This is a genomic window from Uliginosibacterium sediminicola, assembly GCF_039631295.1.
In the GTDB taxonomy this organism is placed as follows: domain Bacteria; phylum Pseudomonadota; class Gammaproteobacteria; order Burkholderiales; family Rhodocyclaceae; genus Viridibacterium; species Viridibacterium sediminicola.
In genome coordinates, this window is record NZ_JBDIVE010000001.1 from 1 (window position 1) to 53345 (window position 53345).

General features: G+C 65.7%; 63 protein-coding genes (1 of these 63 running past the window's edge). 37 read left to right on the forward strand and 26 right to left on the reverse strand.

The window, feature by feature from the left end; genetic code table 11:
* Positions 1-320 (reverse strand): hypothetical protein (locus ABDB84_RS00005; RefSeq protein WP_428715053.1); only part of this gene is annotated, 320 nt, incomplete at its 3' end.
* A 123-nt stretch (positions 321-443) separates the two neighbouring features.
* Complete coding sequence (locus tag ABDB84_RS00010) at positions 444-1397, reverse strand: LysR family transcriptional regulator (protein ID WP_345917607.1); 954 nt, start codon at positions 1395-1397, stop codon at positions 444-446.
* Between the two features lie 139 nt (positions 1398-1536).
* On the opposite strand from ABDB84_RS00010, the gene ABDB84_RS00015 reads away from it, so the two are divergent.
* The 7 genes from ABDB84_RS00015 to ABDB84_RS00045 all read left to right on the forward strand — a co-directional run bounded on the left by ABDB84_RS00015 (position 1537) and on the right by ABDB84_RS00045 (position 7146).
* On the forward strand, positions 1537-2694 hold the full coding sequence (locus ABDB84_RS00015; protein WP_345917608.1) for an iron-containing alcohol dehydrogenase: 1158 nt from the start codon (positions 1537-1539) through the stop codon (positions 2692-2694).
* Positions 2695-2723: 29 nt separating this feature from the next.
* Entirely contained in the window at positions 2724-3020 is a 297-nt protein-coding gene (locus ABDB84_RS00020) for a DUF1330 domain-containing protein (RefSeq protein WP_345917609.1), read from the forward strand.
* A gap of 41 nt (positions 3021-3061) precedes the next feature.
* Positions 3062-3598, forward strand: coding sequence for an NAD(P)H-dependent oxidoreductase (locus ABDB84_RS00025; protein WP_345917610.1), 537 nt, complete (start codon positions 3062-3064; stop codon positions 3596-3598).
* A gap of 286 nt (positions 3599-3884) precedes the next feature.
* On the forward strand, positions 3885-4847 hold the full coding sequence (locus ABDB84_RS00030; protein ID WP_345917611.1) for an alpha/beta hydrolase: 963 nt from the start codon (positions 3885-3887) through the stop codon (positions 4845-4847).
* Positions 4848-4954: 107 nt separating this feature from the next.
* Positions 4955-6145: an MFS transporter gene (locus tag ABDB84_RS00035; protein WP_345917612.1), complete on the forward strand. Its 1191-nt coding sequence runs from the start codon at positions 4955-4957 to the stop codon at positions 6143-6145.
* A gap of 171 nt (positions 6146-6316) precedes the next feature.
* On the forward strand, positions 6317-6583 hold the full coding sequence (locus tag ABDB84_RS00040; protein WP_345917613.1) for a YciI family protein: 267 nt from the start codon (positions 6317-6319) through the stop codon (positions 6581-6583).
* 167 nt (positions 6584-6750) lie between these two features.
* Positions 6751-7146 carry a cupin domain-containing protein gene (locus ABDB84_RS00045; RefSeq protein ID WP_345917614.1) on the forward strand — a complete coding sequence of 132 codons (396 nt, stop codon included), beginning with the start codon at positions 6751-6753 and terminating at the stop codon, positions 7144-7146.
* Between the two features lie 11 nt (positions 7147-7157).
* Here the strand turns inward: ABDB84_RS00045 and ABDB84_RS00050 are convergent, their stop codons facing one another.
* The 4 genes from ABDB84_RS00050 to ABDB84_RS00065 are packed head-to-tail and all read right to left on the reverse strand — an operon-like array spanning position 7158 to position 10857.
* Positions 7158-7967: an ABC transporter permease gene (locus ABDB84_RS00050; protein ID WP_345917615.1), complete on the reverse strand. Its 810-nt coding sequence runs from the start codon at positions 7965-7967 to the stop codon at positions 7158-7160.
* Complete coding sequence (locus tag ABDB84_RS00055) at positions 7964-8722, reverse strand: ABC transporter ATP-binding protein (RefSeq protein ID WP_345917616.1); 759 nt, start codon at positions 8720-8722, stop codon at positions 7964-7966. Before ABDB84_RS00055 ends, ABDB84_RS00050 begins: the two co-directional genes overlap by 4 nt.
* The gene (locus tag ABDB84_RS00060; protein ID WP_345917617.1) at positions 8719-9693 is read right to left on the reverse strand and encodes an ABC transporter substrate-binding protein; all 975 of its coding nucleotides are present in this window, start codon (positions 9691-9693) and stop codon (positions 8719-8721) included. The genes ABDB84_RS00055 and ABDB84_RS00060 overlap by 4 nt, the downstream gene beginning before the upstream one ends.
* A 48-nt stretch (positions 9694-9741) precedes the next feature.
* Entirely contained in the window at positions 9742-10857 is a 1116-nt protein-coding gene (locus ABDB84_RS00065) for an aryl-sulfate sulfotransferase (RefSeq protein ID WP_345917618.1), read from the reverse strand.
* A 141-nt stretch (positions 10858-10998) separates the two neighbouring features.
* On the opposite strand from ABDB84_RS00065, the gene ABDB84_RS00070 reads away from it, so the two are divergent.
* Positions 10999-11949, forward strand: a complete 951-nt coding sequence (locus ABDB84_RS00070; protein ID WP_345917619.1) for a LysR family transcriptional regulator — start codon at positions 10999-11001, stop codon at positions 11947-11949.
* Between the two features lie 10 nt (positions 11950-11959).
* Here ABDB84_RS00070 and purU read toward each other — a convergent pair whose 3' ends face one another.
* The 4 genes from purU to ABDB84_RS00090 all read right to left on the reverse strand — a co-directional run bounded on the left by purU (position 11960) and on the right by ABDB84_RS00090 (position 14407).
* Entirely contained in the window at positions 11960-12820 is an 861-nt protein-coding gene (gene purU, locus ABDB84_RS00075) for a formyltetrahydrofolate deformylase (RefSeq protein ID WP_345917620.1), read from the reverse strand.
* Between the two features lie 20 nt (positions 12821-12840).
* The gene (locus ABDB84_RS00080) at positions 12841-13209 is read right to left on the reverse strand and encodes a 5-carboxymethyl-2-hydroxymuconate Delta-isomerase (RefSeq protein ID WP_345917621.1); all 369 of its coding nucleotides are present in this window, start codon (positions 13207-13209) and stop codon (positions 12841-12843) included.
* Between the two features lie 30 nt (positions 13210-13239).
* The gene (gene thrH / locus ABDB84_RS00085; protein WP_345917622.1) at positions 13240-13848 is read right to left on the reverse strand and encodes a bifunctional phosphoserine phosphatase/homoserine phosphotransferase ThrH; all 609 of its coding nucleotides are present in this window, start codon (positions 13846-13848) and stop codon (positions 13240-13242) included.
* 115 nt (positions 13849-13963) lie between these two features.
* A complete protein-coding gene (locus tag ABDB84_RS00090) occupies positions 13964-14407 on the reverse strand; it encodes a hypothetical protein (RefSeq protein WP_345917623.1) in 444 nt (147 codons plus the stop codon).
* A 12-nt stretch (positions 14408-14419) separates the two neighbouring features.
* Between ABDB84_RS00090 and ABDB84_RS00095 the strand changes: the two genes are divergently transcribed.
* Complete coding sequence (locus ABDB84_RS00095) at positions 14420-14602, forward strand: oxidoreductase-like domain-containing protein (protein WP_345917624.1); 183 nt, start codon at positions 14420-14422, stop codon at positions 14600-14602.
* A 35-nt stretch (positions 14603-14637) separates the two neighbouring features.
* On the opposite strand, the gene ABDB84_RS00100 is transcribed toward ABDB84_RS00095, so the two are convergent.
* Entirely contained in the window at positions 14638-15210 is a 573-nt protein-coding gene (locus ABDB84_RS00100) for a hypoxanthine-guanine phosphoribosyltransferase (RefSeq protein WP_345917625.1), read from the reverse strand.
* A 112-nt stretch (positions 15211-15322) separates the two neighbouring features.
* Here ABDB84_RS00100 and ABDB84_RS00105 point away from each other — a divergent pair, with 112 nt between their 5' ends.
* The 12 genes from ABDB84_RS00105 to fabG all read left to right on the forward strand — a co-directional run bounded on the left by ABDB84_RS00105 (position 15323) and on the right by fabG (position 26615).
* Positions 15323-16060, forward strand: a complete 738-nt coding sequence (locus ABDB84_RS00105; protein ID WP_345917626.1) for a phosphatase PAP2 family protein — start codon at positions 15323-15325, stop codon at positions 16058-16060.
* 80 nt (positions 16061-16140) lie between these two features.
* A complete protein-coding gene (locus ABDB84_RS00110) occupies positions 16141-16407 on the forward strand; it encodes a phosphopantetheine-binding protein (RefSeq protein WP_345917627.1) in 267 nt (88 codons plus the stop codon).
* 11 nt (positions 16408-16418) lie between these two features.
* Complete coding sequence (locus ABDB84_RS00115) at positions 16419-17072, forward strand: COG4648 family protein (protein WP_345917628.1); 654 nt, start codon at positions 16419-16421, stop codon at positions 17070-17072.
* Positions 17069-18721 carry an AMP-binding protein gene (locus ABDB84_RS00120; RefSeq protein WP_345917629.1) on the forward strand — a complete coding sequence of 551 codons (1653 nt, stop codon included), beginning with the start codon at positions 17069-17071 and terminating at the stop codon, positions 18719-18721. Before ABDB84_RS00115 ends, ABDB84_RS00120 begins: the two co-directional genes overlap by 4 nt.
* Entirely contained in the window at positions 18718-19644 is a 927-nt protein-coding gene (locus ABDB84_RS00125; RefSeq protein ID WP_345917630.1) for a lysophospholipid acyltransferase family protein, read from the forward strand. Before ABDB84_RS00120 ends, ABDB84_RS00125 begins: the two co-directional genes overlap by 4 nt.
* The gene (locus ABDB84_RS00130; protein ID WP_345917631.1) at positions 19641-20225 is read left to right on the forward strand and encodes a LolA family protein; all 585 of its coding nucleotides are present in this window, start codon (positions 19641-19643) and stop codon (positions 20223-20225) included. The genes ABDB84_RS00125 and ABDB84_RS00130 overlap by 4 nt, the downstream gene beginning before the upstream one ends.
* Before the next feature lie 7 nt (positions 20226-20232).
* A complete protein-coding gene (locus ABDB84_RS00135) occupies positions 20233-22590 on the forward strand; it encodes an MMPL family transporter (RefSeq protein ID WP_345917632.1) in 2358 nt (785 codons plus the stop codon).
* Complete coding sequence (locus tag ABDB84_RS00140) at positions 22587-23363, forward strand: alpha/beta fold hydrolase (protein WP_345917633.1); 777 nt, start codon at positions 22587-22589, stop codon at positions 23361-23363. Before ABDB84_RS00135 ends, ABDB84_RS00140 begins: the two co-directional genes overlap by 4 nt.
* A gap of 42 nt (positions 23364-23405) precedes the next feature.
* Complete coding sequence (locus ABDB84_RS00145) at positions 23406-24623, forward strand: beta-ketoacyl-[acyl-carrier-protein] synthase family protein (RefSeq protein ID WP_345917634.1); 1218 nt, start codon at positions 23406-23408, stop codon at positions 24621-24623.
* Positions 24620-25432, forward strand: coding sequence for a beta-ketoacyl synthase chain length factor (locus ABDB84_RS00150; protein ID WP_345917635.1), 813 nt, complete (start codon positions 24620-24622; stop codon positions 25430-25432). The genes ABDB84_RS00145 and ABDB84_RS00150 overlap by 4 nt, the downstream gene beginning before the upstream one ends.
* Entirely contained in the window at positions 25429-25899 is a 471-nt protein-coding gene (locus ABDB84_RS00155) for a hotdog family protein (protein ID WP_345917636.1), read from the forward strand. Before ABDB84_RS00150 ends, ABDB84_RS00155 begins: the two co-directional genes overlap by 4 nt.
* Positions 25896-26615 (forward strand): 3-oxoacyl-ACP reductase FabG, encoded by a 720-nt coding sequence (gene fabG, locus ABDB84_RS00160; protein WP_345917637.1) that lies wholly within the window; start codon positions 25896-25898, stop codon positions 26613-26615. Before ABDB84_RS00155 ends, fabG begins: the two co-directional genes overlap by 4 nt.
* Here the strand turns inward: fabG and ABDB84_RS00165 are convergent.
* The 5 genes from ABDB84_RS00165 to ABDB84_RS00185 form a co-directional block, all read right to left on the reverse strand.
* Positions 26596-27348 (reverse strand): glycosyltransferase family 2 protein, encoded by a 753-nt coding sequence (locus ABDB84_RS00165; RefSeq protein ID WP_345917638.1) that lies wholly within the window; start codon positions 27346-27348, stop codon positions 26596-26598. The genes fabG and ABDB84_RS00165 overlap by 20 nt on opposite strands.
* On the reverse strand, positions 27345-28145 hold the full coding sequence (locus ABDB84_RS00170) for a lysophospholipid acyltransferase family protein (protein WP_345917639.1): 801 nt from the start codon (positions 28143-28145) through the stop codon (positions 27345-27347). The genes ABDB84_RS00165 and ABDB84_RS00170 overlap by 4 nt, the downstream gene beginning before the upstream one ends.
* Positions 28146-28198: 53 nt before the next feature.
* Positions 28199-29452 (reverse strand): beta-ketoacyl-[acyl-carrier-protein] synthase family protein, encoded by a 1254-nt coding sequence (locus ABDB84_RS00175; RefSeq protein WP_345917640.1) that lies wholly within the window; start codon positions 29450-29452, stop codon positions 28199-28201.
* On the reverse strand, positions 29445-29687 hold the full coding sequence (locus ABDB84_RS00180) for an acyl carrier protein (protein WP_345917641.1): 243 nt from the start codon (positions 29685-29687) through the stop codon (positions 29445-29447). The genes ABDB84_RS00175 and ABDB84_RS00180 overlap by 8 nt, the downstream gene beginning before the upstream one ends.
* A gap of 213 nt (positions 29688-29900) precedes the next feature.
* On the reverse strand, positions 29901-30800 hold the full coding sequence (locus ABDB84_RS00185) for a recombination-associated protein RdgC (RefSeq protein ID WP_345917642.1): 900 nt from the start codon (positions 30798-30800) through the stop codon (positions 29901-29903).
* 53 nt (positions 30801-30853) lie between these two features.
* On the opposite strand from ABDB84_RS00185, the gene ABDB84_RS00190 reads away from it, so the two are divergent.
* Genes ABDB84_RS00190 through ABDB84_RS00215 form a run of 6 tightly spaced genes read left to right on the forward strand, consistent with a single transcriptional unit; the run spans position 30854 to position 34443 of the window.
* Entirely contained in the window at positions 30854-31084 is a 231-nt protein-coding gene (locus ABDB84_RS00190) for a hypothetical protein (RefSeq protein ID WP_345917643.1), read from the forward strand.
* Between the two features lie 18 nt (positions 31085-31102).
* A complete protein-coding gene (locus ABDB84_RS00195) occupies positions 31103-31279 on the forward strand; it encodes a hypothetical protein (RefSeq protein WP_345917644.1) in 177 nt (58 codons plus the stop codon).
* A gap of 23 nt (positions 31280-31302) precedes the next feature.
* Positions 31303-32520: a radical SAM family heme chaperone HemW gene (gene hemW / locus ABDB84_RS00200; RefSeq protein ID WP_345917645.1), complete on the forward strand. Its 1218-nt coding sequence runs from the start codon at positions 31303-31305 to the stop codon at positions 32518-32520.
* The gene (locus ABDB84_RS00205) at positions 32507-33052 is read left to right on the forward strand and encodes a GNAT family N-acetyltransferase (protein WP_345917646.1); all 546 of its coding nucleotides are present in this window, start codon (positions 32507-32509) and stop codon (positions 33050-33052) included. The genes hemW and ABDB84_RS00205 overlap by 14 nt, the downstream gene beginning before the upstream one ends.
* 45 nt (positions 33053-33097) lie before the next feature.
* Positions 33098-33730: a YceH family protein gene (locus ABDB84_RS00210; protein WP_345917647.1), complete on the forward strand. Its 633-nt coding sequence runs from the start codon at positions 33098-33100 to the stop codon at positions 33728-33730.
* Positions 33727-34443, forward strand: coding sequence for a hypothetical protein (locus ABDB84_RS00215; RefSeq protein WP_345917648.1), 717 nt, complete (start codon positions 33727-33729; stop codon positions 34441-34443). The genes ABDB84_RS00210 and ABDB84_RS00215 overlap by 4 nt, the downstream gene beginning before the upstream one ends.
* Here the strand turns inward: ABDB84_RS00215 and ABDB84_RS00220 are convergent.
* Positions 34434-34703 carry a hypothetical protein gene (locus tag ABDB84_RS00220; protein WP_345917649.1) on the reverse strand — a complete coding sequence of 90 codons (270 nt, stop codon included), beginning with the start codon at positions 34701-34703 and terminating at the stop codon, positions 34434-34436. The genes ABDB84_RS00215 and ABDB84_RS00220 overlap by 10 nt on opposite strands.
* A 190-nt stretch (positions 34704-34893) precedes the next feature.
* Between ABDB84_RS00220 and ABDB84_RS00225 the strand changes: the two genes are divergently transcribed.
* The 3 genes from ABDB84_RS00225 to ABDB84_RS00235 are packed head-to-tail and all read left to right on the forward strand — an operon-like array spanning position 34894 to position 36604.
* Positions 34894-35166, forward strand: a complete 273-nt coding sequence (locus tag ABDB84_RS00225) for a YkgJ family cysteine cluster protein (RefSeq protein WP_345918350.1) — start codon at positions 34894-34896, stop codon at positions 35164-35166.
* A 28-nt stretch (positions 35167-35194) separates the two neighbouring features.
* Entirely contained in the window at positions 35195-36019 is an 825-nt protein-coding gene (locus ABDB84_RS00230) for an undecaprenyl-diphosphate phosphatase (RefSeq protein ID WP_345917650.1), read from the forward strand.
* Between the two features lie 6 nt (positions 36020-36025).
* A complete protein-coding gene (locus tag ABDB84_RS00235) occupies positions 36026-36604 on the forward strand; it encodes a YqiA/YcfP family alpha/beta fold hydrolase (protein ID WP_345917651.1) in 579 nt (192 codons plus the stop codon).
* Here ABDB84_RS00235 and ABDB84_RS00240 read toward each other — a convergent pair.
* The 6 genes from ABDB84_RS00240 to ABDB84_RS00265 all read right to left on the reverse strand — a co-directional run bounded on the left by ABDB84_RS00240 (position 36567) and on the right by ABDB84_RS00265 (position 41802).
* Positions 36567-37334 (reverse strand): metal ABC transporter permease, encoded by a 768-nt coding sequence (locus ABDB84_RS00240; protein WP_345917652.1) that lies wholly within the window; start codon positions 37332-37334, stop codon positions 36567-36569. The two genes, ABDB84_RS00235 and ABDB84_RS00240, sit on opposite strands and share 38 nt — an antisense overlap.
* Positions 37331-38236, reverse strand: a complete 906-nt coding sequence (locus ABDB84_RS00245) for a metal ABC transporter substrate-binding protein (protein ID WP_345917653.1) — start codon at positions 38234-38236, stop codon at positions 37331-37333. Before ABDB84_RS00245 ends, ABDB84_RS00240 begins: the two co-directional genes overlap by 4 nt.
* 26 nt (positions 38237-38262) lie before the next feature.
* Entirely contained in the window at positions 38263-39660 is a 1398-nt protein-coding gene (locus ABDB84_RS00250; RefSeq protein ID WP_345917654.1) for a TonB-dependent receptor, read from the reverse strand.
* A 69-nt stretch (positions 39661-39729) separates the two neighbouring features.
* On the reverse strand, positions 39730-40071 hold the full coding sequence (locus tag ABDB84_RS00255) for a hypothetical protein (RefSeq protein WP_345917655.1): 342 nt from the start codon (positions 40069-40071) through the stop codon (positions 39730-39732).
* 69 nt (positions 40072-40140) lie between these two features.
* Positions 40141-41271, reverse strand: a complete 1131-nt coding sequence (locus tag ABDB84_RS00260; RefSeq protein WP_345917656.1) for an ABC transporter substrate-binding protein — start codon at positions 41269-41271, stop codon at positions 40141-40143.
* Positions 41272-41367: 96 nt separating this feature from the next.
* Positions 41368-41802: an RrF2 family transcriptional regulator gene (locus ABDB84_RS00265; RefSeq protein WP_345917657.1), complete on the reverse strand. Its 435-nt coding sequence runs from the start codon at positions 41800-41802 to the stop codon at positions 41368-41370.
* A 108-nt stretch (positions 41803-41910) separates the two neighbouring features.
* On the opposite strand from ABDB84_RS00265, the gene ABDB84_RS00270 reads away from it, so the two are divergent.
* Genes ABDB84_RS00270 through ABDB84_RS00285 form a run of 4 tightly spaced genes read left to right on the forward strand, consistent with a single transcriptional unit; the run spans position 41911 to position 43987 of the window.
* On the forward strand, positions 41911-42231 hold the full coding sequence (locus ABDB84_RS00270) for a metal-sulfur cluster assembly factor (protein ID WP_345917658.1): 321 nt from the start codon (positions 41911-41913) through the stop codon (positions 42229-42231).
* A 55-nt stretch (positions 42232-42286) separates the two neighbouring features.
* Complete coding sequence (locus tag ABDB84_RS00275; protein WP_345917659.1) at positions 42287-42571, forward strand: DUF2249 domain-containing protein; 285 nt, start codon at positions 42287-42289, stop codon at positions 42569-42571.
* A gap of 7 nt (positions 42572-42578) precedes the next feature.
* Positions 42579-43664 carry a hypothetical protein gene (locus ABDB84_RS00280; protein ID WP_345917660.1) on the forward strand — a complete coding sequence of 362 codons (1086 nt, stop codon included), beginning with the start codon at positions 42579-42581 and terminating at the stop codon, positions 43662-43664.
* Between the two features lie 11 nt (positions 43665-43675).
* Positions 43676-43987, forward strand: coding sequence for a hypothetical protein (locus ABDB84_RS00285; RefSeq protein WP_345917661.1), 312 nt, complete (start codon positions 43676-43678; stop codon positions 43985-43987).
* Between the two features lie 57 nt (positions 43988-44044).
* Here ABDB84_RS00285 and ABDB84_RS00290 read toward each other — a convergent pair whose 3' ends face one another.
* Complete coding sequence (locus ABDB84_RS00290) at positions 44045-44443, reverse strand: SirB2 family protein (protein ID WP_345917662.1); 399 nt, start codon at positions 44441-44443, stop codon at positions 44045-44047.
* A 60-nt stretch (positions 44444-44503) separates the two neighbouring features.
* The gene (locus tag ABDB84_RS00295; RefSeq protein WP_345917664.1) at positions 44504-46789 is read right to left on the reverse strand and encodes a nitric-oxide reductase large subunit; all 2286 of its coding nucleotides are present in this window, start codon (positions 46787-46789) and stop codon (positions 44504-44506) included.
* 222 nt (positions 46790-47011) lie between these two features.
* On the opposite strand from ABDB84_RS00295, the gene ABDB84_RS00300 reads away from it, so the two are divergent.
* Together ABDB84_RS00300 and ABDB84_RS00305 are read left to right on the forward strand one after the other, a co-directional pair.
* Positions 47012-47761, forward strand: coding sequence for a sulfite exporter TauE/SafE family protein (locus ABDB84_RS00300; protein ID WP_345917665.1), 750 nt, complete (start codon positions 47012-47014; stop codon positions 47759-47761).
* A 319-nt stretch (positions 47762-48080) separates the two neighbouring features.
* Entirely contained in the window at positions 48081-50486 is a 2406-nt protein-coding gene (locus tag ABDB84_RS00305) for a heavy metal translocating P-type ATPase (RefSeq protein WP_345917666.1), read from the forward strand.
* Here ABDB84_RS00305 and ABDB84_RS00310 read toward each other — a convergent pair.
* Entirely contained in the window at positions 50469-51578 is a 1110-nt protein-coding gene (locus ABDB84_RS00310; RefSeq protein WP_345917667.1) for a hypothetical protein, read from the reverse strand. The genes ABDB84_RS00305 and ABDB84_RS00310 overlap by 18 nt on opposite strands.
* 274 nt (positions 51579-51852) lie before the next feature.
* Between ABDB84_RS00310 and ABDB84_RS00315 the strand changes: the two genes are divergently transcribed.
* Positions 51853-53345, forward strand: partial view of a tetratricopeptide repeat protein gene (locus ABDB84_RS00315; RefSeq protein ID WP_345917668.1) — the 5' portion only. 52 nt of this gene lie beyond the right edge of the window; the window shows 1493 of its 1545 coding nt (coding positions 1-1493); the start codon lies at positions 51853-51855; its stop codon lies beyond the right edge, outside the window.

Sequence of the window (53345 nt, forward strand, 5' to 3'; positions counted from 1 at the left end):
TTAGCCAGCGCGTCGCGTTCTTTCTCGATGGCGCCGAGCGCCTGGCTCACGGCGAGCTGGCGCTGCACTTCGCCGGCATCGAGCTGGGCCTTGAGGGTCTGGATCTCGCTGTCCTTGGCGGCTGCGGCTTTGTGCAGCTCGCCGGCCAGGCGGGCTTCGGCAAGTTCGACGGCGCGCAGCTTGTCCTGCTCGGCCAAGTGCAGGCGTTCGTGAATCTGTTTCTCGAAATCGGCATCGCGCACCTGCTTGAGGATGTCGGCGTAGCCGGCTTCGTCGATGGTGAAGGCGGTGTTGCAATGCGGGCAGATGATGTCGTGCATGTCTTGGCTCTCTTGCGGTCGCTTGCGTGAGCGGCCGCTGGAAAAATAATGTATCCGGCATGCTACTCCGGAGTGAGGAAATTTAGCGCGCTCGCTGAATTTTCTGGCGGTGATCGCCCTGCTCTAGGCCTCGAACTGCCGCAGCGCCGAAAACGGCACATGCAGTTCTTCGCGCTGGGCAAAGGCGTCGAGCAGGTATTCGACGGTGACGCGCACGCGTGGCGCGACCAGGGCGCGGTGCGGGTATTGCAGGGTCATCTCGAAATTGCCGGGGTGGTGCGCTTTGAGCAGCAGCAGCTTGAGCGCACCGCTCTGCAAGTGCGGCCAGGCGTGGTGCACGCCGACCTCGGCAATGCCCATGCCGGCGACGGCCAGCTCGGTGATCACCTCGGGTGAAGACAGGGTCAGCACGGCAGCGTCGGTATTGAGGGTGGTGATGCTGCCGTCGCCGGCGACGAAGTTCCACGGCGAGACGCGGCCACCGAGGAAGCGCCGGGTGATCAGGCAGTGGCGCGCCAGATCCTCGGGCTGGCGGGGCGTGCCGTGCGCATCGAGGTAGGCCGGCGCGGCGACGAGGATCATGGTGAACTGACAGATCGGGCGCGAGACCAGGGAGGAGTCGGCAATACGACCGCCGCGCAGAGCCATGTCGTAACCATCGCGCACGAGGTCGATGAGGTGGTCGTCAAAGTCCACCTCGACGGCAAGACCGGGATATTGCGCCAGCAGGCCAGGCAAGGCCGGCGCGAGCTGCTCGCGGCCAAAGCCCGCGCTGCTGGAGATGCGCACGCGGCCGGCGGGCGCGGCGCGGTGGGCGACGACGGCATCGGCCGCCTGGTCGAGCGCGTCGAGCGCGATGCGCGCCTGGCGCAGGAAGGCTTCGCCCTCCTCGGTGAGGCTCAGGGTGCGCGTGGTGCGGTTCATCAGGCGCACGCCGAGGGCTTTTTCGAGCCCGGCGATGTTCTTGCTCACGGCGGCGGACGAGATGCCCAGCGCACGGCCTGCGGCGGCAAAGCTGCCGGCATCGGCCGAATGCACGAAGGAGATGATGGCGCGAACGCGTTGCGAGGAATCCATGCGCAAAGCCTTCCGGTGATGAGGATACGAAGCCTCGATTATCAACCCGAGGTTACGTAATCATCAACCGCACACCCACTTATCTTCACGAATGATCGCGGCCAGAATGCCTCCATCGCAATCAGCCCTGGAGTGCAGCATGTTGAACTTTGAATTCCACAACCCCACCCGCATCGTCTTCGGCAAAGACACCGTCGCCGAGCTCGAAAAGCTCGTCCCGGCCACGGCCCGCGTGCTGATCCTGTTCGGTGGCCAGAGCGCCGAGCGCAATGGCACGCTGGCTGAAGTGCGCAGCGCGCTGGGGGGCCGTACCCGTTTCGAATTTGGCGGGATCGAAGCGAACCCGACTTTCGAGACGCTGATGAAGGCCGTCAATCTGGTGCGCGCCGAACGCATCGACTTCCTGCTCGCCGTGGGCGGCGGCTCGGTGATTGATGGCACCAAGTTTGTCGCGGCGGCGGCGAACTTCGCGGGCGACCCGTGGCAGATCCTCGCCAGCTTTGGCGGCGCAGTGCACAGCGCGCTGCCGCTGGGTGTGGTGCTGACGCTGTCGGCCACCGGCTCGGAGATGAACGCGGGCTCGGTGGTGACGCGCAAGTCGACCCACACCAAGGCCTTCTTCTCGAACCCGCTGGTGTTCCCGCAGTTCTCGATTCTCGACCCGACCAAGACCTACACCCTGCCGGCGCGCCAGCTGGCCAATGGCGTGGTGGATGCGTTCACGCATGTGATGGAGCAGTACCTGACTTATCCGGTCGATGCGCGCGTGCAGGACCGCTTTGCCGAAGGCCTGTTGCAGACCCTGATCGAGATCGGGCCGCAGGTGGTGCACGAGCCGGCCGATTACGATTCGCGCGCCAACCTGATGTGGGCCGCCGCGATGGCGCTCAATGGCCTGATCGCCGCCGGTGTGCCGCAGGACTGGGCGACCCACCTCGTCGGCCACGAGCTGACCGCACTGCACGGCATGGACCACGCGCAAACGCTGGCCGTGCTGCTGCCTTCGATGCTGGGCCTGCGCCGCGACGCCAAGCGCGCCAAGCTGCTGCAGTACGCTGAACGCGTATGGCATATCAGCGAAGGCAGCGAGGATGCGCGCATCGATCTGGCGATCCTGAAGACGCGCGAGTTCTTCGAAAGCCTGGGCGTCAGCACCCGCCTCGCCGGCTACGGCATCGGTGTGGAGGCCATCGACAAGCTGGTCGCCGCGCTGGAAACGCACGGCATGGTGCGCCTGGGCGAACACGGCGACGTCGATCTGGCGCTCGCCCGCAAGGTGTACGAAGAGAGTCTCTGATCAATCCTCATTCAAACGGAGCCCATCTCATGAGCACACCCGTCTACTTCGTGATCGACGTGAAGATCACCGACCCGGAAGGCATCAAGCCTTACCAGGCCAAGGTTGAAGAAACCTTCAAGGCCTTCGGCGGCGAGCGCCTCGTCGCCGGCGGCACCCTCGAAGCGCTGGAAGGCGATGCACCACGCGGCCGCATCGTCATCGTGCGCTTCCCCGACAGCACACAGGCCCACGCCTGGCATGACTCCGCCGCCTACCGGGCGATTGTCGGCCACCGTCTCGCCTCGGCCGAGAGCCACGCCTATTTCGTCGAAGGCGTGGCCTGAGCCACGCCTATTCAAGCCCACCCCATCGAAAGGACATTGCAATGAAAACCCTGGTCATCGTCTCCCACCCCTACCCCGAGCAATCGAAGGTCATCAAGGCGCTGGAGCAAGTCGCCGCCAATACGCCGGATGTCGTCGTCCGCAATCTGGAATCGCTGTATGGCAGCGATCTCAACGGCTTCGATGTCGCGGCGGAACAGCAGGCACACGAAGGCGTGGATCGCGTGGTCTATCTGTTCCCGATCCACTGGTTCAACCTGACGCCGATGCTCAAGGCCTACCTGAATCAGGTGTGGACCTACGGCTGGGCCTTCGGCCCGAATGGCACGGCACTCAAGGGCAAGGAAATGCTGCTCGTCGTCTCGGCCGGCGCCACGGCACACACCTACTCGGCCGAAGGCCTGATCCACAGCAGCATCGAAGAGGTGCTCACGCCGATGAAGGCCAGCGCCTTGTACGTCGGCATGTCTTACGCCAAACCCCTGGCTTTCTATCAGGCGATGGGCGTGAGTGCAGAAGCCCTGGCGGGCTTCGAGCAGGCCTTCGCAGCACGCCTGGCCGCACCGCAAGCTGACTGATCCCTGCGCTGAAACAGGCGGGCCGCCGGAGGATCAGGCAAGCAATCCGCTGGAGCTTGCTACCGGCAGCGCCCGCCCTCCTCCTAGACTTTGCTCATGCGCCGCGATGCCGCTTCATCACCGATGAAACGGCATCGCACGGCGAAATCCACGAGGTATCCAGATGACTGACTCAGCATCAAGACGCGCCATGCTCAGGACAACGCTGATTGCCAGCAGTGCCCTGCTCCCCGGCGCACACACAGTTTGGGCCCAGACAGCGCCCGCCACCGCCAAGGACAACACCATGCAACTGACCCAGGAATGGGACAAGGTTTTCCCGAAGAGCCCCAAGGTCGACCATCAAAAAGTGACTTTCAAGAACCGCTACGGCATCACGCTGGCGGGCGATCTTTATCTGCCGAAAAATCGCGGCGCCAAGCGCCTGCCCGCGCTGGCCGTGGGTGGCCCCTTCGGCGCAGTGAAAGAGCAATCGTCCGGCCTCTACGCGCAGATCATGGCCGAACGCGGCTTTGCGACCCTCGCCTTTGATGGCTCCTTCACCGGCGAGAGCGGTGGCGAGCCGCGCAATGTGGCCTCACCCGACATCAATACCGAAGACTTCAGCGCTGCCGTCGACTACCTCGGCCTGCACGCTGCGGTGGATCGCGAGCGCATCGGCATCATCGGCATCTGCGGCTGGGGCGGCATGGCGCTCAATGCCACGGCGGTGGACAAGCGCATCAAGGCTGTTGTGGCCAGCACCATGTACGACATGACCCGCGTGATGTCCAAGGGCTATTTCGACAGCGTGACGCTGGAACAGCGCACACAGTTGCTGGAGCAGTTGAGCCGCCAGCGCTGGGTCGATGCCGAAAAAGGCAGCCCCGCCTACCAGCCGGCCTATAACACCCAGCCGGCCGCCGACGCACCGCAGTTTGTGAAGGACTATTACGACTACTACGGAACAAAGCGTGGTTACCACAAGCGCGCGGTGAACTCGGGCAATGCCTGGACGCAGACCACGCCGCTGTCATTCATGAACATGCCTATCCTCAGCTACATCAAGGAGATTTCGCCACGCCCCTTGCTGCTGGTGCACGGCGAAAACGCGCATTCCCGCTACTTCAGCGAAACGGCTTACGCCGCCGCGGCCGAGCCGAAGCAATTGCTGATCGTGAAGGGCGCCAGTCACGTCGACCTGTATGACCGCGTCGACAAGATTCCCTTGGATGCGATCAGCAGCTTCTTCGACAAGCATCTGGCGTAAATCAGCGCAACGCACCACCACACGCCGGTTTGCCTTGAGTGCAAACCGGCGCCCCGAACAGACCGGCCAGCATTCGAGCCGGCAAGCTCGCCGAACAGAGAATCCCCATGTCCTCCCCCACAACGGATCACCCCACGCAGCACCGTGGCGCCGTGCTGTCCATGTCGCTCTGCGTGGCGATGCTGATCGCCGCCGAGTTCATGCCGGTGAGCCTGCTCACGCCGATCGCCCGCGATCTGCATGCCACCGATGGCCTGGCCGGCCAGGCCATCTCGATCTCCGGCTTCTTCGCCGTGATTGCCAGCCTGAGCATTGCCCGGCTGAGCGCAGGTCTGGATCGCAAGCACGTACTGATGGCGCTCACGGCGGCGATGCTGCTCTCTCTGGTGATGATCGCCATGGCGCCCAGCTTCGGCCTGCTGATGCTGGCGCGCGCGCTGCTGGGCATTGTCATCGGCGGCTTCTGGTCGCTGGCCACAGCCACCGTCACGCGCCTGGTGCCGCCGTCTGCGGTGGCCCGTTCGCTGGGCACGATGTACATGGGCAATGCCGTCGCCACCGCCTTCGCGGCGCCGATCGGCAGTTATCTGGGCGGCATCATCGGCTGGCGCGGCGTGTTCTGGGTCCTGGTGCCGATCGTCGCGCTCAATCTGTTGTGGCACTGGCGCAGCCTGCCGGCCATGCCGCCACAGCCGGGAGCCCAGCAGCTCGGCCCGCTGGCTTTGCTCGGCCGCCGCAATGTGCGCTTTGCGCTGCCGGCGGTGATGCTCACCTTCGCCGGCGCCTTCGCCGCCTTCACCTACTTCCGTCCTTTTCTTGAAGACGAAACGCATGTGAGCCTGCCGCAGCTCTCGATGCTGCTGTTCGCGCTGGGGCTGGCCGGCTTCGTTGGCACACGCGGCGCCAGCCGCTCGCTGGACCGCCATCTCTACCGCCTGCTCGGCAGCCTGCCCTTTGCGCTGGGCGTCATGACCCTCCTGCTGCTGCAGGTCGGCAGCATGCTGTGGCCGGTGGCCATCGCGCTGTTCATCTGGGGCATTGTCTACTCGGCCATTCCGGTCGGCTGGTCAGCCTGGATGGCGCATGGCGTCAGCGACCAGGCCGAGAGCGCGGGCGGCCTGATCGTCGCCGCGATCCAGCTGGCAATCCTGCTCGGCGGCGCGCTCGGCGGCCTGCTGCTCGATCATCTGTCGATCCATGCGACATTTGCCGCCGGCGCCATTCTGCTGGTGCTCGCCTCCATCATCGTCGGTGATGGCGCGCGCCTGCGACCGGCCAGCGTGCACGCCGGCCATTGACGCACTGCACAGCGCAATACCAGACGGAGGGCAAAACCCTGCGTGGCGATGTATGAGAATGAGGCGCAAACTTGCGCCAGCACTGCACTTGAGGGCAAAGGCCGCGTATCATGAATAAGCGCGCGGACCAGCAAAGTGCTGAACGCATACACCACGGAGATCCCCGTAGTCATGAAGATCGTGCTCATCTATGAGCTCGCCCCGGGCGGACTCGGCAAGGCCTTAGCCTGCTATGACGCATATCGAGCAAGACTTGAAGCCTTTCACGAGCAGGGCTTGCTGCTGATGGCCGGGCCGCTGGGCATGCCGCCAGAAGGCGCGATGGGTATCTTCACCCATCGCGAAGCGGCCGAAGACTTCATGAAAGAAGACCCCTTGATCCTCAACGGCGTCGTCAGCAAGACGCGCCTGCTTGAGTGGAACGACATCCTCGGCTGAATACCCAACGCCGATCAGGAAACAGCTCACGGCCTGCGGCAAAAGCCCGCCGCGAGACACGGGAAAACCCCGATCTTTCGTGCCAGAATGAATCCAGCCAGCGGCGTGCCCAAGCCGCACAGCGCTGCTGCAGACATCGATAAAACCACGCACAACAGGGAGCGCCCATGAACCTCGACGGCGAAATCGTCACCGTACGTCCGCAAGTGACCATCGACACCATCCAGAAGCTGCCCAATTACCTCGGCATTTCCAACGCAACGGCCGGCGCGCAAGGCATCTCGATGAACATCGTCATCATCCCGCCCGCCGCCCGTGCCGAACCGCATTACCACGATGGTTTCGAGACGGCGATCTACCTGCTCAAGGGCGATGTCGAAACCTTCTACGGCGAGAACCTCGCCAAATCAGTGGTCAACAAGCAAGGCGACTTCATCTTCATCCCGGCCGGCGTGCCGCACCAGCCGGTCAACCTGAGCAGCGACACCGAAGCCATCGCCCTCGTCGCCCGCAATGACCCGAAAGAACAAGAGAGCGTGAAGGTCTATCACCCGCAGCGCTGAGCCGGCAGCGCTCAGGCCTTGGCCGACTCGTGCCAGTGACGCAGCAGGAGATGGCCCAGGCGGCTGACCAGCAGGAAGAACATGAAGCCGAGCAAGGTGGCGGCAATCACTTCGCCGAACAGCAAGGCCGTATTCATGCGGCCTTGCGCGAACACGATCTGCACGCCCAGGCCGCCCTGCGAATTGCCGGAACCGATGATGAACTCGCCGACGATGGCGCCCACCACCGATAGCCCGGCCGAAATGCGCATGCCGGCAATGATGTTGGGCAAGGCCGCCGGCAGGCGCAGTTTGCGGAACACCACCCAGCGGCTGGGATTGTGCAAGGCGAACAGTTCCACCAGGTTATGCGAAGTGGAACGCAACCCCAGCAAGGTGTTGTTGATGATCGGGAACAGCGACATGATCAGGCTGATGATCACCACCGAGCGCTCGTTGTAACCGGACCACAGCACGATCAGCGGCGCAATGGCGATCACCGGCACCGTCTGCAGCAAGACGGCATAGGGATAGAGACTGCGTTCGAGCAGGCGCGATTGCGCCATCAGCGCAGCGGCCGCAATCCCCAGCACGATGGCCAGCAGGTAGCCGCAAGCCGCCTCGCCCAGCGTGGTCAGCGTGGCAGCAAGCAGGGTCGCCGAGTTGTCAGCCAGTGCCACAAGCACTTGCTGTGGCGCGGGAACGAGAAAGCCCTTGTCCTTGTAGAGCGTGGCGGTGAGCAGGTACCACAGCCCGAGCAGGATCAATGCGACGGCCATCACCGGCACGGCATCACGCAAGGCTTTCAGTACCGCCGTGGCGGAAAAGTTCGGTGGAGTCATGTTGGCGACGAAACCTGGGGAATGGCACGCAAGGCGGCCGACACACGGCCGGTCAGCTCGGCAAAGCCGGCCTCGGCACGCAGTTCGGGCGCACGCGGAAAGGCAAAGGGTACGTCGATGACATCGAGGATGCGGCCCGGCCGCGGCGACATCACGACAACGCGATTCGACAGATACACGGCTTCATGCACATTGTGCGTCACCAGCACCGCCGTGAAGCCTGCGGCCTGCCAGAGCTGGGACAGCTCTTCCTGCAGCACGTCGCGGGTGAGTTCATCAACGGCCGCCAGTGGCTCGTCGAGCAACAGCAGTTGCGGCTGCAGAGCCAGCGCACGGGCCAGCGACAAACGCATACGCATGCCGCCCGAGAGCTGATGCGGATACGCACTTTCAAAGCCCGCCAAACCAACGCGCTGCAAGGCCGTGCGAGCGCGTGCCTGGTACTCGCTGCGCGGATAGCCCTCCAGCTCCATCAGCAACTGCGCGTTATCGAGAATCGTGCGCCAGGGCAACAAGGCGGCATCCTGGAAGACGAATGCGGTCTCGATGCCCTGCGGGCGCTGGTAGCTGCCGCCGCTGGGCGCCATCAGCCCGGCGATGATGCGCAACAGCGTGGACTTGCCACACCCGGACGGTCCGACGATGGATACGAACTCGCCCGGCTGCAATGACAGATCGATTTCACCCAGCGCCTGCAAACCGCTGTCGTAGCGCTTCGAAACTGCGCTCAGCGTGAGGGCAGTGGCCTTGCTCATGCGCCGCAACCCGGCGTCAGCGTGCGGTCGTAGGCTTGCTTCTCATTGAAGCTGGCCGGCAGGAAGTTCACGCTGCGCAGCTGGGTAGCCAGCTCCTTCCAGCGTGCATCGCTCATGCAGCCGATCTTGCTGAGGTCGTGCGAGATCAGGTTCTCGATCATCTCGTTGTTGGCCGCATCATAGATGTCTGGCGAGATCTGCTTGTTCATCTCGGTAAGCATGGCTTTGAGGCCGGAGGGATTGCGCACGTAGTTGCTCCAGCCTTTCTGCACCGCCGCGATGGTCGCTTTCACCAGGGCCGGGTTCTTGCGGATCAGCTCGTCGGTGGTGAACAAGACGCTGTAAGGGCGATAGCCCAGCGCAGGCACCTTGATCTGCTGCACCGCGATACCCGCTGCCGCCATGCGTGCGGGCAGGTAGAGCGAGTAGCCCTGCTGCACCATCAGCGGGTCATTGCGGAACAGCGTGAGATCGCCGGTGACGGGAATCTCGCGCGTGCCGCTCAGCTGGTACTGCTTCTTGAGCCATTCCCAGTAGGCATTGCCGATGTTGACGGCGAAGGTGCGTCCCTGCAGATCCTTGATCGACTTGATCGCCGGATTGCTGTGATACACCAGCGAATACGGCACGTAATCCATGTGCGCAAAGACCGCCCGCACCGGCGCGCCATTGAGGCGCGCAAGCAGGATGTCATCGGCATTGGCAATGCCGAACTCGGCCTGCCCCGAGGCCACCTGCGGAATCGTCTGAATCTTCGGCCCGCCCTGCAGAACGCTGATGGCGATGCCCGCTTCCTTGCCCAGCTTGTCTTGCTGGGCCTGCCAGTAACCGGCCTGATCGGGCTGGGCGAACCAGTTGGTGAGGATGCGCACGTTCTGCGCGGTCTCGGCCGCCTGCACCGGAGCGCTGAGGACAACACCGGCACTGAGGCCGGCGGCGAATACGGCTTTGAGCAAATGGAAGGATTTCATGATGGGGAACCTCGATGACAGGAAGTATGGACGACAGAAGGCGCGGAATCAGTCTTGCAGCCAGGGCAGCTGTTCGCGGCTGTAGCGGAAGGTCTGGAACACGCTGTTCTGCGCGCCCGGCACATAACGCCGCGCAGCCTCGTCGGGATACTCGTCAAACCAGGGGATGATGTATTCCCAGACCACTTCGCCGGCAGGCGTCACCTCGAACAGGCGGCCACTGGCTGATTCGGTGACGTGCGTATTGCCATTGGGCAGGCGCTGGGCGCTGCCCATGTAAGCCGAGTAGAAGGCATTCGCCTGCTGATCGGTGTAAGACCAGACCACGGCCTGATCGCGCGGATCGATCTCCAGCACACGCGAAAAGGCAACATGCTTGCCGGTGCGGAAATTGCCGTTGTCGAAGGTGAGAATGTTGCCATTGGCCAGCGCCACCGGCGCGTGCTGGTGCGACACGATCTGCGGCCCGATGTGCAGGCGCACCACACCGCTGGCGCGCTCAACGCCGATGATGCCCGAGGTGGTGCGCAGACTCATCAGGACCAGCCCCTCGGCGGTCACGTCGAGCCCATTGATCAGCGGCCAGTGGCCACGACCGAACCCCGGATTGATCGGGAAGTCCTCGGGGCGCAGATGCTCCCAGACCTTCCACTCCCAGACGATTTTTCCGCTGCGGTCCACTTCACGGATCACATCGCCATACATCGTCTCTTCGCCGGGGTGCGCCGTTCCGCCCGGCACACGGGCAGCAAACTCCGCTGGAATCGGCGCGCAGCCGGCATACAGCAGATGGCCATCGGGCAGCCAGCGCGCGTCGTGGTGATGGGTCGGATCTTCGTAGCGCCAGACCGACTTGCCTTCCGGCGTGACTTCGTAGAAATCGCCGCCATGCCACAACGACCAGGCCGGATAGATATCGGGCGAGAACACGTGATTGCCGTTGTAGCCGAGATTGCCATTGGGCAGGATCACGGCGGCCCGACCGGGGCGCACCGGCATTTTCCACTGGTGCACCACTTCACCGAGGATATCCACCAGATAGACATGACCACCGCCCGTTTGCGGCGCAATCAGTGTGTAGCCCCCTGCCGACAGGGCGGGATCATGGGCAATCAGGCCGACACCACGGCGGCGCTGGGTAATCTGGTCAACAGTCGTACTCAAGGCAAGGCTCCCGGACAGTGCGGCGCAAAAGAAGCGCTGACCATGGCACTCTAGTGGCTTGAAAGCGTCCGGAATAGCTGTAAATTTTTTACGTAGCGTAAGAAATTTATTTACACTCAAGCCGTTCTTCCGGAGCAAAGCATGCCTGCCATCTCGCAATCTTTCAGGTGTTTTGACGAAGTCGCGCGACGCGGCTCGGTGCGCAAAGCCGCTGAAGCCCTGCATCTGACGGCAGCCGCCGTGAATCAGCAGATCCTCAATCTCGAAGCCCTGGTCGGCGTGCCCTTGTTTGATCGCCTGCCACGCGGCATGCAGCTGACCATGGCCGGCGAAGTGATGATCGCGGCCGTGCGACGCTGCCAGCGCGACTTCGACAATGCCCTGTCGCAGGTTGAAGATCTGCGCTCCTTGCGGCGCGGCCACGTCAATCTGGGGGTCTCGCATTCCTCGGCCGAATACCTGATCCCGCATGTCATGGAGCGGGTCATGGAGGCCTATCCGGGGCTGAGCTTCAGCGTACGCTCTGGCAATGGCGAGACCCTGCTGCGCTGGGTCGCCAATGGTGAAGTCGATATCGCTTACTGCCTGCGCCGCACCCCGCCGCCGGGCATCGAGGAAGTACGCGCCTGGCCGCAGCAGCTGGGCGTCGTCACGGCGCCGGAACATCCGCTGTTGGCGGACGGACGCCCCTTGCGCATGCGCGACTGCCTGGACTACCCGCTGATCCTGATGTCACCCGACATGGAACTGCGCACAGTGGCCGACAGCATCGACGCACGCCTGCGCCGCCAGGGCCGCCCCCTGGTCGAGACCAGCTCGGTCGCCATGGTGCGGCGTCTGGTCGCGCGCAGCAAAGCCGTCGCTTTCCTGATTCCCGATAATGTTGATGAGGATGTCGGCAACGGCAAACTGGTGTGGACCGCGCTGCAGGACAGCGGCGCCAGCGCTCACAGCTGCCTTTACCAGCGTGCGGGTTACACCGCGACGGTGGCCACGCAGGTGTTTCTGCAGGCGCTCGACACCGCGATCGAGGAGATTCGCCTGCGCTTCAGTGTGGATCTCACGCCGCGGCTGAAATCCTTCGCGACCTGAGCCACCCCGCTCAGCGGAACACCACCGTGCGGTTGCCGTTGAGCAGCACACGGTCTTCGAGGTGGTAGCGCAGACCGCGCGCGAGCACGGTCTTCTCGATGTCCTTGCCATAGCGCACCATGTCATCGACCGAGTCGGAGTGATCGACGCGGATCACGTCCTGGTCGATGATCGGCCCCTGGTCGAGCTCGGCGGTGACGTAGTGGCAGGTCGCGCCGATCAGCTTGACGCCGCGCTGGTAGGCCTGGTGATACGGCTTGGCGCCGACGAAGCTGGGCAGGAAGCTGTGGTGGATGTTGAGGATCTGCCCCGGATACGCCGCGCAGAGCTCGGGCGAGAGGATCTGCATGTAACGCGCCAGCACCATGCAGTCGCCACGCACCTCGTCATACAAGCGGGCCACTTCAGCATAAGCCTGCTGCTTGTTGTCGGGCGTCACCGGCACATGGTGGAAGGGAATGCCATGCCACTCGACGAAGCCGCGCAGCGCGTCGTGGTTGGAGATGATGCAGGGAATCTCGATATCGAGTTCCTTGCTCTGCCAGCGCGCCAGCAGGTCGTAGAGGCAGTGTTCCTGCTTGCTGACGAGGATCACCACGCGCTTTTTCACCGCACTGTCGGAGATCTTCCAGCTCATCTGCAGCTCTTCGGCCAAGGGCGCGAAGCGGCTGCGGAACTCGGCGAGGTGGAAGGGCAGCGAATCGGCCTTGATCTCGATGCGCATGAAATAGCGATCATTATCGGGATCGGCATGCAGATTGGTTTCAAGGATCCAGCCGCCATGTTCGGCGAGAAAACCGGAAACGCGGGCGACGAGGCCGACCCGGTCAGGGCAGGCGGCGGTGAGGGTGTAGTAACGCGATGAAGGCATGGGCAGCGGAAACGTCGATTTCAGTGGGTGATGATCAGCTTCTGGTAGGTGTCGGCCAGCATCTCGCCAGCCTCGAAGGTGATCTGTACACGCAGCCCCGGCGGCGCCTTGAGCGCCTCGGCCACGGCAGCGACCGCCGCCTTGCCCAGTTGCTGGCGCTGCGCAAAACTGCGCCCGGCCATCAGCTGCATGCGCAGATGGATGAAGGCCTCGCCCGTCTCGAAGTTGCCGACCAGAAAACTGTCGAGCGGCACGGCGCGGCTCTTGAGCTGCTCGGGTGCATCGATGATGCCGGTGGCCAGCAAGGCGGCATTGACGGCGCGCAAAGCCCCCGTCACATCCAGCACGCCAGCGAGGTTCTGGGTGTATTCAAGCGTCAGGTGCGGCATGGCAATTCCGTCCGGATGTAGGTGAAGGCGTCAGATGCGCGCCGAAGCTTTGTCGATCTCGGCCCGCAGCTCGGCATAGGAGCGCGTCACCGGGTACTGCGGGAATTCGCGCACCACGTTCTCGGGCGGATGCATGAGGATGCCGGCATCGGCCTCGCCCAGCATGCTGGTGTCGTTGTACGAATCACCGGCGGCGATGACCTTGAAGTTGAGGCTCTTGAAAGCCTTGACCGCAGCGCGCTTCTGATCGGGCATGCGCAGGTGGTAATTGACCAGGGTGCCACTGGCATCCGCTTCAAGGCGGTGACAGAACAACGTCGGCTGGCCCATCTGCAGCATCAGCGGCTGGGCGAATTCGTAGAAGGTGTCGGAGAGGATCACCACCTGGTAGGTCTTGCGCAGACTGTCGAGAAAATCCTTGCAGCCGTCCATCGGGCGCATCTCGCTGATCACCGCCTGGATGTCCGGCAGGCCCAGCTTGTGCTGCGCGAGGATGTTCAGGCGGTACTTCATCAGCGTGTCGTAGTTCGGCTCGTCACGCGTGGTGCGGCGCAATTCGGGGATGCCGGTCCGCTGGGCGAACTCGATCCAGATTTCGGGAACCAGCACGCCTTCCATGTCGAGACAAACGATCTGCACTTTGAAACCCTTGCAAAAATGGGGAGAAATCAGCGGCATCCAAACCCGCAAAGCCGCGCGCGAGCGCAGATTCTACATGCTGCGCGCCACCCGCTGTCGGGCAGCGCAGCACTGATCAGGGGCAATCGCAGCGCAGGTCGATCAAACGCTCACGTTGCGCGCCACCCTTGTGCTGCAACAACAGGCGCCCGCGATAGCGATGCTGGCTGCAGGTCTTGTGCTGCCGGCCGCAGGTATTCTCTTCCGCCAGTCCGAGCACCTGCGCCTGCCAGTCGCCGTTGGCCAGGTACAGCACGAAGCGGTCGCCCGGACGGGGCGGGCCCTGGCGCAGCGGGATGTGCTTTTCGTCGCGCAGGCTCAGCGTTTGCAAGCCTTCGGCCACGCGCACCCAACCGTCCTTGCGCCCTTCGCCCGACCACACCAGCACGGGCGCGCCACGCGGCGACTGCAGCGGGCGCACCTGGCAGCCGCAGCCTGCGGGCAGATCCTGCGCCAGCAAGGGCAGCAAGTCTTCCGCCGCCTGCGCCGCCGGCAGCATGCCGAGCAGGCCGGCACACATTAGAATGCGCAGATGAGTACGCCCCCTGCCCGCCTTGCCGCGCCGCCCCAGGCGCCGCGCGAACCCGGCCCCTTCGATTGCTGCGGCAACGAATGCGGCGATGCCTGTGTGTGGACTATTTACTACCTGGCCCGCGCGCAATACGAACAAGCGCTCGAAGCCTGGCAGCTGCAACAGCTGCAGGACGAAGACTGATCCGCGCTTGATCCGCTCAGCGAGGCGCACCGAACTCAGTGCCCCTTGAGCGCGTAGATGCCCGGCGCATTGCGCCAGTAGCCCTTGTAGTCCATGCCGCAGCCGAACAGAAAGCGGTCGGGCATCTGCAGGCCGCAGAAATCGGGCTTCATGCCCGGCTCGGCCTTGCGGTCATGGTCCTTGTCGACGAGCACGGCGCACAGCACTTCGCTGGCGCCCTCGGCGCGCAGGTATTCCATCACGGCCTTGAGCGTATAGCCCTCGTCGAGGATGTCATCGAGCACCAGCACGCTGCGCCCTTTGAGGTCGCGCGTCGGGCGCACGCGCCAGTCGAGCAGGGTGCCATTGAGCGCATGGCCGTAACGGGTGGCATGCAGGTAATCGAGTTCAAGCGGGAACAACAGGCGCGGCAGAATGCGCCCGGCGAGAATCAACCCGCCATTCATGATGGTGAAGACCAGCGGGTTGGCATCGGCCAGGCGCGTGGTGATGGCCTCGGCCATGGTGTCCAGTGCGCGTTCAACCTGCATGGGTGTCGCCAGGCAATCGGCCTCATCGCGGACCTGGCGGACATCTGCCAGCAGAGCTTCGGTGGTGGGGCTTGCCATGTTTTCCTCTTAAGCTGCTGTGTAGTGTCGGCTCATTGTAAACCGCTGCGCCAGCGCGCAGTAAGCATCGCGATCAAACCGGCGAGCGGATCAAGGGAGAAAGCGCGAAGGCATGCCTTACAATCCTTGCAACGATTCCGCCCGCATGCCGATGCCCGATCCCTTGATCCAGAGCCTTCCCCAGACCACGGCTCCGCGCTGGACGCAGACGCTGTGGACGCGCTGCCGCAGCCATCTGCTGTTCAAGACCATCGCGCTGACGCTGTTCCTGACGCTGTTCTTCGTCGCCTATTTCCAGCTGCTGCGTCATCCGGTGCATGCCGTGACGACGATGCCGCTGACCTGGCTCGACCAGGCCATCAGCTTCCAGCCCTGGACCCTGATGTTCTACGCCTCGCTGTGGGTCTACGTCGCCATTCCGCTGCACCTGACCCAGACACGGCAGCACTTCATCGCGCTGGGCAGCGCCTATTTCTTCCTCTGCCTGAGCGGGCTGATCTGCTTCTACCTGTGGCCGACCGCCATCCCGCGCCCCGACATCCCGTGGAACGACTATCCGGGTTTCGGCTTTCTGCAGAGCGTGGACTCGGCCGGCAATGCCTGCCCCTCCCTGCATGTCGCCACCGCCGTATTCGCCGGCATCTGGCTGGAGCGCTTCCTGCGCGCACTGGCAGTGCCGCGCTGGCTGCGACTGGGCAATCTGCTGTGGTGCGCCGCCATCGTCTATTCGACCATCGCCACGCGCCAGCACGTGGTGCTCGATGCGGCGGCCGGCAGCTTGCTCGGTATGCTTTTCGGATGCCTTTCCGCGCCGCTGGGCAGGCGTCTGCTGCCTGGCGCACGGGACTGATATAATCGCGTCCCTCCGCAACCGGCGCCAAGACGGCCAACACGCCGCCCGCCATCGAAACCAACCACGCTCAAAGTGCCATGCAAACCACGCCGTTTGAACAGGAAGTTGCCCAGCTGATCGTCGAAGCCCTCAATCTCGAGGTCAAAGCCGAAGAGATTGCCGCCGAAGCGCCGCTGTTCGGTGAGGGCCTGGGCCTGGATTCCATCGACGTGCTGGAGATCTCGCTGGTCGTTGGCAAGCGTTACGGCGTGCAACTGCGCGCCGACGACCAGGACAACACCAAGACCTTCGCATCGCTGCGCGCGCTGGCTGCCTACATCCAGCAGCACCGCACGAGCGCCTGAGTCCGGCCGCGATGAAGGCACCGCTGCGCATCTTCGCGTGCTGCCTGTTCGGCCTCGTCTATCTGTACATGGCACATCGTGCCGCCACCATCGGCCAGCCCGCCGAGCTGCTGGTGCTCACCGGCAGTGCGCCGCTCTGCCTGGCCCTGCTCGGCCTGCTCTGGCCGACCCGCCTGCGCTGGCCGGCGCTCAGCCTCGCTGCCGTGCTGGGCGGCGTGCTCTACCACCAGGCCGAATCCCTGGTGGCGCACGCGGTGTGGCTGTATTTCCTGCAGGATACCGGCAGCAACCTGCTCGGCTGCGTCATCTTTGCGCGCACCCTGCTACCGGGCCAGGAAGCGCTGTGCTCACGCATGGCACGCTTTGCGCGCGGCGGCGCGCTGGCGCCTTACGTGGCGCGCTACACCTACATCCTGACCCTCATCTGGGCGGTCTATTTCGCGGCCTGTGCCGCATTCGGCGCTGCGCTGTTCCTCAGCGGGCACATTGAAGCCTGGTCGTGGTTTGCCAATGTGCTGACCTGGCCGCTGACCGCCCTGCTGTTCCTCCTCGAATACCCGGTGCGTCTGTGTCTGGTGCCGCGCGCCGAGCGCGCCACCCTGGCCGAGACGGTGCGCGGCATCATTGCCTCCAGCAAGGCACAGGCTGCGGGCAGGCCCTCATGACGAGCACCCTGCAAGCCATCCTGCCTGCCCGTGACGCTGCCACAAGCGTGGCCTGGCGCGGCGGCGCGCCGATCAGCCAGGGCGAATTCCTGCGCGACGTCGCCGCCCTGCGCAACCGCTTGCCGCTGGGCCAGCCGCTGCTCAATCTGTGTGCCGACCGCTACCTGTTCGCGGTGGGCTTTTTCGCTGCCGCGCTCAATGAATGCCTGAGCCTGCTGCCCCACAGCATCACGCCGGAATCGATTGCCGCGCTGCAAGCGGCCTATCCGGCGGTACACGCCCTGGTCGAGGCTGAACGTGATGCCCGCGGCCTGCCGGCGATCCACGTCGCACGCTGCGACAGCGGCGAGCTGCCGCAGCAAATCCCGGCGATGCCGCGCGAGCAGGTCATCGCCCGCCTGTTCACCTCGGGCTCGACGGGCACGCCGCAGGCCCACGACAAGCGCTGGGGCAAGCTCCACGCTGGCGCGATGACCGCCGCGCAAGCGCAGTGGCAGCGCGCTGGCGGCCCCTGCGCGGTGGTTGCGACGGTGCCGGCGCAGCATATGTTCGGCTTTGAATCGAGCGTGCTGCTGCCCCTGCTCAGCGGCGGCATCCTGGTCGCCCAGCATCCTTTCTTCCCCGCCGATGTGGTCGCCGCGCTGGCGGCCGCACCGACGCCACGCGCCCTGGTCAGCACGCCGTTCCACCTGCGCACCCTGATTGCGGCCGAACTGCCGCTGCCGCCAACGGCGCTGATCATCAGCGCTACGGCGCCGCTCTCGCCGGCCCTGGCGGCCAGCGTTGAAGCGGCGACCGGCGGCATCCTCGGGGAAATCTATGGTTCGACCGAGACCGGCCAGATCGCCACCCGGCGCACCAGCACCACGGCGGTCTGGGAGTGCTTTGACGGCATCAGCCTGCACAACGAGGAAGAACGCAGCTGGGTGCAGGGCGCCCATGTCGAGGAACCGACGCCGATGGGCGACATCCTCGAAGCCCAGCCTGCGGCCGAGAACGGCCGGCAGCGCTTCATCCTGCACGGCCGCCTGGGCGACATGATCAATATCGCCGGCAAGCGCAGCTCGCTCAACTACCTCAATAGCGTGCTGTGCAGTATCGCGGGCGTCGACGATGGCGTCTTCCACTTGCCGCAGATCGCGCCGGCCGATGGCATCGTGCGCCTGGCGGCCTTCGCCGTCGCCCCCGGCCTGAGCGAAGAAAGCCTGCGTGCCGCCCTGCGGCGCCATCTGGACAGTGCCTTCATGCCGCGCCCGCTGCTGCTGCTCGACGCGCTGCCACGCAACAGCAGCGGCAAACTGCCACGCGAGGCGCTCGACGCCCTGCTCCAACACGCGCCCCCTGAACGTCCGCTGATCGGCTACAGCACGCTTGCGCTGGATGCCCAGCATCCGGTGTTTGCCGGCCACTTTCCCGGCCAGCCGATGGTGCCGGGCGCCTTGCTGCTCGACATGGCCATTGAAAGCATCGAGCGCGACACCACGCGCAAGGTGCAAACCATCGCCATGAGCAAATTCCTCAGCCCGGCCACGCCGGGTGAGCCAATCGAACTCGATTACCGCATCGAGGCGCAGGACCTGCGCTTCGAGATCAGCAGCAGCGGCCGCAAGCTGGCCATCGGCCGCCTGCTGCTTGAGCCCCAGGCATGAGCGAGGCGCACTGGACGCGACGGCCCGAGCGCGGCTCGTTTCTCGCCATGCAGCTGATGCTGCGCCTGACCCTGTTGCTCGGCCGCCGTCTCACCCGGCCGGTGCTGTGGCTGATCGCGCTGTATTTCATGCTCACCGGCGGCGCGGCGCGGCGTGCATCACGCAGCTATCTGGCGCGGGTGCTGCCCGTGCCGGTACGCTGGTGGCATGTGCTGCGCCACTTCCTGCACTTTGCCATCGTGGTGCAGGACCGCGTCTTCCTGCTCAAGGGACAGTTCTGGCGCTTCGATCTCAGGTCCCAGGGCACCGACTATCTGAATGAGTACTGCCAGCGCCGCAGCGGCGCCCTGCTGTTCGGCGCGCATCTGGGCAGCTTCGAGGTGGCACGCGCCTTCTCGCGCCAGCAGCAACGCCCAATCAGCATCGCCATGTATGCCGAAAATGCGCGCCAGCTGATGCGCACCCTGGCCGTGCTCAACCCTGCGGCGGCCGAAGAAATCCTGCCGCTGGGCCAGCCCGGTTCGATGCTGGCGATCCGTGACCGCATCGCCGCCGGCCACATCGTCGGCCTCCTCGCCGACCGCAACCTCGGCCGCGACGCGCTGCGCGCGACGCAATTGCTCGGCGCCCCGGCCGGCTTGCCGGATGGCCCCTTCCGCCTGGCCGCCAGCCTCGGCGCGCCGGTGTTCTTCGTCGCCGGTCTGTACCGTGGCGGCAAGCGCTATGATGTCCATGTCGAGCTGATCACCGACTTCGGCGACTGCACCCCCGCCGAGCGTCCGGCGCGCATCGCGCAAGCGCGCCAGGACTACGCCGACAAGCTCTCCCGTCACTGCCGCACGGCACCTTACAACTGGTTCAATTTCTTCGATTTCTGGGGCGCCAGCACGGCGCCTGCCACCGAGCACACACCTACACCATGAGTTTCCGCCTGTCCCGTTTGATCGTCCTCCTCAGCCTGCTTGGCAGCATGCTGGCACTGAACCTGTCGGCCGCCGCCGAACTGCAGCTGGGCGACTTGATGCGCCAGCTGGCCCAAACACGCACGGCGCGCGCCAGCTTCGTCGAACAGAAGTTCATCGGCATGCTCGACAAGCCGGTCGAATCCTCGGGCGAGCTGAGCTTCACTGCGCCCGACCAGCTCGAAAAACGCACCCTGCAACCCAAACCCGAGGCGATCATTCTGCGCGGCAACGAGCTGACCCTGGAACGCGGCAAGCGCGTGCTGCGCGCCTCCTTGCTGGAGTTTCCCGATGCAGCGGTGTTCGTCGAGAGCATCCGCGCCACCCTGGCCGGCGACCAGCATGCGCTCGAAGCGGTGTGGCGGGTCGAACTCGATGGCAGCCTGGCGCGCTGGACCCTGCGCCTGACGCCCCTGGCCAGCAACGCCTATGTCAATCGCATCCGCATCGCCGGCGTGCGTGGCGAAGTGCGGCAGATCGAGATCGAGCAGCACGACGGTGATCGCTCGCTGATGAACATCACGCGCCTGAGCGCGCCCTGAGGTCGCAATGCCCGGAACAGCCCTCGCCTTCTTGCGTCGCAAGCCGGCCCTGCTGATCTGGCTGGCCAGCGTCCTGGCCTGCCTGCTGGTGGTCCTGCACACGCAGTTCGTCGCCGACATGTCGGCCTTCCTGCCGCGCAATCCGGATGCGGAGCAGCGCATGCTGGTCGAGCAGCTGCGCGATGGCACCGTGGCACGGCTGATGATCATCGGCATCGAAGGCGCCGACGCACCCGCGCGGCACCGCAGCTCACGCGCCCTGGCGGCCAGCCTGCGCGCATCGCAGGCCTTCATCACCGTGCAGAACGGCGAAGCGGCGATGCTCGAGCGCGACCGCGCCTTCTACTTCAACAACCGTTATCTGCTGAGCCCGGCGGTCACGCCGGAACGCTTTTCGAGCGAGGGTTTGCGCAGCGCCATCAGCGACTCGCTGGACAATCTCTCGGGCACCACCGGCATGCTGCTCAAGAGCCTGCTGGCACGCGACCCGACCGGCGAAACGCTGAACCTCATCGACGATCTGCAGCAGCAAGGCGGCCCGCGTCTGGCCGAAGGCGTGTGGGTTTCGCGCGACGATTCGCGTGCCCTGCTGCTGGTGCAGACCCGCGCTGCCGGCTCCGACACCGACGGCCTGGCCGAGGCGATGCAGATCATCGAGACGCGCTTCAAGAGCAGCCGCAGCGATCCGGCCCTGCGCATGGTGATCACTGGCGCCGGCGTCTTCTCGGTGCATTCGCGCGATGAGATCAAGGCCGAATGCACGCGCCTGGCCGGCTTGTCGACGCTGTTCGTGATCATCCTGCTGCTCAGCGTGTATCGCTCGCTGCGCCTGCTCGCCCTGGGCATGCTGCCGGTCGCCAGCGGCGCCCTGGTCGGCGTGACGGCGGTCAGCCTGGGCTTTGGCAATGTGCATGGCCTCACTCTGGGCTTTGGCACCACCCTGATCGGCGAGGCCGTCGACTACGCCATCTACTACTTCGTCCAGGCACGCCACGGCAGCAGCGAGGCGGCCGGGCAGCGGCGCTTCTGGCGCACCGTGAGCATCGGCGTGCTGACCTCGATCTGCGGCTTCGCCGCCTTGCTGGTGTCGGGCTTTCCGGGCCTGGCCCAGCTCGGTCTGTACTCGATCGGCGGCCTGCTGGCGGCCGTGCTGGTGACGCGCTACGTGCTGCCGGCGCTGCTGCCGGCCAAGCTGGCGATGCGCGACATCCGCCCGCTCGGCGCACGCATGGCGCGGGTGGCACAGCAGCTGGTGCGCCTGCGCGGCTTGCTGCTGGCGCTGATCATCGCCGCCGCCGCGCTGTTGCTGCTGCGTCATGGTGAGATCTGGAATCACAGCATCTCGGCCCTCAACCCGGTGCCGCTGGCGGCGCAGGAACTCGACGGCCAGCTGCGCGCCGAACTGGGCGCGCCGGATGCGCGCTTCCTGCTGGCCCTCAATGTGGCCGATCAGCAGGCAGCACTGGTGGCCGCCGAACAGCTCGACCCGCAGCTGCAAAAGCTGGTCGAACAAGGCCTGCTCGCCGGCTATGAGACGCCGCTGCGCATGCTGCCCAGCCTCGCCACGCAAAGCCGCCGCCAGGCTGCGCTGCCCGATGCCGCCAGCTTGCGCAGCCGCCTCGACAGCGCGCTGCAAGGCCTGCCGCTACGCGCCGACAAGCTGCAAGGCTTCATCGACGATGTCGCAGCGACGCGTGCGCGTGCGCCGCTGCAGCGCAGCGATCTGGACGGCACGGCCAGCGCGCTGGCCTTCGACGCCATGGTGGTGCAGCGTTCCAGTGGCTACAGCCTGCTGCTGCCGCTGCGTGCCCCCGCTGCCGGCATCGACGCCGCCGCCGTGCGCCAGGCGCTGGGCACGGCACAGATGCCCGGCCTCTTGCTGATTGATCTGCGCGACCAGGCTGAAACGCTCTACCAGCGCTACCTCAACGAGGCCATCACGCTCTCAGCCTGGGGCCTGCTGGCGGTGATCCTGGTGATTGCACTGAGCCTGCGTTCGCTGCCGCGCCTGCTGCGCGTGATGCTGCCGCTGGCCGGCAGCGTGGTGCTGGTGATGGCCGGTTTGCTGCTGAGCGGGCACAGCCTGAGCATCCTGCACCTGATCGGGCTCTTGCTGACCGTGGCCATCGGCTCAAACTACGCCCTGTTCTTCGATCAATCCGGCGCCCAGGATGCGCCGGAGATGCAGCAGCGCACCCTGGTCTCGCTGGTGCTGGCCAATCTGTCGACCGTGGTCGGCTTCGGCCTGCTCGGCAGCTCCTCGGTCTCGGTGCTGGCGGCGCTGGGCGTCACCGTCGGCCCCGGCGCCTTGCTGTCACTGCTGCTGGCCGCCGCCTTTGCACAACAACCGGACAAAACATCATGAAACTGCGCTGGCGCAAACTGCTGTGGATGCTCACCGCCCTGATCACCGGCTGTGCCAATCCGGTACGCCCGACGGTGGTGCCGCTGCCACGCGTCGAAGACCGTCTGGTCTGCCCCGACAACCGCCGCGCCACGCGCCTGGTGGTGATGCTGCCCGGGCTCTACGACACGCCGCAAGACTTCGTCAAACATGGCTTCGTGCAGGCATTACGTCAGCAGCGTATCGATGCTGACGTGGTGATTCCCGATCTGCACTTTGCCTACTACGAATCGCGCAGCGTCGAACAACGCCTGCGTGAAGACGTGATCCTGCCGGCGCGCGCAGCCGGCTACCGCGAGATCTGGTTCGCCGGCATCTCGCTCGGCGGCCTCGGCGCCCTGCTCTACACCTCGCAGCATCCGGAAGAAATCAGCGGCACGATCTTGCTGGCGCCCTATGCCGGCACCGAGGATGTGCTCAAGGAAATCCGCGAAGCCGGTGGCGCCCGCGCCTGGGCGCTGCAGAGTCAAAGCACGGAACAGCAGCGCGGTATCTGGCGCTGGCTGGTGGCGCGGCAGATTCGCGGCCTCGACAAGCCCTTGCTGATGATCGGCACCGGCAATGACGACCGTTTCCTGCGCGACCAGCTGCTGCTCACCGGCCTGATCAGCCCGGTCATGCAATTTACCGCCGAAGGCGGCCATGACTGGCCAACCTGGCTGACGCTGTGGGTGCAGATGCTCAACAGCCCGCAGCTGCAAGCGTATTGGCGCGATGACGAATGCCGGCGCTGAAGCCTTGCTAGAATCCGCCCACTTGAACCCGGTAACTTCACCTTGACTGCGCAGTCCATACGCCCCCTGCTGCTCGCTCATTACACGCTCAGCAGCTGTCTTGGCAGCGGGCTCGATGCCACCTACGCCGCCTTGCAGGCGCAGCGCAGCGGCCTCAGCGATGCCGCTTTCGAAACCGCACGCCTGCCTTGCTACACCGGTCGCGTCGCCGGTGTCGAAGCGGTCAGCCTGCCCGCCGAACTGGCCGCCTACGACTGCCGCAACAACCAGCTGGCCTGGCTGTGTCTGCAGCAGGACGGCTTCATCGACGCCGCCCTGGCCGCCCGTGCGCGCTACGGCGCCACGCGGATCGGCCTGTTCCTCGGCACCAGCACGGCCGGCATCCTGCAGACCGAGCTGGCCTATCGCCAGCTCGATACAGAGGGCCACTTCCAGCCCGGTTTTCATTACGCCGAAACGCACAACACCTACTCGGTTGCCGCCTTCGTACGCGCAGCACTGGGCCTGCAGGGGCCGGCCGTAGTGGTGTCGACGGCCTGCTCGTCGAGCGCCAAGGTGTTTGCCAACGCACAACGCATGATGGCCGCCGGCCTCATCGATGCTGCCATCGTCGGCGGCGTCGACTCGCTGTGCCTGACCACGCTGTACGGCTTCAATTCGCTGCAGCTGCTGTCGTCCCAGGTCTGCCGTCCCTTCGATGCCGCACGCGATGGTCTGTCGATCGGCGAGGCCGCCGCCTTCGTGCTGCTCGAACGCGAGGATGCACGCCCTGCCCGCGCCGACGACATCCTGCTGCTCGGCGTCGGTGAATCGGCCGATGCACACCACATGTCGGCACCGCATCCAGAGGGGCTCGGCGCCCAGCGGGCGATCCGTGCCGCCCTGGCGCAAGCCGGGATTGGCGCGGAGGACATCGATTACATCAATCTGCATGGCACGGCGACGCCCAGCAATGACGCCGCCGAGGGCCGCGCCGTGGCCAGCGTGTTCGGCGCCGAGACGCCCTGCAGCTCGACCAAGGGCGCCACCGGCCACACCCTCGGTGCGGCGGGCGGCATCGAGGCGCTGATCTCGGCGCTAGCCCTGCGCCACGCCTTCATCCCCGGCGGGCTGCACCTGCAGCAGCTCGATCCGGCGCTCGCCATCAATTACCAGAGCGCCAATCGCCCGGCCGCGCTGCGCCGCGTGCTGAGCAATTCCTTCGGCTTTGGTGGCACCAATTGCAGCCTGGTGCTGGGCCTGCGCGGAGCACTGCAATGAGCGGCCAAGGTAGCGGCATCGAAGTTTTCGTCAGCGGCATCGCCGCCATCGGCCCCGGCTTTGCCGACTGGCCGGCGCTGGCCGCCATCCTGCGCAGCGAAGTACCGTGGACGCAGACGCCCACCGCAGTGCCGGCCTTGCAGCTCTTGCCGCCCGCCGAGCGTCGCCGGGTCGGCATGCTGGTCAAGCTCTCGCTGGCCTGCGGCATGCAGGCCGTCAGCCATGCCGGCGCCGATGCCAGCCAGCTGGCCACCGTGTTCAGCGCTTCCGGCGGCGATGGCGACAACTGCCACATCCTGTGTGAAGCCCTGGCCAGCGAGGATCGCAGCATCTCGCCGACGCGCTTCCACAACTCCGTGCACAACGCGGCCTCCGGCTACTGGAGCATTGCCACCGGCAGCATGGCGCCCTCGACCAGCCTCTGCGCGCATGACGCCAGCTTCGCCGCCGGCCTGCTCGAAGCAGCCGTGCAGGCGATCGCCAGTGGCGAGGCGCGCCTGCTGATCGCCTGCGACGACGTCTATGGCGGCGCGCTCGGTGCCGCGCGTCCGCTGCTCGACCGCATGGCCATCGCCCTGCTGCTGACGCCGCAAAGCGCGGCCAACAGCCTCGCCCGGCTGCGGCTGCAGCTCGCTGATGCGCCGGCCAGTGACTGTCCGCTGGCCGATCTGGCGGTGCTGCAGAACGGGATTCCCTGCGCGCGCGCCCTGCCGCTCTTGCATGGCATTGCCAATGCCGCGTCGCGCCAGATCGATCTGGCCTACCACGCAGCGCAAAGCCTGCGCGTCGAGATCAGTGCTGCAGCATGAGCGCGCCGCAGCAACTGGACCGCGCCGCCATCGCCGCCCGCATCCCGCATGCGGGCACCATGTGCCTGCTCGATGCGGTGAACGACTGGGACATCGTGCGCCTGCAGGCGCGCAGCACGCGTCACCGTGATGCCGACAATCCGCTGCGCCACCAGGGCCGCCTGGGCGCCAGCTGCGCGGTGGAATTCGCGGCGCAGGCGATGGCCTTGCACGGCGCCCTGCTCGCCACGGACGGCGCGCAGCAACGCCCGCGCGCCGGTTTTCTGGCCAGCATGCGCGAGGTGCGCCTGTACTGCACGCGTCTGGATAGCTGCGCCGATGACTTGCTGGTCGAAGTGCTGCGCCTGAACGGCGACGACAACACCGTGCTCTACCACTTCAAACTCCACGGCGCGCAACAGCTGCTGGTCGAAGGCCGTGCAGCCGTCGTGCTCGACGCCGACAAGACACGGAAAGCCACGCCATGAAACGCGCACTCGTCACCGGCGGCAGCGGCAGCATCGGCAGCGCCATCTGCCGCGCCCTCGCCGCACAAGGACATCATGTCATCGTCCATGCCAACAGCAATCTGCCTCGCGCCGATGCGCTGGTGGCCGAACTGCTGGCTGCCGGCGGCAGCGCCGAAGCCCTGCGCTTCGATGTCGCCGATGCTGAAGCCAGCGCCAGCGCCATCGCCCGGCTGCTCGATGGCGGGCCGGTGCAGATCCTCGTCAATAACGCCGGCATCCATGCCGATGCGGTATTCGCCGGCATGTCGCGGCCGCAATGGCAAAACGTGCTGGATGTCTCGCTGGGCGGCTTCTACAACGTCACCCAGCCGCTGCTGCTGCCGATGATCCGCACGCGCTGGGGGCGCATCATCAATCTCTCCTCGGTCGCGGCGGTCGCCGGCAATCGCGGCCAGGTCAATTACTCGGCAGCCAAGGGCGCCTTGCAGGCGGCCGGCAAATCGCTGGCGCTGGAAGTTGCCAGCCGTGGCATCACGGTCAATACGGTGGCGCCGGGGGTGATCGAATCCGAGATGATCGAAGGTGTGTTCGATCAGGAAGCCATCGCCCGCATCGTGCCGATGAAGCGCGCCGGCAAGCCCGAGGAAGTCGCCGCCCTGGTGGCTTTTCTCGCCTCCGAGGCGGCCGCCTACATCTCCGGCCAGACCATCTCGATCAACGGCGGAATGATCTGAACAGCAGCTTGGGCAGGCGCAGCACGAAGCCGATCATCAGGCGCGTGTGCATCCAGCTGAGCAGGATGTTGTCGCGCAGGTAATTGAAGTGCGAGACGCCGCCTTCCGCCGCCGTCAGGTACTTCACCGGCGCCGGCTCGTTGAGCGGCACCACGCCCGCCCAGCACAGGCGCACCACCGCTTCGGGATCGAAGTCGAAGCGGCGCATCCAGCGCTGGCTGCGCATCACGCGGATCAGCGGTGCAATCGGGTAGATACGGAAGCCGTACAGCGAATCGCCGATGCCGGCCCACAGGGTTTCCAGATTGGCCCACCAGTTCGACACCTTGCGGCCGCGCACGCGCAGCAGCGGCGCGCTGGCGTCGAACACCGGCACACCGAGCACCATGCCTTCCGGATGCGCCAGGCTGCGCGCCATGAAGCGCTGGATCAGCTGCGCCGGATGCTGGCCGTCGGAATCCATGGTCAGCACATGGCTGAAACCCTCAGCCTGCGCCAGCTCGGCGCCGTGCAGCACAGCCGCGCCCTTGCCGACATTGCGCGGCAGGACGATGACCTTCAGGCCCGGATCGGTCTGCGCCAAGGCTTGCAGGCGTTCGGCCGTGCCGTCGGTGCTGCCATCGACGACCACCCACACCGGCGACCAGGCTGCGCGCGCAGCGGCAAGCGTGGCAAAAACCGCCTCGCCCGGGTTGTAACTGGGGATCAGAACAAGATGGGTACGTGACTTCATGCGTCCTCTTGTACCAGAAAACGATGCAAGGCACTGTGCTGCGTGCCGGCCAGCTGACGGGCGAACGAGGCTTCGAGCAGCGCCGGTAAGGCCCGCGCATCATGCGGCGGCTCGATGCGTTCGCCCAGACGGATCGAAAAATGCATCGGCAGGTCCGGCCGCTTGAGCCAGCCCCAGCCCTTGGCGAGGAAGGCGCAGTCGCCTTCGATGATCAGGGTCTGGATCGGCAGCGCCGAGCGCTGCGCGGTGATGCCGATGCTGCCGCGCACGGCATTGATCGGGAAGCGTTCGGTGCGCGTGCCCTCGGGGAAAATCAGCACATGCTCGCCACGCCGCAGCGCCTCGATGGCCAGCGCGCTGGTGCCGAGGAACCAGTCATTGCGGATGTAACCGGCCAGGCGCGCGCCGGCGCCCATGAACACGCTGTCGACCAGGCTGGCCTTGGTCACGCAGACCACGCGCGGCAGACGCGAGATGATCATCAGCGCATCGAGCATGCCGGGATGATTGGGCGCCAGGATCATCGCCGGCCCCTTGGCCAGCGCATCGAGCGCACTCAGCTCGAAACGTGCGATGCCCAGGCACTGCAGCAGGAAGAGATACAGGCGAAAGCCGTACATCGCCCCGCGCTGCCCCAGGCGACGGCGCGCTTCGCCCGGCAGGCGCTCGCACAGCACGGCCACCAGGGTCCACAGCAGGCAGCCAATGCCCAGCATGGCCAGGCCCAGCCACAAACCCAGATGGTCCAGCGCACAGCGCAGCAAGGAGCGGCGGGCGCCCCGACGCTCAAGCCTCATGCGCCACCTGTATCACCCACATCGGATCAACCCGCCCTCAACAACGCCGCCCCTCAGGCGGCGCGGAACGCCAGGACGGCATTGCTGCCGCCAAACGCAAAGGAGTTGGACAGTGCAGCCTCAAGCTGCGGCAAAGCGCGCGCCTCGCCACGAATGTGATCGACGCCGCTGCAGTCCTCGCCCGGCTGATCCAGATGCTGGGTCGGCGGCGCCTGGCGCTGGTACACGGCGAGCACGGTGATCAGCGCTTCCATCGCGCCGACAGCACCGAGCGAATGGCCGTGGGCCGACTTCGTGGCGCTGACCGGCAAGCTTGCCGCCGCTGCACCAAAGACCTCGCCGAGCGCCTGGATTTCGGCCGGGTCGCCCTCGCGTGTGGCGGTGCCATGGGCGTTGACGTAGCCGATCTGCTCCGGCGCCAAGCCGGCTTGTTCCAGCGCGGCGCGGATTGCACGCACCTGGCCGCGCGCATCGGGCTTGACCAGATGCACGTGGTCGCAGCTGCTGCCGTAGCCGACCAGTTCAGCGTAGATGCGCGCACCACGCGCCTCGGCATGCGACCACTCTTCGAGCACCATGGCCGCTCCGCCCTCGCCGAGCACCAGACCCTGACGACGCGGATGAAAAGGCCGGCACGCCGAGGGGGCGCTCGCTTCGTCACCGGGCGCCAGCACACGCATGGCGTCCCAGGCGCGAATCACCGCTTCCGACAGAGGCGCTTCGGAACCACCGGCGAGCACCAGGCGGTCCTGCCCGCTGCGGATGCGCTGAAAGCCTTCGCCGACCGCCACCGCCGAGGACGAACAGGCCACCGAATACGTCGTACAGGCGCTGCCCAGGCCGAGGCGGATGGCAATGTGCGAGGCACAGGCATTGTTCATCGCCATCACCACCGAGAGGGGCGGCACACGCTCGCGCCCGCCGATCATGATGTCGCGATAACCTTGCTCGAAGGTCATGGTGCCGCCAACGCCGGTGCCCCAGGAAACACCGCAGCGCGGATCGCCCTGCATGCCTTCAGCCGCCAGACCGGCATCGGCCCAGGCGCGGTAGGCTGCGGCGGCGCCGAGCTGGCTGTAGCGGTCCATGGTGCTGGCCTGGATGCGGCCGACCGCCGCCAGCGCGTCGAAGTCGGCACAGTGCACAGCGGGAATGGCCAGCGTCGCGGCGGCCTGCGGGTGGCGGAACAGTCGAATGAAGGATTCACCCGCCAGCAGGCGGGTGAAAAAATCGTGCGCACTTTCAACCCCCGGCGCGGTGACGCCCAAACCCGTCACCGCCACGCGGAAATGTGTCGCTTCAGGCATCTTTTTGCGGCGTGTTGTAGCTCTCGAACACCTGGATCAGCTCGGCAACCGTCTCCGGGCGCGGCAAATCATTGGGCAGCTTGATCTTCAGCAGATCTTCAAAATCAAACATGAGATCGAGCAGCATCAGCGAATCGACTCCGATGGACTCCAGGCTCGCTTCCGGCACGATCTGCTCTGCCGGCGTGCCGACCTTTTTGCCAATGTATTCCCTGACTTGCTGCAGCGTATCCATGTGATCGTTCTCGTTGAAATACTTGAATTTTATGCGGGGCTACTGGCCGTCGCCCCCGCGACGCCAGCCCCCTCCCGAGGCGAGCCTCAGGCGGCTGCCCGAGCCGATACCCGACGTGACACGCGCGAGTAAAGATAAGCAAAGATAACATGCCGCCCGCTAGCACGCCGTGCTCAAGCGCAAGGACCGGCTGAGCGGTCCTGGCGACAGCGCTCAGATCGTCGGTTCCTCGCCGCCAAGCGCTTCGATCAGCGCCGGGATAAAGTTGCGCAATTCAGCCGTCATCAGCGCGAAGTCCGAATCGAACTGCTCATCGGCGGCCAGGCCGTCGGTGGCCGATTCGGTGACCACGTCGAGGAACTGCAGGCGCTTGAGTTCGAGCTTCTCGTTGAGGATGATCGACAGGCGTTCGTCCCAGGTCAGCGCCAGACGCGATGCCTGCTTGCCCGCCTCGATGTGTTCGCGCACTTCCTTGCCGTCCAGCGCGTGGCGCACGTAGCGCACCGCGCTCTTCTCTTCGGTGACGGCGCGCAGCTCGCAGTCCTGGTCAATCGTGAAAGCGCCCGGCGCTTCGTTGGCGACCAGCCACTCGGTCATTGCCGAGCCGGCGCTGCGGCGCGTGTTGAGCAGCTTGAGCGGCAGTTCGTCGAGCGATTTGTGCAGCGCTTCGACCACGCTGTCGGCGGCATTGCGGCTCGACGCATCGACCACCAGCCAGCCGGCTTGCGCATCGATCCAGGCGAAGATGCGGCGGCGGCGCGTGAAGGCGCGCGGCATCAGCTCCTGCGTCACGGCCTCCTTGATCTCCTTCATCTGCTTGCGGCCGGGCTTGTAGCCTTGCTGCGCCTCGATTTCCTCGGCGCGATCCTCGGCCACCTGCTTGACGACGGAGGAAGGCAGCAGGCGTTGTTCAACGCCCAGGGCGATCAGCCATTGACCGCCCACGCTGTGCACCAGCGGGCCCTCGGGTTGGCGCGACATCCAGCCCTGACTGGCCAGTTCCTGGCTGCCGCAGGGGCGAAAACGCAGGCGCCCGAGTTGTTCGTCAAGGCGTTCGACCGTCATGTCCCAGTTGGTCGGCAGGCGGTAAAGCTGAAGGTTTCGAAACCACATAGCGTAAAAATTGGGGGATGATACAGCCATTGCCCAGGGCACAGGAGACCGACTTGAAACTTGCCGACCAGCGCAGCATCTACCCTTTTGCCACGCTTGCTGTAATGTGCGCGCTCGCCGCCTGCAGTGCCGAAACCGCCACCACCGCGGCGACTATCGCCAAGCTCAAGGCGCAGGAAGCGCAACAAGCCCAGCAGCAAGTCGACCAGGTCAAGCAGCAGCTGGACGCGGCCGCCCAGCAAACCGAAGCACAGAAAAAAGCCATTGATGAAGCAACGAAGTAAAGCGCAAGGAGCACGACCATGAAGACCAAGGCACCACCCGCCCGCAACCTGTTGCACCTGGCCATGCTGCGCAAGGCGCGCAATGCCGTGCATGGCAAGAGCCTCAAGCGCGAACGCGTCAATGCACGCATCGCCCTGCGCCGCAGCCTCAAGGATGAAGGTGTTTCAGCTCAGTGCGCTGCCGCCGCGTACTGAGCTGAAACACTTCCGTCTGCCGCATGTCACGCACCATTCCAATCTATCCGCAAAGCGCCCCGGTCGCCCTGCCGGACAACCCCGCTGCCACGCTTGCCGCGCCGCCACCACTGTCGCTCTACATCCACTTTCCGTGGTGTGTGAGGAAGTGTCCGTACTGCGATTTCAATTCGCACGCGCTGCGCGACGAGGGCATTCCCGAAGCGGCCTACATCGACGCCCTGCTGCAAGATCTGCAAGCGGCGCTGCCACAGGTCTGGGGTCGCCGCGTGATCAGCATCTTCATCGGTGGCGGCACGCCCAGCCTGATCTCGGTGGCCGGCCTCGAACGCCTGCTCGACGCGGTGCGCAGCTTGCTGCCGCTGGCGCCGGATGCGGAAATCACGCTGGAGGCCAATCCCGGCACCGTCGAAGCGGGCAAGTTCGCCGGCTTTCGCGCCGCCGGCGTGACGCGCGTGTCGCTGGGCATCCAGAGCTTTGACGACGCGCAGCTGGTGCGCCTGGGACGCATCCACGACAGCCGCGAAGCACGCGCCGCCATCGAACTGGCCGCGCGCCACTTTGAGACCTGGAACATCGACCTGATGTACGCGCTGCCCGAGCAGACGCTGGCCCAGGCGCAGGCCGATCTGCGCAGCGCACTGGCCTTCGCACCGCCGCACTTGTCCTGCTACCACCTGACCCTGGAGCCGAACACCCTGTTCTACCGCGCGCCGCCGCCGCTGCCCGATGTGGACAGCGCCGCCGACATGCAGGACATGATCGAAGCCGAACTGGCTGCCGCCGGCTATCTGCATTACGAGACCTCGGCCTTTGCCAAGCCGGGCCAGCGCTGCCGCCACAATCTCAATTACTGGAGCTTTGGCGATTACCTGGGCATCGGCGCCGGCGCACATGGCAAGCTCACTTCGCACGAAGGCGTGCGCCGCGAGATGCGCCACAAGCATCCGCAGGCTTACCTCGATGCGGCACGCAGTGGCAATTTCGTGCAGGACGCCCAATGGGTGGCGGCCAGCGAGCTACCCTTTGAATTCATGATGAACGCATTGCGCCTGCTCGACGGCGTGCCGGCTGCACAGCTCGAACTGAGCTGCGGCGTGCCGCTGGCGAGCATCACCAAGCCTTTGCAGATCGCGCGTGCGCGCGGCTTGCTCGACACCGACACGACGCGCCTGCGCCCCAGCGAACAAGGCCGCCACTTCCTCAACGATTTGCTGGAGATTTTCCTTGAGCGCGACTGAACACGATGAACTGCCGGATGGGTTCGACGAAGCCGACGAGGACTTCGAAGAAGGCATCGACACCCGCGACTATCGCCCCGCCGACGCGCCCGCACTGGCGGCAGTTTTTCGCGCCGCCATCGACGAGAGCGCAGCCGCCCACTACAGCGCTGAGCAGCGTGCCGCCTGGGCGGCGGCGGCCGATGATGCAGCGGGCTTCGCGCAAGCGCTCGACGAAGGCTGGGTGCGCGTCGCCCTCGATGGCGAGGAGATCATCGGCTTCGCGCAGATCAATCTGCCCGGCCACATCGCCATGCTCTACACCTTGCCGGACGCTGGCCGCTGCGGCGTCGCCACCCAGCTGCTCGACGACATGCTGCAGCTGGGCGAAGCGATGGCAGCGCGCGAGATCACGGCTGATGTCAGCCTCACCGCGCTGGCGCTGTTCCGCTATTTCGGCTTCGAGGATCTGGGGCAGGAAATCCTTAGCGTCCGCGGCGCCGAGCTGCCCCGCCACCGCATGCGCCGCAAGATGCAGCGCGGCCGCAAGTAAAGCCGGCCCGCTACACTGTGCAACCCGAATCAGACTGAAGACACCATGCCCGCAACCGCGCTCTCTGCCATCGAAGCCCGCATTCTTGGCGTTCTTGCCGAGAAGGAAAAAACCGTCCCCGACACCTACCCGCTGTCGCTCAATGCCCTGGTCTCCGGCTGTAACCAGAAGACCAGCCGCGACCCGGTGATGGAAGTCAGCGAGGCCGAGGCACTGGAAGCCATCGACGCGCTCAAGTCCAGCCATTTCATCATCGAGAGTTCGGGCAGCCGCGTCACCCGCTACGGCCACAACATCGCCCGCGCGCTAAGTTTGCCGACACCCGCCGTCGCCCTGCTGGTGACCCTGATCTTGCGCGGTCCGCAAACCGTCGCCGAATTGCGCGCCAACAGCGAGCGCCTGTACCGCTTCGTCGACGCCTCCTCGGTGGAAGCCTTCCTCGACGAGCTCGCGCAGCGCGCCGAAGCGCCCCTGGTCGTGCTGCTGCCGCGCGCGCCGGGCGCACGCGAAGTGCGCTGGGCACATCTGCTGTGTGGCGAACCGCAACTACCGGCCGCCAGCCGCAGCAGCCAGGCCAGCGAAGACAGCGGCCTGGCCGAACGCGTCGCCCAGCTTGAACAGCAAGTGGCGGCGCTGCACGAGACAGTGGCCCGCCTGCTCGCCCAGAGCGCGACTTGAAACTGCGCGACCACTGGTTGCACGACAGCGGCGGCCTGGTCTGGCATTGGCGCGCACTACGCCGGCGCCGAAGCCTGTGGCGTCCGTTCCGGCAGCAGGTCGCACAGTGGCTGGCCGCCTGGCAGCCGCCAGAAAAAGCCCTGCTGCTGATTGGCCCGAGTGCCGGCTACACACTGGACGGGGCTTTTCTCGCCCGCTGGTCATCGATCAGCGCGCTCGAACCCGATCCGCTGGCGCGTTACCTGTTGCGCCGGCGCTGCGGCGAACGCCTACAGTTCGCTGATCTGGATGTCTTCGCGCCGCAGGGCATGCAGGCACTGGCAGCGCACTACTCCGGGCACGCCATCCTGTTCTCCAACGTGCTCGGCCAGCTTGCGCCGCGCCAGCCCGAGGCCGCACGCCGCTGGTACGCAGCGCTGCGGACCGCCCTCGCACAGCGACACTGGGCCAGTTATCACGATGTGGTATCGACAGCACGCCGACCGGACGCCGTCGCCTGCCAAGGCATTGCCGGAGAGTCACTTGAAGCGCTGATGGCGCGCTTCTGGCATGGCGGGGAGGTGGCGATCACCGATCACTGCAGCTTCGGCCTCGGGCTCGACGCTGCGGCAGCCAGCGCATTATGGAAGCATCGCGCCGTGGCGCACTGGGCGCTTGGCCCTGCACAGCACCATCTGGTGGAGTTTCTGCAGCATGAACCGGCTCAGACTTGAGCCGGCTGCGGCCGCGCAGCCTGGAACAGCGGCAACGGCGGCAAGGAGTGATCGGATTCGAGCAGGCCGCGCGCCATCAGCTGCTGCACGATGTCGGCCGGATCGCCGAGCACGCAGAGCATTTCACGCAGCTTGCTCCAGCGCGTCTTGCCATCGATCAGGATCAGCGCTGCACGCAGACGCTGCGGCAAGCCCGGCGCACGCTCGGCGAGCACGCGGCGCGCGAGTTCCGTCTTGTAGAAAATCTCGATCTCGAACATCAAAGTCTCTCGCTCCGGAATCGGCGCCAACACCCGCCGCCTGAAAACATGTGAGACACCTTACGACTGAATCGATGCCTGACTTGAGGGCAGCAGACATACGGACAGAAAGGCAGAACAACGGCAGCCAGCAAGCTTTTGCGAGCCCATAAACCACATGAAAACGTCATCAACAACAAATTCGACAGCGATGGAATGCCGCCCCGCCTGCGCCGCCTGCTGCATCGCCCCCTCGATCTCCAGCCCGATTCCGGGGATGCCCGACGGGAAGCCGGCAGGCGTGCCCTGCGTGCAGCTGACAGCGGATCTGCGCTGCGCCTTGTTCGGCAAAGCAGAACGCCCTCACTTCTGCGGCGGTCTGCAACCTTCAATTGAAATGTGTGGCGAGAACCGCGAGCACGCCATCCGCTGGCTCGACAAACTCGAAGCCGACACACGGCCAGCCATGCCAGCCACCTTATAATGCGCGCTCATTCTTCCTGACCCCTACCATGGACCTCCTCCTGCTGCTCAAGGCCGCGATTCTCGGCATCGTTGAAGGCCTTACCGAATTCCTGCCGATCTCCTCGACCGGCCATCTGATCCTCGCCGGCAGCCTGCTGAACTTCAACGATGAGCGCGGCAAGCTCTTCGAAATCGTCATCCAGTCCGGCGCCATCCTCGCCGTGGTCTGGGAGTACCGCCGCCGCATCGGCAAGGTACTCGCCGGCGCCACCTCGGACCGCACTTCGCAGCGCCTGATCATCAACCTGGCGATTGCCTTCCTGCCGCTGGCCGTGCTGGGCCTGTTGTTCGGCAAGGCGATCAAGGCACATCTGTTCAATGCGCCGACGGTGGCGACCACCTTCATCCTCGGCGGCATCATCATTCTCTGGGCTGAGCGCCGCCAGCACCGCACGCGCGTCGAGACGGTCGATGACATGAGCACCACCGATGCCATCAAGCTCGGTTTTGCCCAGGCCCTGGCGCTGATCCCCGGCACCTCGCGCTCGGGCGCGACGATCATCGGCGGCCTGCTGTTTGGCTTGTCGCGCACGGCGGCGACCGAGTTCAGCTTCTTCCTGGCGATGCCGACGCTGTTCCTCGCCTCGCTCTACGAGCTCTACAAGGGCCGCGCCCTGCTCAGCGGTGACGACATCGGCATGTGGGTGGTTGGCTTCGTCAGCGCCTTCATCGCTGCCTTCCTCTGCGTGCGCTGGCTGCTGCGCTACATCTCCAGCCATGACTTCACGATCTTCGCCTGGTATCGCATCGCTTTCGGTCTGCTGATTCTGCTGACCTGGCAGATGAATTGGGTGCAGTGGGTGGAACACTGATCCGGCATGCTGATCTACCTGCACGGCTTCCGCTCCGGGCCGCAGTCACAGAAAGCGCTGAGCCTGCAGCAGCGCATGGATGCGCTGGGTATCGGTGATCAGTTGTGGGCTGGCCAGCTTGAATGGGGGCCGGCACGGACCATCGCCCAGCTGGAGCAGATCATCGCCGCCAGTGCGACGCCGCCGACGCTGATCGGCAGCTCGCTGGGCGGCTTTTACGCCACCGCCCTGGCCGAGCGTCACGGCCTGCGCGCGGTGCTGGTCAATCCGGCGATTGCGCCGCATCGCCTGCTCACGCAGTGGCTGGGCAGGCAGACGCAGATCTACACCGGCGCGAGCTTTGAGGTCGTGCCGGCGCAGCTTGAAGAATTGCGCAGCCTGCAGGTCGAGCACTTCGCCGATGCCAGCCGCTACTGGCTGCTCGCCGAAACGGGCGACGAAGTGCTGGATTACCGCGAGGCGGTGGCCTACTTTGCTGGCGCGCGGCAAACCGTGCTGACCGGCGGCGACCACCGCTTCACGCAGTGGGAGGCCTATCTCGATGCGATCATCGCATTTGCCGGCCTGAGCCCGCGAGCACGCTGAGCAGCACGCCGAGCACCGCCATCACCAGCACGATCACCGCGCCCGAGGGCAGGTCCGCCAGCGCCGAGATGAACAAACCCAGCGCGTAGGCCGCGGCACCCAGCGCGTAAGCGGCGAGCAAGCGCCGCCGACCATGCAGGGCGGCACTGGCCAGCGCCGGGATGATCAGGCTGGAGAACACCAGGTAGATGCCCACCAGCTGCACCGAAGCGGTGACGGCCAGGGCGAACAGGATGTAGAAACCCAGCCGCCCGAGCCGCCAGCGCAAGCCGAACAACGCCAGCAGGAGCAGCACGCTGAGCGCCGCCGTGCCGTACAGCTGCGCCGGACTGACCCACAGGATCTGGCCCACCAGCAAGTCCTTGAGGTGCTCGCCACCATGCGGGTTGTTGGCCAGCAACAACAGGCCGATGCAGGAAGCGAGCACGAACAGCACGCCGATCAGCGCTTCCTGGATCTGCGGCCAGCGCCGCTCGCTCCAGGTCAGCAGCAGCGCTCCGAACAAGGCCGCGCTGGCCGCCGCAAACTGCATCGCCCAGCCCTGCGGCTCCCAGCCCGCGACATCGGCAACGATCACCCCAAGCCCGGCGATCTGTGCAATCGCCAGGTCGATGAAGACGATGCCGCGGTCGAGCACCTGCATGCCCAGCGGCACATGGGTGGCCAGCACCAAGAGGCCCGCCAGCAAGGCCGGGCCGATGATGGCCAGATCAAGTCCGGCGAGGTTCATTTGAGACCGCGCAGCAGCTGTACCACGGTGTCGTCAAAGGTGCTGAACAGGTCTTTGGCCTGCGCCGAACCACCCACCGTGAACGGAATCACCACCGCCGGAATCTTGGCGCGCTCGGACAACCATTGCGAAGCGCGCTCTTCCTCGTAAGCCGAGCGCACGATCATCTTGGCCGGCTGGCGTTGCAGGCTGGCCAGCAATTCGCTCAGGTGGGCGCTGCTCGGCTCGACGCCGGGCTTGGGCTCCAGGGTGCCGACTTCGACCAGGCCAAGCCAGTTCTCCAGATAGGCATAAGCTTTGTGGTGCGCCACGATGCTCACCCCGCGCAGCGGTGCGGCCTGCTTTTCCCAACGCAGGATGGCCGCTTGCCAGCGCGCCTTGAAGTCGTCGTAGCGCGCACGGTAAGTGCCCGCATTGGCCGGATCGATGCTGGCCAGACGCGCACTCAGCGCCGCCGCCACCAGGCTGATGTTGCGCGGATCGGTCTGGATATGCGGATTGCCGCCCGGATGCACATCGCCGTCAGCGCGGTCGAGCTTGCCCGGCACTTCGAGCTTGCGCACGAATTCAGCCGCTTCGAAATAGCCCGGCTTGCCCGGCTGGATCGCCGGATTACCGGACTGGCGCAGCAGGATCGGCAACCAGCCGATCTCCAGCTCGGCACCGGTGCAGGCCACCAGGTCGGCATTGCGCACCGAGGCGATCAGGCTGGGCCGCGCCTGCACGTGGTGCGGGTCCTGCAGCGCATTGGTGGCGGTATACACGCTGGCCTTGTCGCCAGCGAGCTCCTGCACCAGGGCGCCCCACTCCGGCTCGCAGGCCACCACGCGCAAGGCAGCCTGGCTGCTCTGCGCCGCCAATGCAATGAGCATGGCAAAAACACTCTGGAAGATTCTGTTCATGATCTCTGATTCCTTGCGAGCAATGCTCAGTAGCTGTGCGCGCCATGCGCACCGAGGCTCATCTGGTACTGCAGCACGATCTGGCGATCGGCCACTTCATCGACTGACTTGTCGCGCGCGAACTGCAGGCGCAGGCGGCTGAACTCGCTCGGCGACCAATCGATCATCAGGCTGCGCTTGTTCGGCGAGAAGCTGGTCGCGCCCAGCGACGCGCTGTTGCTGCCGTAATCGACACGGCCACTGTCGAGGCGGTCATAACGCGCACCAACACGCCAGGCCGGCATGAACTGGTAGACGCTCTGCACATACCAGCCAGACTGCGCCGAACGGTAATCGCCCGCGCTGGCGGTCGCTGCCGTGTCATAGATCAGGCTGCCGCTCTCGTGGCGACGGAAGTATTCGCCCTGCAGCTTGAGATTGGTGCGCTCGCCATTGCCATTGGGCGCCCATTTCCAGATGAAATCGCCAACCAGCAAGCGGCTGCTGCCGGTAAAGCTGTTGCTGACGCTGGCGCCATTGAGGTCGATATCATCCGCGCTGCGGTTTTGCGGCTGCATGCGCAGCCAGGACACGCCGGCGCGCCAGCTGTTGCTGAGGCCGACATCGCCACCGACGTGGGCGAACACGGCACGTGCGCCAGCGCCATTACGGCTCGAATCGGTGCCCGGGAAACGGTTGCCCTTGCCCAGTTCGCTACCGAGTTCAAGGTAGGTCGAGGTCGGCGCCAGCCAGCGCAGTTGCACGCCGTCTTGCGAGAACTGGTTGCCGAGGAAGGCCTGGTAGGCCAAGGGCGCATCGACGAAGTCCCAGGTGTGCGAATGCTGCTCGTTGAGGTAGCCGATGCCGGAGAAGAAACGCCCGCTCTTGATGGTGAAGCCCGCCGGCAAGGCCGTGGTCTGCACGAAGGCTTCTTCGGCCGCCACTTCATTGTCGGGCGAGATCGAGAAATTGGCCTGGCCGTAGAACAGGTGATCGATATTGGCCGACAGGCCCAGTTCCGATTCGCTCAGGCCAAAACCGCGCGACACCGGCCCGGCTTCGCCACCCTTGGCAAAATTGGCAATGCGGTACTTCTGCGGATCCTTGGACAGATTGCCGTACTGGCCGGAGAGAATCAGCGACACACCGGGATTGAAGGCGCCGGCGCTGGCGGCAGGCGTTGCAGCCTGCGGCGCGGCAGCCGGTGCGGCGGCAGCTTGCTGTGCCGTTTCACGTGCCTGGGCCGCACTGGCCTGCGCGGCGGCGGTGGCCTCCTCGGCCTTTTTCAGTCGCGCTTCCAGCGCATTCATCTGCGCCGCATAGCCGGCACGCAATTGTTCGATTTCAGTACGCAGCTGTTGCAGATCACTGTCGGCCGCCATCGCCGGCGCAGGCAGGATCGCCGCAGCCAGCAAGGCCGCAGCAAGAGGGTGATACTTGAACATGGGAGTTCCTCGTCAAAACACGATGTCAGAGCCACGCGCGAAGACGCGCGGCGGCTGGGGCAAAGCAGGTCAGACGAGGTGGATGGGCGGTGCGCGACTCAGGTAGGCGCGGCGCAGCACCTGGTAACGCGAATCCGGCACGCGCTGCGCCAGCAGGGCAAAGCAGGCGGACAGCAAAGCCACACGCAGCAGCGCTGGCAGGGCCGCGTTCCAGTCCGAAAAAACCAGGCACTGCTCACACGCGGCACGACCATGCGAAGGTGACTCCGGCGCATGCTCCGCCGCCGCAGACAGCGGCACATGCAGATCAGCCAAGGCATGTGTGAGGGCATGCAGGGGCGCAGCCTGCCGGCCAAACCACAGCAGGCAGCACAGCAAAACCAGAAAGGAAGTGGAACGGTAGCGACGCACGCCGGAAACGTACCGTGGGCAGGGAATGCGCATACTACAGACGCAACGCAGTTGCATCAAGAAGTATTACTAGCCCAGCAAACCGCCCTTGCGCGAGATGACGCTGGTGTCGACATAGCGCGAGCCGCGCTCGCTGTGCGCGAAGTCGATCTTCCAGCCACCGAGGTCGAGCACGTTGAGGCTGCGCAAGCTGCCCGGTGCATTGATCAGCTGCGCCTCACCCAGACGCTGCTGAGCCGCGATCAGCGCCCGCGCCGCCAGATAGCCTTCCAGACTGGCGGCGGTTGGCGGCTCGTCCAGATACTTGCCGAGCGCGCGCGAGAACTCGCGCACCACCGGTTCGGTGCCCTGCGTGGCATTGGGCACCACGCGCGAGACGATCACGCCGGCAGCCTCCTTGCCCAACAGCTGCTGCACGGCGGTGGCATCGACGCTGGAGGTGACGCAGACAAACAGCCCCGGCAGGCGCTGCCGCAATTCCTTGGCCAGCAGCGCAGCGGCCACCGTATCGGCCAGAATCACCACCGCCTGCGGCGCATTGCTGGCCAGGCGTGTGGCCAGCGCAGTGGCGTTGCTGCCATCGGCCGCCAGCTGCAGCAACTGCGGGGCCGGTGTGCCCTGCTGGCGCAGCAAGCTCAAAGCGGCGTCCCGCGTGGCCAGGCTGCTGGCACCCGGCGTGTGGGCAATCGCAAAAGCGCTCAGGCGCACCTCGGCAAAGCGGCCGAGGATGACCGCGATCTCCTGTGCGTAGCTGGCGCGCAGGTACACCGCCCTCTCGTGGCCGCGCGCCAGATCGAGGCCACTCATCGGCGCGAACAGCGCGCGATCAGCGGCGATGAAATCGCGCGAGCGCAACACCGCATCCACGCATTCGTCATTGGTGAAGCCGAACAGCAGATCGGCGCGGTTTTCCTTGAGCAGGCGGCTGGTATTACTGACCGCCGTGGCCGGCAGACCGCCATCGTCCAGCGCAATATGGCGCCAGCGCCGGCCCGCCGTGCCGCCCGCGGCATTCGCCTGGTCGAAAGCGATCTTCGCGCCGGTGAAATAATCGCGCCCCATGTTCTGCTGGCCGCCTGACAGATCGACCGACTGCCCGACCACGATCTCGCCACGCCCGCGCTGCGCCTGTGCCAGCTGCGGCCGCAGCAGGGCAGCGCTCAACAGCGCGCCACTTGCCAGGAATTGTCTGCGATTCATGTCCTGCACCGTCTGTGAAAGCGGCGCAATTGTGCGGCGGCGCAGCCCGTCATATGTGAAATTTACGTGACAGGCGCCGCAGCGCGGCAGCGCAACTTAGCGCGCAGAATGCAGCAGGCGGATGAGCGGCTCGGGTTGCACCACCATGTCGGCCAGGGTGTATTGATCGAGGCTCGCGTAGAGCGCGGCAAAGGCCTGCGCCAGCACGCCGGCGAGCTTGCAGCTGGGCGTGATGCGGCACTTGTCCTGCGCCGAGAAGCATTCGACGATAGGCCCATCGCCTTCGGCTTCCTTGACGACGCGGCCGATGCTGATCTGCTCCGGCGGCAGCGCCAGACGAATGCCGCCGCCCTTGCCGCGCAAGGATTCCAGCACGCCGCTTTTGGCCAGATGGTGTACCACCTTCATGAGATGGTTTTCGGAAATATCGTAGGCCGCAGCGATTTCCTGGATCGTCGCCAGACGCTCGCTGTGGAGCGCCAGATACATCAGGACGCGCAGGGTGTAGTCGGTAAAGCTGGTCAGTTTCATGGGCGATTCACGAAGGATATGCGGTCGATCAATAAGATGTATTTTTAGTATTGCTTTAAGAAGACGGCGGCGCTACATTTAAGATGTATTGTAAATATAGCTTAAATCATGAGCGCCACCGACACCACATTGTCGCAAAGCCTGCGCGCAGCCCTGCGCCAGGTCATCGATCCCGAACTCGGCATGAACATTGTCGATCTGGGCCTGATCTATCGACTCGACATCGGTCCGCAAGGCGTGGCGCTCGATCTGACCATGACCTCGCCCGCCTGCCCGCTGGGCGAGATGATCCTGCAGGACGTGGAATCCACCCTGCGCGCGGCCCTGCCCGCCGACACCGCCATCGCGCTGAACCTGGTCTGGTCGCCGCCCTGGTCGCCCGCGCTGATGAGCCCCGAGGCGCGCCAGCACTTCGGCTGGGCCGACTGAAGCAGCACCGCCACCTGATCACATCTTTCCCGCGTTTTTTCACAAGGAGTACGACATGAGTACCGACGCCGCCGTCACCCTCGATGTGCGCGCCATCGCGCCGCGTTTTCGCCACCCGCTGATCTTTGGCATCTTCGACAAGCTGCCGCCGGGCCAGGCCTTGCTGCTCACCAATGATCACGATCCCAAGCCGCTGTACTACCAGTTCCAGGCCGAATCGAATGGCGCCTTCAGCTGGGACTATCTCGAAGAAGGGCCGGAGCGCTGGCAGGTGCGCATCGGCAAGGCTGGCGAGCTGAGCCAGGCTGATCGCGAATCGCGCTGTTGCGGCGGCCATTGAGCCTGCGATGCGCGTCCCCTTGCGCCTGCTGCTGGCCCTGCCCGCCTTTGCCGCCTTGTTGTGCGGCGTTCTGTCAGGGCTGGCAAGACTCGGCCTGCCGGTCGGCGCAGCCTTTGCGCAGCTCATCGGCGCGCACGGCGCGCTGATGACCGGCGCCTTTTTCGGCACCCTGATCGGCCTGGAGCGCGCCGTCGCGCTGGGGCGCCAGTGGCCCTATCTAGCGCCGCTCTGTTCGGGCCTGGCCGGCCTTGTGCTGATTGCACAGGGCGCCGTGCTGATCGCCGCCCTCCTCATGAGCGCTGCAGCCGGCGTGCTGTGCATTGCCTGTTGCGGGCTGTGGCGGCGCCAGCGCGTGGCCCATCTCGCCACCCTGGGCGCCGCTGCACTGTGCTGGCTGATCGGCAATCTGGCCTGGGCGTTGAGCGACAGCTTCCTCTTCGTGGTGCCGCTGTGGGCCGCTTTCCTGATTCTGACGATTGCCGCCGAGCGCCTCGAACTCTCGCGCCTGGTCCCCACCCCGCCGCGCGCACGCCAGGTGTTCGGCGCCATCGTCGCCGGCCTGATGCTGTCGGCAACGCTGGCGGCCTGGCCGGACGCGCAGCTCGACCTTGCCCTGCGCATCTTCGCGGCAAGCATGCTTGCCCTCGCAGTCTGGCTGCTGCGTTACGACATCGCCCGACGCACCCTGCACACGCCCGGCCTGACCCGCTACATGGCCATCTGCCTGCTCTCGGCCTATGCCTGGCTGGCGCTGGCAGGCGTGCTGGGCCTGTTCGGCGCGCTGCAGCTCGGCCAGCCATTGCGTGACGCCGCCCTGCACGCCTTGCTGCTGGGTTTTGTCTTTGCGATGGTCTTCGGCCACGCCCCGGTCATCCTGCCGGCGCTCAGCCGTTTGCGCATGCGCTGGCATGCCGGTCTCTACCTGCCGCTGGCCTTTCTGCACTTGAGCCTGCTGCTGCGCCTGAGCGCTGGCCTGAGCGGCAATTTCAGCTTGCGTCAGGATGCTGCCATCGGCAATGCGCTGGCCTTGCTGAGCTTCGGCCTCGGCGTGATCGCCTGCCTCTACGCAGGGCGCGTCCGCCCGCCAAACTGAACGGGAACCCCATGAGCATCGAATACATGAACGCCTGGCAATGCATCGGCTGCGGCAAGATCGACGGACCGCAGAACTGCGTGGGCATCTGCCAGGACCGCAAGGTCGAGCTGGTCTATGCGGCCGACTATGAAGCCCTGCAAAGCCGACTCGATGCAAGCCAGGCACTGCTCGCCGTACTCAGCGCGCAGATGCGCGAGATCGTGAACACCCAGCCGCGCAATGCGGAATGGGAGCGCAACTATCGTGCGCTACAGGCACGCGCAGCCAAAGCACTGGCCACCGTGGAACGCCATCCCGCCGCCACCGCAATCAAGCGCTGAAGCTGCAAGCCTGGCTGGCCAAGAGCCAGCCACTCCACTCATACCCGCCACGCCCGCTCACAGTAGTTGCCAGCTTGCCGAGCGCGTCAGGGCAACGCCGACGATATAGATCACGCAGAGTATCGCTGCCAGAAAGGCCGGCAGGCGTCGCTGCGCCGGCGTCTTCGCCGCCAATGCAATCTTGCCGCAGCCGATGTAGGCCAGCAGCGCCAGCAATTTGGCGGTCAGCCAGGTCTGCACAAAAGGATACTGATGACTGCTCAGCGCCAGCCAGATCGCCGCGGCCAGCAAGCCGCTGTCGATGAGATGCGGCGCGATCCGCAATGCAGCTGATCGCCGCCAGGCCAGGCCGCGCAGTTGCAGCACACCGCGCAACAGGAACAGGCTGATGCTCAGCACCACGCAGCCAACGTGCAGATTCTTGATCGCCAGATAGTCCATTTCCGCTCCTTCCATGTAAAAGGGCCTGCGCGATGACACGCAGGCCCGGCGACACGCCAACTCGGGCGCTAACGCTCAGTGCGCCTTGCGCAGCGCGCTGGCGCGAGCGGCCTCGGCCTGCGCGGCATCACGCGGGCGCCCCAGCAGACGCAGCGCAAACACCCCGAGGAACAGCACACCGATCGCGAACACGATGTCACCCGGCACGCGCAGCCAGACCAGGGCGGTCATGAATGTCGAATGGATGATTTCGGGCGAGCGGGCAAACCACAGCCCCTGGCTCACGCTAGCCCAGGCCTGGTAGATGCCGGCCGGCACCAGGGACAGGAAGACCATCATCGCCAAGCCGATGTTGAGACACCAGAACGCCGGGCGCAGCAGACGATCCTGCCACAGGCTGCGCGGCGACAGCCCACGCAGGCAGAACAGCATCAGGCCGATGCCGAGCATGCCATACACGCCGAACAGCGCCGCATGGCCGTGCGCCGGTGTCATATTGAGGCCTTGCACGTAGTACAGCGAAATCGGCGGATTGATCGAGAAGCCGAGCAAACCCGCGCCGACCAGATTCCAGAAGCCGACGGCGACGAAGCACAGGATGGCCCAGCGATAATTGGCCACCCAGGGCGCGGCCTGGCTACGCTGGTAGTTGCGATAGCCTTCGAAGCCGATTAGCGCCAGCGGCACCACTTCCAGCGCCGAGAACATGGCACCGACGGCGATCACCGAGGTCGGCGTGCCGGTGAAGTAGAGATGGTGCAAGGTGCCGAGGATGCCGCCGAACAGGAACACGATGGTTTCCATGATGATGGCGGAGTTCGCCGTCGCTGCGCGGATCAGCCCCAGGCGCGTGAAGATCAGGGCGATCACGGCGGTGGCGAATACTTCGAAGAAGCCCTCGACCCACAGGTGCACCAGCCACCACCTCCAGTACTCGATCATCGAGTAGTGGCTGTGCTGGCCCCACATCAGCGAGCTGGCGTAGAAGCCGCCGATGCAGGTCGCCGACAGGAAGACCATGGCGATCAGGCCACGGCTCTCGCTCGGGCGCTTGAGTGCCGGCCACAGCGCGCGCGCCATCAGGCCCAGCCAGATGAGCAGGCCGGCGAACAAGGCGAACTGCCAGATGCGGCCCATGCTGGTGTATTCCAGCCCCTGATTGCCGAGCCAGAAGCTGAAGCCAGTACCCAGCCTTTGCAAGGAGCCCACCCAGCCACAGGCAATCGAGCCGACGACGATCAGAAGGAGCGCGTAGAACAGCACGTCGACGCCCAGCTTCTGGAACTTCGGCTCATGCCCCGACAGCGCGGGCGAGATGTATAAGCCGGTCGCCAGCCATGCCGTAGCGATCCACAACACACCGAGCTGGGTGTGGATGGTACGGCTCACCGTAAAGGGCAGCACTTCTGCCAGCGGAATACCGAAGAAGCCTTGCCCTTCCACCGCGTAGTGCGCCGAGATCGCACCCATGCCGACCTGCACCAGCAGCAAACCGATCACCACGTAGAAGTACTTGCGTGTAGCACGCATCGATGGCGTGGGCTTGAGGTCGAACAGCGGGTCAGCTTGCGGTGGCGCCGGATCGGCCGCCTCCTTGTGCGCCGAGTGATAGGCGATCATGCCCGCCACACCGGCAATCAGCAGGATCACGCTGGCAATCGACCACAGGCCATTGCCGGTTGTCGGCACGTTATCGACCAGGGGCTCGTGCGGCCAATTGCTGGTGTAGGACAGATGTGTCTCGCCGGGGCGATCAGTCGCCGCAGCCCAGGCCGACCAGAAGAAGAAGGCCGGCAGCGCTGCGAGATCCTGCGCATTCCTCAGCGTGCCCTTCATCATCGCGTACTGCTCGCGCAAGCTGTCCTGCGAGGCATCGTCACCAAACAGCGCGGTGTAGTGCGTCACCAGGCTCGCAATCGCGCTGGCGCGTTCGGCGCTGACGCTGAGCGTGCCCGTTGCCGCATCGTAGCTGTTGTGACGCAGCTCATCCTTGACGCGCTGATCGACCGCAGCACGCTCGTCAGCGGCCAGCCGGGCATACGCGCTGTGGTAGCGCGACTGCGCAATCGCCTCACGCAAAGCCAGGGCCTCGCGATGCAGCCAGTCGGCCGACCAGTCCGGCGCCACATAGCTGCCGTGTCCCCACACCGAGCCCAGTTGCTGGCCCCCCGCCGACAGCCAGGCTTCCTGCCCGCGCTGCACTTGTTCCCCCGTGAACAACACGGCCCCGTCGCTACGCACCACTTGCTGCGGAATCGGCGGTGCGGACAGGTAGATCTCATGTCCCATCCAGCCCAGCACTCCGAACGACAGCAAGAAAACGACGGCCAGCCAACGCCAAAGCGTACGTGGCGATTTCATGACAGTTCCTCCCGATTTGATCTGGCAATGCGCCATAAGATTCATTTTAGAAACATCTTTTAAAAGATGCAAACAATATGAATCTTTTGGTTGAGGTATTGCCCTGCCCGCGCGGACAAAGCTCGCCAATTGCTGGATACTGGCGGGCCTTGCACTTGCCTGACCCCGCTCCGCGCACAACACGCGCGAGCACGCAGCAGCCCAGCCTTGCCTTGCCTTGCCATGAACATCATCAACGACCCGCTGTTTTACTTCGCCGCCGTTCCTGCCGTGTTGCTGGCCGGCATTTCCAAAGGCGGCTTTGCCGGCGGGCTGGGCATGCTGGCGGTGCCCTTGATGGCGCTGGCGATTCCGGCGCCGCAGGCGGCCAGCGTGATGCTGCCGATCCTCTGCCTGATGGATCTGGTCGGCAGCTGGAGCTATCACAAGCACTGGGACTACGCCCTGCTGCGCCGCCTGATTCCCGGCGCCGTGCTGGGCATCGTGCTCGGCTGGCTGCTCTTCAAGCGCCTTGATGGCTGGGTGGTGGAGCTGTTCATCGGCCTGCTCGCGGTGCTGTTCGCGGTGCAGCGCCTGCTGGCCATCCAGCTCAAGGACACCTCGCGGCTGCCCGAATGGCTGCGTGCCAGCATCTGGTCCGGCTTGTCGGGTTTCACCAGCTGCCTGGCGCATGCCGGCGGGCCGCCGATGATGGTCTATCTGCTGCCCAAACAGCTCGACAAGACCGTGCTGGTCGCCAACCTCACGCTGTACTTCGCGCTGGTCAATTACCTCAAGCTGGTGCCGTACACCGAGCTCGGCCTGCTCGATGCGCGCAATCTCGGCACCGCCATGGTCCTCGCACCGCTGGCGCCGATTGGCGTGTATCTGGGCATCTGGCTGCACAATCGCATCGACGAGAAGCTGTTCTACCGCCTCTCCTACCTGTTTCTGCTCGCCACCGGCCTGCGTTTGATCTGGCAAGCGATCTAGGGCGTGTTCACAGTAGGCGAGGGGATTGCGTTGAGGACTATGGCTTGCGGGACAAGGCGTGCGACGCGGTGCGGGGTGGTTCCCCCGCACAAGGAGCGCAACGCAGTAGCGCAGGCCATAGTCCTCAACCCGAAGGGCTCGGACGAAATGGGCGCATGGCTGCGTTGCGGCGACTCGCCAGGAGACTACCCTGCCAGCGTCGCCGCGCCTTGCCCTGCACCCATTGCGTGCGAGCGCAACCCCTCGCCTACTGTGAGCACGCCCTAGCTCAAACGCTCCTCGCGCGGCAAGCAGCATCGGCGTAGAGTGAGCGCCTGCCATGAAAACCACTGCTGCACACTCGCTCAAACTCCCCATCGCCGGCATGACCTGCGCCAGCTGCGTGGCGCGTGTCGAACGCGCGCTGCAAGCCGTGCCTGGCGTGCTCGAAGCCAGCGTCAACCTCGCCACCGAGCAGGCCAGCCTCCAGCTCGCCGACAGCAACGCCGGCACCGCAGCGATTGCCGCCATCGAACGCAGCGGTTTCGAAGTGCCAGCGCAACAGGTCGATGTGGACATCCTCGGCATGACCTGCGCCAGCTGCGTGGCGCGGGTCGAAAAAGCCCTGCTCAAGCTGCCCGGCGTGGTTTCGGCCGAGGTCAATCTGGCCACCGAGCGGGCGCGCATCAGCACCCGCGTCTTGCAGCAGAACGATGCGCTGCTGGCCGCCGTCGCCAGCGTCGGCTTCGAAGGCCGCCTGCACCGCGCGACCAGCGCGCAGGCCGCACCCAAGCATGATCAGCAGGCCTGGACCCTGATCGCCAGCTGCGCGCTGAGCGTGCCGTTGATCCTGCCGATGCTCACCAGCGTGTTCGGCCTGCACTGGATGCTGCCGGGCTGGCTGCAACTGCTGCTCGCCGCGCCGGTGCAATTCGTCTTCGGTGCGCGCTTCTACCGCTCCGCCTGGCACGCCGTGCGCAGTGGCGGCGCCAACATGGATGTGCTGGTCGCTCTCGGCACCAGTGCGGCGTTTGGCCTGAGCGGCTATCAACTGGCCGCCGGCGGTATGCATTTGTATTTCGAGGCTTCGGCCACCGTGATCAGCCTGGTGCTGCTCGGCAAGTGGCTGGAGGCGCGGGCCAAGCGGCAGACCAGCGATGCGATCCGCGCCCTGCAGGCGCTGCGCCCGGAAGTCGCGCAAGTGCGCCGCGCCGGCGCCGAGCTGAGCATGCCGATCAGCAGCGTGCGCCTCGGCGACGAGGTCGTCGTGCGGCCCGGTGAGCGCATTCCGGTCGATGGCCAGATTCTCGAAGGTCGCTCGCATGTCGATGAATCCCTGATCAGCGGCGAGAGCCTGCCGATTGCCAAGGAGCCCGGCGCAACGGTCACCGGCGGCGCGATCAATGGCGAAGGCCTGCTCCTGGTGCGCACCACGGCCATCGGTGCGCAGTCGCAGCTCTCGCGCATCATCGCCATGGTCGAAGACGCCCAGGTGCACAAGCCGCCGATCCAGCATCTGGTGGACCGCGTCGCGGCTATCTTCGTACCCGTCGTACTGGCCATTGCGCTGCTGACCCTGCTCGCCTGGGGATTTGCCAGCGGCCACTGGGAACAGGCCCTGCTCAATGCCGTCGCCGTGCTGGTCATCGCCTGCCCGTGCGCGCTGGGCCTGGCGACGCCGACGGCGATCATGGCCGGTACCGGCGTCGCGGCGCGCCACGGCATCCTCATCAAGGATGTGGACGCACTGGAAGTCGCGCATGGCATCCGCATCGTCGCCTTCGACAAAACCGGCACGCTGACGCGCGGACAAGCCGAACTGATATGCATCGAGGCACAAGCGCCCACCCGCCACGACGAAGCCCTACAGCTGGCCGCCGCCCTGCAAAGCGGCAGCGAACACCCGCTGGCCAAGGCCGTGCTGCACGCCGCCGCGCAACGCCAGCTGCCGCTCGCGCAAAACATCCGCGCCGAAGCCGGACGCGGCCTGCGCGGCGAGATCGACGGCAAGTCATATGTACTCGGCAGCACGCGCTGGATGCAGGAACTCGGCGTGCAACTGGCCGCCTGCGATGAGCGCGTCGCCACGCTGCAGGCCGCCGGCCGCACCCTGTCCTGGCTGGCGCAGCTGGCGGCCGATGCGCCGCCACGGCTGCTCGCCCTGCTCGCCTTTGGTGACGAAGTGCGCGCCGAGAGCCGCGAAGCGATTGCCCTGCTCAAGGCGCAAGGCATCCGCACCGCGATGCTCACCGGCGACCAGACACGCAGCGCACAGGCGATTGCACAGCACCTCGCGCTCAACTCGATCAATGCCGAAGTGCTGCCCGCCGACAAGGCCGGCATCGTCGCCCAGCTGCGCGCGCAGTATGGTGTGATCGCGATGGTCGGCGACGGCATCAATGACGCGCCGGCGCTGGCCGCTGCGGATGTCGGCATCGCCATGGGCAGCGGCACCGATGTCGCCATGCAGGCCGCCGGCATTACGCTGATGCGTGCCGACCCGCGTCTCGTCGTCGATGCCATCGACATCTCGCGGCGCTGCCTTGGCAAGATCCGCCAGAACCTGTTCTGGGCCTTCATCTACAACCTGATCGGCATTCCGCTGGCGGCAGCCGGCCTGCTCAACCCGGTGATTGCCGGGGCGGCGATGGCTTTTTCCAGCGTCAGCGTGGTGCTCAACTCGCTCAGCCTGCGCCGCTGGAAGCCGCAGGCGGCGCAGCAGCGACGCTCAGCGCGCCAGCAGTAGCCAGCCACCCAGCATCAATACGCACACTCCGCCCGCCAGGGCGAGCGGCGCGCGATAGCCTTGGCGTGGCGTACCGGTGCTACCGCTGCGGCGCTCACGCCGGCGCTGCTGCCGCAGCTCCAGCATCAAGGTGCCAGGATCGACATCGACATCCGCACCGATCACGCTGCGCCGCACCGCCTTGGGCTTCAAACCATAGGCCAGTGAAGCCGCCTTGCCGGCCGCATTCCCGGCCGTCCCCGCAAACGCACAACCGCAGGCGCTGCAATGCGCACCGCTGCTCTGGCGGTGACCACACTGGCTGCAGCGCAGGGCCGGCAGCTCGGCACTGGCCTCCAGCGCAGGCGCCTGGGTGAGGCCCAGCACTTCGATGCGCGCAGCCTCGATGGCCGTCATCAGGCGCTCGCGGCGCTGCGCGTCGCTGAGCTTTTCAGCCTGTGGCGGCGCAGGCTGCTCGACCGGCGGCGGGCTGGGTTCGTGCTCCAGAGTGCTGCTCATGCTGTCGAAAATCTGGCTGGCGCGCTGGAATTCGAGCTGGGTACGCAGGAAGCTGTCCTGCCCGTAATCGGCCAGCGAGGGCTGGGCCAGCGCCGGCTGGGCTGCGGCAGGCATCGAACTGGCTTCCACCTCCAGCTCGACCTGCATGCCGATGCGCGCCAGCTCGGTCACGTAGCGTGCACCGACTTCCGCCGTGACGCCGCGCTTGAGCACCGCCTTGGCACCCGAAAAAAGGCTTTCGAGCTGCGTCTCGCTGACCCGCAGGCGGCGCGGCACACGGCGCATCACCTGCTCACGCGTATAGCCGGTGAGCACCTTGCCCCAGAACACCACCTTGAAACTCAGCGGCGGCTGATCGTCCGCCGTCTGCGCGGGCAGCGGCTCCATCCAGACACGCAGTCCCAGGCGCGCCAGCTCGGCCAGATAAGGCAGGCTGGCCGGCTCGCTGACCGCCTTCTTCATCACCACCGTCTTGCCTGAAAACAGGCTGGCCAGCTGCGCCTCTCCCAGATGCAGGCGGCTTGCCACCTGTTGCCGGACCTCCGGCAGCGAAAAGCCGTCCAGCAGCGCTCCGCCGAATACAATGCGATACATTACCACTGGCTGCCTCCTCGTCTCGCGTCGGAATACGTGTCCCGACATCTTCACAGGGAAGGAATTATGTCCGCGTACTTTGCGCAGCGCAGTGACAAACTGCCGCATGCGCCCGGCGCCGCGACCAGTGGCAGCCGGAGCACGATCTGCGGCCCGCGCAGACGCGCCAGACAAGGCGCTTTACAAGTTCTCACAAGCCCCCGTGGCAGAATGTTGCCGAGATCAGCGCAGCAAACCAGCACAGCGAGAAAGCGCGATGGAGCCCACCCGGACGATGCACGGTAACCTGGAGCAGGCGATGGAAGCGATGCTGCACGCCATCGCCCTGCAACACGCCGGCGCGCTGCCGGCCGCGCTGGAAACGCTCGACCAGGCGATTGCGCTGAGCCCGGAACTGCTGCCCGCCCGCGTGATGCGCAGCGAGGTACTCGCCGCGCTGGGCCGCTTCATCGAGGCGGTCGACACGCTGGACGACTGCCAGCGGCGCATGCCCGACCCCGATGCCCTCAAAGAACAACGCCAAGCCCTGCTCGCCCAGGCCTTGGCAGACGACTTGGTTCCCGGCCATGACCCGCAAGCCCTGCTCGAACGCGCCTATCTGCAACTGCTCGCTGGCCTGCCGCAAGACGCCCTGGGCAACTTGCAAAGCCTGCTCGCCGTGCAGCCCGACCACGCCAGCGCGCTCAACAATGCCGGCAATGCGCTGTTCGCGCTGTGGCGCACCGACGAGGCCATCGCCCATTACGAGCGCGCCCTCGCGCTGCGCCCTGAGGATGCGGAAATACGCTTCAACCTCGGCAATGCCTTGCAACGCGCCGGCCGTCTGAGCGAGGCCGAGGCCTGTTATCAGCAGGTGCTCAGCGAGCGCGCCGAATTCGCCGAGGCGCAGATGGAGCTGGCGCATTGCGCGCTGAGGCAGGGCCACTGGCGCTCCGGATGGCAAGCCATGGAGGCGCGCTGGCGTACGCGCCGCCTGCAGCACCGCCTGCCGCCCGGTGATGCGCCGGCCTGGCGTGGCGAGCCGCTGGCCGGCAAGACCATCTTGCTGTGGGCGGAACAGGGCTTTGGCGACAATCTGCAGTTCGTGCGCTTTGCCCGGCCGCTGCTCGACGCGGGCGCCGATGTCATCGTGCTGGCGCCGCCTGCCCTGCAGCGTCTGCTGGGCACGCTGGACGCGCGCATCCGGGTGATCAGCGCTGAAGCGCCGCTGCCCGCCCACGATGTGCACTGCCCGATGATGAGCCTGCCGTACCTGCTTGGCATCGCCGACGAAAGCGCTTTTGGCCGCGCGCCCTATCTGCACGCCGATGCGGCCGATGTCGCACGCTGGCAGACGCAGCTGGGTGAGCGACAGCGGCCACGCATCGGCCTGATCTGGGCCGGGCGACAGAACCAGATCAACCCCGGCCGCGATATCCCCTTGCACGCGCTACGCGGCTTGCTGACGCCCGCCCGGCAGATCGACTGGATCAGCCTGCAAGCCGAGCTGCCGCCGGATGATCTGGCCGTGCTCAGCGAACTCCCCACCCTGCAGCTGTGCGCCGAGGGCTTTCGCGACTTTGCCGATACCGCCGCGCTGATGCAGTGCCTGGATCTGGTGATCAGCGTCGATAGCGCAGCCGCCCATCTGGCCGGCGCACTCGGGCGGCCATGCTGGGTACTGCTGCGCAAATCGGGCGAATGGCGCTGGCAACAGGCGCGCAGCGATTCCCCCTGGTACGGCGCGATGCGCCTGTTCCGCCAGCCGCACGAAGGCGACTGGCCGGC

Coding starts and splice junctions, on each gene's coding strand:
- ABDB84_RS00010 (WP_345917607.1), bottom strand. CDS start 1,397: ATGGATTCCTCGCAACGCGTTCGCGCCATCATCTCCTTCGTGCATTCG.
- ABDB84_RS00015 (WP_345917608.1), top strand. CDS start 1,537: ATGTTGAACTTTGAATTCCACAACCCCACCCGCATCGTCTTCGGCAAA.
- ABDB84_RS00020 (WP_345917609.1), top strand. CDS start 2,724: ATGAGCACACCCGTCTACTTCGTGATCGACGTGAAGATCACCGACCCG.
- ABDB84_RS00025 (WP_345917610.1), top strand. CDS start 3,062: ATGAAAACCCTGGTCATCGTCTCCCACCCCTACCCCGAGCAATCGAAG.
- ABDB84_RS00030 (WP_345917611.1), top strand. CDS start 3,885: ATGCAACTGACCCAGGAATGGGACAAGGTTTTCCCGAAGAGCCCCAAG.
- ABDB84_RS00035 (WP_345917612.1), top strand. CDS start 4,955: ATGTCCTCCCCCACAACGGATCACCCCACGCAGCACCGTGGCGCCGTG.
- ABDB84_RS00040 (WP_345917613.1), top strand. CDS start 6,317: ATGAAGATCGTGCTCATCTATGAGCTCGCCCCGGGCGGACTCGGCAAG.
- ABDB84_RS00045 (WP_345917614.1), top strand. CDS start 6,751: ATGAACCTCGACGGCGAAATCGTCACCGTACGTCCGCAAGTGACCATC.
- ABDB84_RS00050 (WP_345917615.1), bottom strand. CDS start 7,967: ATGACTCCACCGAACTTTTCCGCCACGGCGGTACTGAAAGCCTTGCGT.
- ABDB84_RS00055 (WP_345917616.1), bottom strand. CDS start 8,722: ATGAGCAAGGCCACTGCCCTCACGCTGAGCGCAGTTTCGAAGCGCTAC.
- ABDB84_RS00060 (WP_345917617.1), bottom strand. CDS start 9,693: ATGAAATCCTTCCATTTGCTCAAAGCCGTATTCGCCGCCGGCCTCAGT.
- ABDB84_RS00070 (WP_345917619.1), top strand. CDS start 10,999: ATGCCTGCCATCTCGCAATCTTTCAGGTGTTTTGACGAAGTCGCGCGA.
- purU (WP_345917620.1), bottom strand. CDS start 12,820: ATGCCTTCATCGCGTTACTACACCCTCACCGCCGCCTGCCCTGACCGG.
- ABDB84_RS00080 (WP_345917621.1), bottom strand. CDS start 13,209: ATGCCGCACCTGACGCTTGAATACACCCAGAACCTCGCTGGCGTGCTG.
- ABDB84_RS00090 (WP_345917623.1), bottom strand. CDS start 14,407: ATGTGTGCCGGCCTGCTCGGCATGCTGCCGGCGGCGCAGGCGGCGGAA.
- ABDB84_RS00095 (WP_345917624.1), top strand. CDS start 14,420: ATGAGTACGCCCCCTGCCCGCCTTGCCGCGCCGCCCCAGGCGCCGCGC.
- ABDB84_RS00100 (WP_345917625.1), bottom strand. CDS start 15,210: ATGGCAAGCCCCACCACCGAAGCTCTGCTGGCAGATGTCCGCCAGGTC.
- ABDB84_RS00105 (WP_345917626.1), top strand. CDS start 15,323: ATGCCTTACAATCCTTGCAACGATTCCGCCCGCATGCCGATGCCCGAT.
- ABDB84_RS00110 (WP_345917627.1), top strand. CDS start 16,141: ATGCAAACCACGCCGTTTGAACAGGAAGTTGCCCAGCTGATCGTCGAA.
- ABDB84_RS00115 (WP_345917628.1), top strand. CDS start 16,419: ATGAAGGCACCGCTGCGCATCTTCGCGTGCTGCCTGTTCGGCCTCGTC.
- ABDB84_RS00120 (WP_345917629.1), top strand. CDS start 17,069: ATGACGAGCACCCTGCAAGCCATCCTGCCTGCCCGTGACGCTGCCACA.
- ABDB84_RS00125 (WP_345917630.1), top strand. CDS start 18,718: ATGAGCGAGGCGCACTGGACGCGACGGCCCGAGCGCGGCTCGTTTCTC.
- ABDB84_RS00130 (WP_345917631.1), top strand. CDS start 19,641: ATGAGTTTCCGCCTGTCCCGTTTGATCGTCCTCCTCAGCCTGCTTGGC.
- ABDB84_RS00135 (WP_345917632.1), top strand. CDS start 20,233: ATGCCCGGAACAGCCCTCGCCTTCTTGCGTCGCAAGCCGGCCCTGCTG.
- ABDB84_RS00140 (WP_345917633.1), top strand. CDS start 22,587: ATGAAACTGCGCTGGCGCAAACTGCTGTGGATGCTCACCGCCCTGATC.
- ABDB84_RS00150 (WP_345917635.1), top strand. CDS start 24,620: ATGAGCGGCCAAGGTAGCGGCATCGAAGTTTTCGTCAGCGGCATCGCC.
- ABDB84_RS00155 (WP_345917636.1), top strand. CDS start 25,429: ATGAGCGCGCCGCAGCAACTGGACCGCGCCGCCATCGCCGCCCGCATC.
- fabG (WP_345917637.1), top strand. CDS start 25,896: ATGAAACGCGCACTCGTCACCGGCGGCAGCGGCAGCATCGGCAGCGCC.
- ABDB84_RS00165 (WP_345917638.1), bottom strand. CDS start 27,348: ATGAAGTCACGTACCCATCTTGTTCTGATCCCCAGTTACAACCCGGGC.
- ABDB84_RS00170 (WP_345917639.1), bottom strand. CDS start 28,145: ATGAGGCTTGAGCGTCGGGGCGCCCGCCGCTCCTTGCTGCGCTGTGCG.
- ABDB84_RS00175 (WP_345917640.1), bottom strand. CDS start 29,452: ATGCCTGAAGCGACACATTTCCGCGTGGCGGTGACGGGTTTGGGCGTC.
- ABDB84_RS00180 (WP_345917641.1), bottom strand. CDS start 29,687: ATGGATACGCTGCAGCAAGTCAGGGAATACATTGGCAAAAAGGTCGGC.
- ABDB84_RS00185 (WP_345917642.1), bottom strand. CDS start 30,800: ATGTGGTTTCGAAACCTTCAGCTTTACCGCCTGCCGACCAACTGGGAC.
- ABDB84_RS00195 (WP_345917644.1), top strand. CDS start 31,103: ATGAAGACCAAGGCACCACCCGCCCGCAACCTGTTGCACCTGGCCATG.
- hemW (WP_345917645.1), top strand. CDS start 31,303: ATGTCACGCACCATTCCAATCTATCCGCAAAGCGCCCCGGTCGCCCTG.
- ABDB84_RS00210 (WP_345917647.1), top strand. CDS start 33,098: ATGCCCGCAACCGCGCTCTCTGCCATCGAAGCCCGCATTCTTGGCGTT.
- ABDB84_RS00220 (WP_345917649.1), bottom strand. CDS start 34,703: ATGTTCGAGATCGAGATTTTCTACAAGACGGAACTCGCGCGCCGCGTG.
- ABDB84_RS00225 (WP_345918350.1), top strand. CDS start 34,894: ATGGAATGCCGCCCCGCCTGCGCCGCCTGCTGCATCGCCCCCTCGATC.
- ABDB84_RS00230 (WP_345917650.1), top strand. CDS start 35,195: ATGGACCTCCTCCTGCTGCTCAAGGCCGCGATTCTCGGCATCGTTGAA.
- ABDB84_RS00235 (WP_345917651.1), top strand. CDS start 36,026: ATGCTGATCTACCTGCACGGCTTCCGCTCCGGGCCGCAGTCACAGAAA.
- ABDB84_RS00240 (WP_345917652.1), bottom strand. CDS start 37,334: ATGAACCTCGCCGGACTTGATCTGGCCATCATCGGCCCGGCCTTGCTG.
- ABDB84_RS00245 (WP_345917653.1), bottom strand. CDS start 38,236: ATGAACAGAATCTTCCAGAGTGTTTTTGCCATGCTCATTGCATTGGCG.
- ABDB84_RS00250 (WP_345917654.1), bottom strand. CDS start 39,660: ATGTTCAAGTATCACCCTCTTGCTGCGGCCTTGCTGGCTGCGGCGATC.
- ABDB84_RS00260 (WP_345917656.1), bottom strand. CDS start 41,271: ATGAATCGCAGACAATTCCTGGCAAGTGGCGCGCTGTTGAGCGCTGCC.
- ABDB84_RS00265 (WP_345917657.1), bottom strand. CDS start 41,802: ATGAAACTGACCAGCTTTACCGACTACACCCTGCGCGTCCTGATGTAT.
- ABDB84_RS00270 (WP_345917658.1), top strand. CDS start 41,911: ATGAGCGCCACCGACACCACATTGTCGCAAAGCCTGCGCGCAGCCCTG.
- ABDB84_RS00275 (WP_345917659.1), top strand. CDS start 42,287: ATGAGTACCGACGCCGCCGTCACCCTCGATGTGCGCGCCATCGCGCCG.
- ABDB84_RS00280 (WP_345917660.1), top strand. CDS start 42,579: ATGCGCGTCCCCTTGCGCCTGCTGCTGGCCCTGCCCGCCTTTGCCGCC.
- ABDB84_RS00285 (WP_345917661.1), top strand. CDS start 43,676: ATGAGCATCGAATACATGAACGCCTGGCAATGCATCGGCTGCGGCAAG.
- ABDB84_RS00290 (WP_345917662.1), bottom strand. CDS start 44,443: ATGGAAGGAGCGGAAATGGACTATCTGGCGATCAAGAATCTGCACGTT.
- ABDB84_RS00295 (WP_345917664.1), bottom strand. CDS start 46,789: ATGAAATCGCCACGTACGCTTTGGCGTTGGCTGGCCGTCGTTTTCTTG.
- ABDB84_RS00300 (WP_345917665.1), top strand. CDS start 47,012: ATGAACATCATCAACGACCCGCTGTTTTACTTCGCCGCCGTTCCTGCC.
- ABDB84_RS00305 (WP_345917666.1), top strand. CDS start 48,081: ATGAAAACCACTGCTGCACACTCGCTCAAACTCCCCATCGCCGGCATG.
- ABDB84_RS00310 (WP_345917667.1), bottom strand. CDS start 51,578: ATGTATCGCATTGTATTCGGCGGAGCGCTGCTGGACGGCTTTTCGCTG.